This window comes from Enterococcus canis NBRC 100695 (assembly GCF_001544375.1).
Taxonomy (GTDB): domain Bacteria; phylum Bacillota; class Bacilli; order Lactobacillales; family Enterococcaceae; genus Enterococcus_H; species Enterococcus_H canis.
The window spans coordinates 57,672-114,566 of the sequence record NZ_BCQJ01000005.1 but is presented as its reverse complement, the minus strand read 5'-3'; the positions used below and the strand labels follow the sequence as shown (position 1 = coordinate 114,566).

Here is a 56,895-nt window from a genome sequence, read left to right as displayed (position 1 = left end):
ACAGCAAGCTGCGACCTTTTTCCACCACCTCAAAGCGTTGCGGTAAAGCCGTTAAAAATTTTTCTAAAACAGGTTCGCGCTTCATCCCTAAAACACCATCATAAGGACCCGTCATACCAACATCGGTCAAATAAGCGGTGCCTTTTGGTAAAATGCGGGCATCATTGGTTTGAACATGGGTATGCGTCCCGACGACTGCCGAAACTTGTCCGTCTAAAAACCAACCCATGGCTTGTTTTTCACTCGTAGTCTCCCCATGAAAATCCATAAAAATAAAAGGCGTCCGTTTGCGAGCTTCCGCCACTAGTTCTTGCGCTTTTCGAAAAGGGTCGTCTAAGTCCACCATGAAAGAACGAGCCTGCATGTTAATGACCGCCAATTCTAATTGGTTAACCTTCACGTAGACTATCCCTTGGCCCGGAGTGCCCGTAGGAAAATTCGCAGGTCGCACCATTTTTTTCGCGTCATCGATAAAGTCGAAGATATCTTTATTGTCCCAAGTATGGTTGCCCAAGGTCACCACATCCACGCCATCTGCCAAAAATTTTTTATAGATTTTCCCTGTAATTCCACGTCCCGCCGCTGCATTTTCCCCATTTAGAATCGTGACTTGCGGACGGTATTTCTTTTTAAGTCTAGGCAGGTAAGTGGTGACCGTCTCCCGCCCCAATGAACCTACAACATCTCCAACAAATAATAAACGCACACTTTTTCCCCTTCTCTACTTAAACATCTTCCACCTATTATAGTAGTTTTTTTGCAGAAAAGAAAGCACCCCCTCCTAATGGAAAAGGTGCTTGTTTCATGCTGATTTCATTATTTAATGGCTGCTTTGCCAAGCCCATTCTTGTAAAAAGGTACTGACTTTCTGCCAATCTCTTTCCGTAGGGATTGGATGGATGGTAATGATTTTTTCTGGCTGCTCTGTCAAAGGGCCAACAGGAAAATCTGCTACCGCAACATCCCAATTTCCTGCTAAAGACGTAACAATTTCCACCATCACTGGTGCATATTTTTGAACCTGCTGGCTTAGCCACTTACGTTGTGCATAAGAGACCTTAGACAGTACCAATACACGTAATATGAACTGATAATGACTGATGACGGGCCGCGCAATCAGCATATACTGAAAAAGCAAGTGTGGATTGCGTTCGGCCAATTGCACAAAGACAGGTTCTCTTAAAAGCCCTTCGGTAAAGCAATCCATTTCCTGATAAAGTCGTTCTTCCCGCAATACCAAAACTTCTTCTGAGCTACCTTTGCCAAAATCATAGAAAATTCCTTGCCAAACTTTACTCATAGCGTGGAGCAATTCCAAACTGGCTCGCAAATAGTTCATTTCTATCGCAGTAGGTTGAAATTGAAAATGGGTCAAAAAATGCTCCAACCACTGCGTCGTTTCAGCACTAATAGCCACTTGTTGATGATCTAACTCCACCGTTACGGGCATCGCAATCCCCGCCGCACAAAAACAAAAATAGCTAAAGCGTGCCTCCCGGGAATCTGATATTAGTGTCTGCCATTGGCTAGAGCCTTGTGGTAACTGTTGAAAACGGGCATAGCTTAGTGCCGGTGAGCAAAATTTCTGACAGGTCTCAGGTAAAAAAGTCACGCCACAACCTTGTTGACTGCGCACAATACCCACAGCCAAGAAAAATTGATACCGCATAAGAGCAATTTCGTCTGCTCCCGGTAAGATCACGGGAACTTGCTTTAGTGCCTGTAACAAATCTTCTCGGTCCACCGTGGGAAAAGGCCACCAGCCATCGCTGAAAATATGCCAATAAACACTCGTATAGAAATAACGAATCTGATGCTCAGGTCCTACAATACCCTGACCACCATGAAGTTTCAGCGTCAAGTCATAGTCCGATAAAAGCTGCCGCAGCTTTGTTACACGGCGAGAAACTGTTGCTAGGCTAGAATGATGTTCTTCCGCAAAATGATGCAGACTTTTAAAACGGTCATTGAAAAGCTGGTCCAACAACTGAAAATTGAGACTTTTCCGCACATAATAACTGTAAATACGGTTAGGATGGTAATCTGCTTCAAATTTATAGCGCAGGCCACTTTCATTTACTTGAAGCTGAACCTCCTGCCAACCTTCTTTCTCTCCATCTTCCATAAACATATGAACCAAACGGGTAATTGTTTTACGATTCAATTCAAAATACTGATCCAATTCTCGAATTGTACACTGGGTACTTTCCCGTTGAAACAAATAATCTAACAGAACTAAGATACTATTGTAGTCACGGTCTAATAAAGCTTGATACATATTATCTGCTTCCATTCATTTTATTTTAATAATTGTTCTTATCTACCTTCTATCATAACGAATAAAATTACGATAAACAATTATAAAAAAACATTTTCAATAGAAAATAATATTCATTTTTTTTACAAAAAATAAAAATAACGCAACGTATAACGACGAAAAAACGCTATTTCTATCCAAGAACTATTTATTGCTATTTTTGCTAATCGGTCTAGCCGTGTTATTTATATACATTTTGGTTAGAAAACGTATCACATCAATATAAATAACGAATATTATAGATAAAAATACACTAAATTTATTTTCGGTAAGCTGTTATTTTTTAACATTCTGTTTTATGATAAAAGAAAAGAGAATTAAGGAGGCAAGCGAATGAAGGTCCAAGCAACCGCTAAATTTTTAGGCCGTGGATTTCAAACACAAATCAATACCGGACACCATACCTTTCTGTCTGATCGTATGAAACAAGTAGGGGGTACCGATCTAGGCGCTGATTCACTTCAACTACTACTATCTGCCTACGCGGCCAGCCTCGCCACTAGTATCGTCAGTGTCGCTAAAGAAAAAAAGGTCAAAATTTTTGAATTGGAAGTGGTAACGACCGGCTTACTTTACCCAGAGTATGACGAACTCACCAGTGCCGCCGAAACTAACGAGATTCAATATACTGTCCACCTTGACTGTCCCTTAAATGATGTTGAAAAAAACGCCCTTATCGCAGAAGCACAAGACAAAAGTAGTGTTCGCCAAGTTCTTGCTCGACCAACCACTTTTGTCCACTGCGAATTGACTAACAGTCCTACATAAAAAGAGCGCCTCCTAAGGATCAGATAAAAATCTAATTCTTAGGAGGCGCTTTGCCTTACTATATTTATTTGTGATTCAAGATACTGTCAATTTTAGTCGTCAATAAATCAATAGCCACTTTATTTTCGCCGCCTTCTGGAATGATTAGATCTGCATAGCGTTTTGTTGGCTCAATAAACTGATGATACATTGGTTTAACAACAGTCAAATACTGCTCAATCACTGAGTCCAGCGTTCGGCCCCGTTCCTCCATATCTCGCTTGATTCGGCGAATAATGCGGATATCATCATCAGTATCAACATACAGCTTGATATCCATCAAATCCCGCAAGCGAGTATCCTCTAAAATCAAGATACCTTCCAAAATAATAACTTCTTTGGCTTCCTGCAAGATGGTAGCTTGGCTTCTAGTATGAGCAACATAATCATAGACAGGCTTTTTGATGGGCTGATAATGGAGCAGGTCTTCTAAGTGTTCAATCAATAAATCGGTGTCAAAGGCGAAGGGATGGTCATAGTTGGTGGCCAGCCGTTCCTCAAAGCTCAGATGACTTTGATCCTTGTAATAAGAATCCTGTTCTAACATCATGATCGAGTGTCCGGGAAAATGATTGAAGATTGCTCGGCTAACACTGGTTTTACCACTTCCTGAACCGCCAGTAACGCCAATCACGATAGGTTTGCTACGCTCTTGCATCAATGAATTACCTCTTTCAATTTTGTCTTAGTCTATTATAACGAATTCTTTTATGAATACTAGGCTTTTTCGTCCTTTTTCAGGATCGTCAAGAGTTCCGGTAATTGATGGATCTCGTAATCTGGGCGTAATACCCCTGCTGTTTGACCATTATTATACCAGACCGTTTCAATTCCCACATTTTTGCCCCCTTGAATATCTGAACTAAGAGAATCGCCAATAATCATGGCTTCTTGGGGATCAAAGTGTGGGATCCGTTCGAAAGCATAGTCGAAGAATTCCTTCATGGGCTTATGGTAACCAGTCGTTTCTGAAACAAAGACATCTTGGAAGAAAGGACGTAGACCAGAACCTGCTAGCCGTTTTTCTTGTGTTTCCTGAACACCATTGGTTACCACGTATAGCTGGTAATCTGGTTGCAGGGCCGTCAAAACTTCTTTAGCTGCTGGCATCAAGTCGGTTCCTTGATTTAAAAAGCTGCGGTACCGCTGATCCATGGCCACACCGTTAACCGTCTTGCCATACTCTTTAAAGAAACGACTGAAGCGAGTCGTTGTCACCTCATCACGGTCGATTTTTCCCTTTTCAAAATCCTGCCATAATTGTTTATTCATGGTTTGATAACGTTGACTCATCCCTGCCGTTAACTCATATCCCTCACTAGCAAACAGGGCCTTTAAAGCTTTGGCTTCTGCCGCTTGAAAGTCCAGTAACGTATCATCCACATCAAATAGTAAGTATTTCATTTAATTCTCTCCTTCAAAATAAGGCACCAGTGACTGCAATTCCCTTTGATTCAGCTTGCGGTAAGTCCCTGGCTGAGCTTGCTGATCCAGTTTCAGCGGTCCCATCGCGATACGCTTCAACTGTAAAACCTTTTTCCCGCAGGCTAAAAACATCTTTTTGACCTGGTGCCGCTTACCTTCTTGAATCTCTACCAGAGCGGTATGAGCCGTTAGAATCGTCAAGGGTGCCGGTAGACACCGAGTGCCATCAGCAAAGATAATGCCCTCAGCAAAAGCCTGTTGCACGCCTGCTTCAAGCGGCTCTTTGACGGTCACGTGATAAGTCTTATGCACCTTTTTTTCTGGGTAAAGGAGCGTCCGCCCTAATTGACCATTGTCAGTCAGTAGTAGCAGCCCCTCACTATCGCGATCTAGACGTCCGACAGGAAATACTTTAGGACCTGCCTCAGGAATCAAGTCCAGCACGGTTGACCATTGACTATCGCGAACCGCCGTCACAACCCCCGTTGGTTTATAGAGTAACCAATATTGATGACCAGGTCCTTTTAAAGGCTGACCCTTCAGACAAATCTGTTGGAAACCAGGATCCACGGTATGATTTAGCTGTCTGATTAAGCGACCATCAACGGTGACTAGGCCATCGCGAATCAACTGCTTGATAGCCGTTTTTGAGCCCACCTGATTGGCTTCCAATAGTTTGTCGATGCGCATGCTCTCACCTCGCGAATTTTCAACTTTTCATTATACAATGTTCCTGGCTCCTTGAAAAGACCCAATAATCGAATTCCTTGACTTATCTTGCCAAGACGTCTAAGGTTAATAGTGTAGTGAATAAGAATTTCTCAAAAACAGCGTAATGACCTGGGAGAGAAAGAAAGCGTACGAATCATTCCCGGCCTATTTGCGTGTGCAATAGGTCGGTTTTTGTTTCCCCCGCTGCTGAGGATATTCATCATTCACAGAAAAAAGGAGGAAATAGATTATGTCAGTATCATTAGTTACAGAAAAAAGAGCCACTCGTCCCCGTTCCTTGCGTAATGAATTACGCCATGCCGGTAAGGTGCCTGCTGTCGTATATGGTTACCAAATCGAAAGCACTCCTATCACTGTCGATGAAAAAGAACTGAGCAAAGCTTTACGGGAAAACGGTGCAAATGTCGTTTTACAACTAGATGTTGACGGCAAAAAAGTCAATACCTTGGTCCACAAAATCCAAACAGATACCTTCACACGGGCTTTCAAACATGTGGAATTCCTATCAGTAAATATGAAGGAAGAAACAGAAGTCGAAACAGAAGTAGCCTTGATTGGCGAAGTTGTTGGGGTAAAAGAAGGCGGCGTCTTAGCCCAAAACCTTTACCAAGTTATCGTTGCGGCTACACCAGACAAATTGCCTGAACGCGTAGAAGTTGACGTAACGGACTTGAAGATTGGGGACGCGATTACCGTAGCAGACCTACCAAAAAATGCTGATTACACTATCGTGACAGACGGTGAAGAACAAATCGCTGCTGTTGTGGAAGCCCAAGTTGAACCAGAAGCAGATGGGGAAACAGCTGAAGCTAGCGAACCAGAAGTTATTGGTAGCGAAGAATAAGAACACATTTGATGGGCGCAAGCGCCCATCTTTTTTTATTTTCGTTTGCAACTTCTTTATAGGTTCCTTTTTTAAACGTTTTTCATTGCATTTTCAGATGGAATTCGCTAGAATGAAACATCAGCAATGCACCGATACTCTTTTTGTACTATACTTAAAGAAAGAACGGGCAAAGGAGGACTTAATATGCATGATAGTTTTGACAGCCGTCGTTCTCGTTACGCTTCAGTTGGAGTGGTTTCCAGTTTACCCGGCGAGATCATCGACAGCATTTGGATCATTATTGACATGGACTTGAAAGGGCTCGTACCATTAGACAATATTTTGACTTTCCGTTTATTAGATAAAGAAGGCCAATTAACGATCCACTTCTCACAAGAAGGAACCGAAGTCGAAATGGATGTGGATTTACCTTTCCCATTCTCAGACAATTATCCGGCCGAAGTATACGCCTATGATGATGGTAGCCGCGAAACGATTTTATTGCCAAGTGAGATCAAACAACGCTAGAGCTTTAATTTGACTTTGATGATTGAGAACCTGTTGCCTAACAGGTTCTTTTTGTGTCTCTATGCCATTTTATTAGCTAGCCCTCTTGTTTTCCGCTTACATTATGCTACTATAATGAAAGTCTGATATCGCAATTTTCTGAATGGAGTGACACTTTTGAGAGATCTAACTCGGGGCAATCCCGCTAAATTGATTTTTTTATTCACGATCCCCTTATTAGTAGGGAATATTTTTCAGCAATTTTATAATATGGCCGATACCATTATTGTTGGTCAGACCCTTGGCAAAAATGCCTTAGCTGCCGTTGGTTCCACTGGTAGTATTGCTTTTTTGATCATTGGGTTCGCCCAAGGACTGACATCTGGCTTGTCTATTTTAACCGCACAATTTTTTGGCGCCAATGACTACAAAAAAGTCAAACAAAGCTTCGCTGCCAGTATTCTCATAAGCTTGGTAGTCACTGTTATTTTGACGATTTTAAGCCTGCTCTTTATTCATCCTATGCTAGAGTTAATGCAGACGCCGCCTGAAATCATTGACGACGCACAAACTTTCATTAGCCTAATTCTTGGAGGAATTTTTGCGGCAATGTCCTTCAACCTGCTTTCTAATATGCTGCGGGCCTTAGGTGACAGTCGTACTCCGCTGGTTTTTCTGATTATCGCCTGTATCATCAATGTAATATTAGATTTGGTACTGATTATGAATGTCGGCATGGGGGTCGCTGGTGCAGGGGTAGCCACCGTTACCGCCCAAGTTTGTTCTAGCCTAATGTGTGTCTGGTACATCAAAAAACGCATTCCCATGTTACAGATTCGCAAAAAAGATTTTCATGTCGACCGCGCTTTTATCCAAGCCCATCTACGGGTAGCACTGCCGATGGCTTTCCAAGCTTCCATCATCGCGATTGGCGCCATTATTCTCCAATCGGCTTTGAACAGCTTAGGGACAGACGCTGTTGCCGCCCAAGCAGCAGCCAGTAAAATCGATCAATTCGCCACCCAACCAATGGCCTCCTTTGGTATCACCATGGCAACTTTTACCGCTCAAAACTATGGTGCTAAGCAATATCACCGCATTTTGACTGGTGTCAAACAATGTCTATTAATGAGTTGTGGCTTCAGTATCGTCGCCGGACTTTTCATGATTTTCTTTAATGGTTCTTTAGTCAAATTATTTGTTAAGTCCAGTGAAACAGAAGTCTTTCGTCTAGCTCATACTTATTTCTTGGCCAACGGTAGTTTTTATTGGGTCTTAGCAATTCTCTTCATCATCCGTTACACCTTGCAAGGGCTAGGGCAAAGTATGATTCCTACTTTGGCTGGTATCATGGAACTGGTGATGCGTTCCTTTGCTGCCATCATTTTAACCAGCTTCTTCGGCTTTGCCGGAGCAGCTATCGCCAGCCCGCTCGCTTGGTTTGGCTCAGTTGCTGTCTTGATCTATTCCTATATCAAAGCTGTTAAGCGGCTGCGGCAGCTCAGTGCCGAACAACAAACCGTATAAAAAAGAAAAGGATGGCCATTATCGTGATGGACATCCTTTTTTGCCTCTGCTAGAGCTATCATTTCACATTTTTCTACAAATACTCTACAATTAAGTTGATAAATTGAAAAGGAGTGGGACAAGATGTTACAACAATATAAACGAATCATGGTTGCGGTGGATGGGTCAAGCGAAGCTGAGTTAGCCTTCAAAAAAGCAGTCAATGTCGCAAAACGAAATCAAGGGGAACTTTTTCTAGCTCACGTCATTGACACACGCGCCTTCCAAACTGTTTCTTCCTTTGACGGAATGCTGGCTGAGCAGGCCACTGAATTAGCCAAACAAACACTTGAGGATTATAAAAAAATCGCCCACGACAATGGTTGTGACAATGTAACCTATACGATTGAATACGGCTCACCCAAACCAATCATTGCCAAACAATTACCTAAAGACCACAATATCGATTTGATTATGATTGGCGCTACTGGACTCAATGCCGTAGAACGGCTGTTTATTGGTTCTGTTTCTGAATATGTCATTCGTAATGCGACTTGCGATGTCTTAGTTGTCCGGACTGATTTGGAAAATCATTTACCAGAAGCCGAATAGTTTTTACCAAAACGCCTGTCACCTAAATTGATGACAGGCGTTTTTGATTGTTTCCATCTCTTGCTACTTCCGTTAAAATAAAACCGAAGGGATGTGTTTTAATGATCGATTTGAATCAAGTCTTAACCTTTACCGAGGCAGCTGAAAAATGGGGCTTGGCTAACGGCAGTACGATTCGCCAAGCAGCTTTACGAGGAAAGTTTACGGATGAAGAAGTCCGTAAAAGCGGCACCGTTTGGCTAACAACCTATGATGCCATGCTGCGCGTTTTTGGTGCCCCACTCAAACCCAGCCTCCGTTTAAGTTTAACGCAACTAAATCAGCGCATCCAAGCCCATGATTTGGTGGAGCTAGAGGCGGCGTTGGCAGCGGGGCGTCAGCTTCAGATTACGGAAGAGTTTCTAGGGAAGGAACGTCTGCTTTACCTCTTTCAAACGCCAGCTGAATTTCATCATTGGCAGCATCTCACTCGTCACTCATTCCCACGAAAAGATACCTAGGAAAGTTTTCCGTTCTTTTCGTGGTGGCTCTTCGTAGCGCGCTACGCTGATTTCTCGCGTATACTCTGCATGCTGTAACACCTCCAGCAGAAAATCCTGCTGTTTTGATGCCCCCTGCATTGAAAATACTTCCCGTGCTTCCGGTTGAAAGACGGGTATCTGATACTCTCGAAATCCCCCTATTTTTTCTTGAAAACCTAATTGCGACTGAGGCATCACCCAAACGCCGTCGATTCTACGCGCAACTTTCGGTAATTCTTCCTCCTTAAGCTGGGCACTACTAGCAAACAACAGTCGCAGTCCAACATCTGCGGTCGTTTCAAACTGATACAAGCGCTCCAACGAGAAGTTTTCTGTACTATAAGGCAACTCCCCTGTTTCCCATTCGGCAAAACATTGTTGGAAATATGAACTTTGACTATCACCTCCCACCACCAAAATTTCAATATCCTTATCGCTGGCTTTGGTGGCAGTCATCGTAGCGGATTGATAAGCACGCTCATCATCCAGTGTAATCAATTCATCCAGTAAGTCAGCAAAGGCTCTAGGTCCATCCATCATCCCAAAAATTTTCATGGGAATATCCCGAACAACAGTGGTGAATTCCCGCAATAAATCTTTGACCGTCGGCGTTAGAAACCGAACTTGCGGTGCCACAAAAACTACATCAAATAGGCGTCCAAAATCAAAAGCGTTATAACTTCGGATAGCCCCGATACCACCATAAGCAAAAACTAGATCATAGTCATTGCCGTATTCGCGCTGTTTTCGAAAAGCGTTGCCCACATCCGTAAAAATCGCTGTTAAATTCTCATCTTGTTGAATTGCTTTGACAATTCGCTGGCAAAGCATACTTGAGGTACCCCCACCGGCACATCCTACATAAATAAACATCTTTAACCCTCCCGTTTGTCACGAACTCGTTACAAAAAGTATAACACACTATTCAATATACAAAAAGGCATGACAGGATCGAATAATCAATCTTGTCATGCCTCTTTTAATAGTTAACCGTTGGTGACTAAATACCTCTTTTAAAGCTTAGCGCAAACGTTCTACGTCGCGTGCGATCATTAATTCTTCGTCAGTTGGGATCAACAAGACTTTGACTTGAGAGTCGTCTGTTGAAATAACTTTTTCTTCCCCACGAGTGTTGTTTTTGTCAGCGTCTAATTCGCAACCAAACCAAGTCATGCCTTTGATAACTTCGCTGCGGACGTGCGCATCATTTTCACCAATACCAGCAGTAAAGACGATTGCATCGACACCGTTCATTGTTGTTACGTAACCACCGATATATTTACGGATACGGTCAGTAAAGACATCATAAGCAACTTGAACAGCTTCTTTGTCCATGTTTGCTTCTAAGTCGCGCATGTCGCTAGAAATGCCAGTCAAACCTAGCAACCCAGATTTTTTGTTTAATACATCTACCATTTCATCGATGTTCAAGTTCAATTTGTTCATCAAGTAAGGTAATACAGCTGGATCTAAATCGCCAGAACGTGTTCCCATAGTGACACCAGCTAATGGTGTGAATCCCATTGAAGTATCAACCGATTTACCACCATCTACGGCCGTAATAGAAGCACCATTACCTAAATGGCAAGTAATGATTTTCAATTCTTCAATTGGTTTACCTAACATTTCCGCTGCACGTTGAGAAACATAACGATGGCTAGTTCCATGGAAGCCATATTTACGAACTTTGTAGTCATTATAATATTCGATAGGTAGGCTGTACAAATAGTTGTGTTTTGGCATAGTTGCATGGAAAGCTGTATCAAAAACTGCTACGCTGATGATTTCAGGCAGAATTTTTTTGAAGGCTTGGATGCCCATTAAGTTAGCTGGATTGTGCAATGGTGCAAAATCAGCAAGTTCTTCAATATTTTTGATAACTTCATCGTCAATTACAACAGAATCTTTGTAGATTTCGCCACCATGAACTACGCGGTGACCTACACCAGTGATTTCATCGTAGTTAGCTAAAATGTTTAATTCAATCAATTTGTCTAACAACATTTTAACCGCAACTTCGTGGTCATTAATATCCACAACTTCGTTATATTTTTGGTCATCGCCGTATTTGATTGTAAAGATAGAATCATTCAAACCAATTCGTTCCACGATTCCTTTTGCGACAACTTCCTCAGATGGCATTTGATATAATTGCCATTTCAAACTAGAACTTCCGGCATTGATTGCGATTGTTTTAGACATAATACTCTCCCTTAAGTGTTTTATTATTTATTCGAAGACGACCAGTCTTCAAATTGTTTAAAGAATTGTTGCAGTACCTTTGGATCTTTTAGCGACGTTAATTGCGCTAAGAGCACTTCTTTTTGCAGACCGCCTTCGCGATTTTGTACTAATAGAATACTTTTTCGTGATTGCTCTGACTTGAACAATTCATCTGGCAATTGAATCAGCCCTTGTAAAAAGACAGATTCCGCTAGCCATTTTTTCAATTCAGGCGCTTGCTCTGTTTCCAGCAGATTACTTGGCACTAAAAAGACACCATAGCCACCAGGCTTAACATAATGCATCCCTTGTTCCATCAATAAATGATGGGCATAGGAATGACCTTCTGCTACACCTGTTTTGAAACTTTGTGCTCGTTGATCATTAGGATAAAAGCCAACTGGCAAATCTGAGATCACGGCATCCACAGGATCAATCAACAGATCTTGCAAACCGTCTTGGTGGAATAATTCCACCGGTTGTTCGGTCCATTCTGCATCCGCTGCAGCAACTGCTAATAAGGTCTCATCGATATCAACACCGATTCCTGTGACCGTATATTTTGCTAACTGCAGATTCGTCATGATGGTTAACAACAAATTGCCCATTCCCACCGCTGGATCCAATAGTCGAACTTCTTTGTCCAACAATTGTTCCAACAAATAAACGAATAAAAAGCCGATACCATCTGGCGTTAATTGGTGATTTGCCTGCATTGGTTCCAGACTATTCCCCTTCAACAACAATAACTGTGATAGCTTCCGCCGTTCCTCAGGCTCCAATGTCATCTCTTGCAGCTGTGCATACAACGTCTTTAATTGCTCAACAGTTGCTTCATCCGGTTCACCATCTTCTACGCGCACTTGAAAATGATCCACGATATTTTCGATTTGCTCAACATAGGCATCCAGATAAGAAATCCCTAACGATTTCTGTAACAACGAGATCGCTTCGACATTTCCTTCGAAAGCCTTTTCCATTTTTTCTGGAAACAATTGCATCCCTCATTTTCTCTGACTATAACAACAAATATACCTGTTCTATTTTACCGAAAAACCATAAAATAATCAATTCTTTTCAGCAGAATTAGTTTGTGAATAAAAACACAAAAACAGCAGTCTATTGACTTTTCAGATCAACGACTGCTGTTATATTCTGTACTATTACTCTGTTACACTATTTAGAGAAGAATTCATCTTGCTCGTATCCGCTTTCTTTTCAACAATCTTTTCTAGTATTACTTGCGTTTTCTCTTGATAAGACTGCGACAGCTTCTCACAATAGGTTGCTGTTGCTTGATAATCATGTAGCAGTAACAATAACAAAAAGACTGTCAGACTCATAAAGTAAAGCGCCGTCAGCAAAACACTACCTTGTAGCTTTTTCATGCGGAAACCACCACGTCTCATATTCTTCACCACTCTCAAACTGTACCCATATTTTGATGGCCGAGCCTTGCAAAGAAAATTTTGAATTGTACACTTTTGTCAACAATGGCTGATGACCCAAATTATTTACCCGTTTACGTATCACATCGCCGTATCGTTCAATTTTCAAAATACTGCTTCCTTTTTTAAACATCAAAATCGCTGATGAATTTAGGGCGTATTCCCAGCCTGAAGTCTCATGATCTAGTTGATGCAAAAAGGCGTGCCATTCCTGTTGACGATTCCCATCCAATTGTTGCCGAATTGTCGGGATCTGTTTGACAAAACCACTAATAAATAGCAGACTGGCGGCCAAGCAAAAAAGTGCTATTAAACATTCTATTAGGGTAAAACCAGCCAATCTATTTTTCACTATCAACACGTACTTTCTGCTCCTGCCAAGTAGCTTGTAGACTTCCTTTATTGAAGGTGACCCTAATATCCTTTAAAAAACCTGTCTGACGTGTACTTTGGAGCGGCTCTTTGCGGGCTAAGCGCTGAGCCTCTTCATAAAGAGTTCGAGAAAGCTCTAGACGCACTTTACGCTCATGATTTTTCGTTAATAGAAAAACACTGCCAACTAGGAGCGAAATAATGATTCCCGTAATAATTGTCAAGCCTAGTAAACTGTCTAGTAATAAAAATCCTCTATAGTTCTTCCACGGTCTCACTAAAGCGTCCACTTCCAATCATAAAAGTATAGGTCACCCGCTTTTGCTGATGCTGGCAGTCAAAAACAAACTTTGCGCCATTAAAATTGATATTCCCTGTCCCCGCTTTAAACACTAAACGTGTAGCGCCTCGCCAAGTGACTGTTGCTGGTATTTTAAGATCCGGTAGTCTCGTTTCCGCTACTTTGAAAACTACCTGATCTGGTTGTTTCTGGATATTGCCATTTATATCCTGAGTGATAGACAACTGTTGCGTCATAATCGTCTGTTTTTGAAACAACTCTAAAAATTGTTGCTCCGCCATCGTTTTTTGCCAGCCACTAATCGCAATTGTTGGTAAGCCAAAGAAAATCGTTACAATTAGTAAGACTAATAAGCTCTCTACCAAGGTAAAGCCGGCAAGCTTCATTGCTCAGACTTAGGGTACTTGTCCCGATATATTTTCAACTGGTCTGCGGTAATATACTCACCAACTAAATCCTCAGGCACTGCTGTTTTCCCCGTATCCAGTCGGTAAACCTCTAGTTGCGTCTCTACTACTTTGACAACCGCCGCATCCCCCTGCTTTTCTGCACTCTCTTTGGTCCCTGCTAAATTAGGAACAAACAGTAATAACAGGACAGAAATTACAATAAGCACTACTAACATTTCAATCAACGTAAACCCTTTCAATTTCTTCATTTTCATCCTTATCCTCCTAGATTTCCATAAATTGGTAATAATAATGCCGCATAGATTCCCACAATAAACAGCGCGATCATAACAAAGACCAGCGGCTGGATGTAGGTCAGTAATTTTTCCATCTTAGCTACTAATTTTTCTAATAGCCATTCTTGATAAATCAGTAATTCTTGCCCCAGTTGTCCGACTTTTTCTCCCTTTAAAACCAAAAGCCGTAATTCCTTACTTAAAAAGGGGCAACTAAGCAAGGCTTCACTAAAAGGGCGCCCTGCCTGTAACTGCTGATGAAAATCAACCCCTAATTCTCGCATCAGATCATAAGGGGATTCCTGCATGATTTGGACGGCCTGGCGCATCTCAAAGCCTTGACTGAATAGCTTCCCCCACTCCAGCGCGAAAAATGCCGTCAGATACCAACAATAGAGGGCGCCTATTAGAGGTAGTTTAACTAAAAAGCTGGCTTTTTCAGTAGCGCTTCGTTTTCGCAGCTGCCACCTTACGCCCCCCACTAATAGTAGACCGCTGCCTAACATCCCCGCTAAAATAAGTGGTAGATTTTCAATCAGCCAAATCGTGGGGCTGGTTTCAGTCATAAAGGCTTGTAATTGTGGGAGCAGATAGAGCCGTAACCCCAGTAGCATCAGAAATAGAAACGCGAAAAGCAATAGCGGATAGGCGAGAACTTTCATTAATTGCTGTTTTTGACGGGTTTGATAACGCCATTGTTGGTTAATTTGAACCAATGTCTGTAACAAGTCACCATGAATCAAGGCCAGCTGTATCTGGGCTAGTACTAGAGGTGAGGCATCAATCGCCTTGAAGGCCGCCGTCAAGGTTCCGTCATTCTTTAAGGTTTGCTGAAAGCGTTGTGCAATGGGTGCTTGTTCTAAAGACAAAATAAACGCCAACGATTGCGGCAGGGAGAAGCCTGTTTGCAATAGTTTTATTAGCATTTCTAAGAAATGAGCCTGCTGCTTCAAACTAAAGGGTTTCGCGGACTGCCACCGACGACGCGATGCGGCCGGTCTGTTGTAAATCTGTAATTTGTTTGTTCCAATGAGAGTCATCAGTAGTATAAACCTCCTTTCCTATTGATGATGCCGTGACAACCTGGACACTACCATCCAGAAATGGCAATAGGCGCTGATACGTAACAGATTGCAGACTTTCTAACAACTCATGTTCACTTACCTGTAGTTCCTTCAATCTAGCAAGGATGCCTTTCGTACTTTTAGCATGGATGGTTGCATAAACGACGTGGCCCGTTAAGGCGGCTCGAATCGCCATTTGAGCGGTCTGTTCATCACGTATTTCCCCAATAATCAGCAAGTCTGGATGGTGCCGTAACGAAAGCTTGATGAGGCTCTCGTAGTCAACGCCAATTGCCTGATTGACTTGCAACTGTAAAAAGGCATCATGAATCAACTCCACCGGGTCTTCAATCGTAATCACTTGTTGGAACTGATGACAGCTAGCCAAATGATACATAAGTGTCGTCTTACCAGAACTTACTGGTCCTGCAAATAAGTGGAGCCCACGCCGGTTAGCGGTAGCCTGTAATGGCGCCAGATCAGTAGCATAACAAAGACGCTGTTCATTGTGTCGTAAAAGCCGAATAACCATACTTTCGCGTAGTTGAAAATTGGCTACTGTGGAAATACGCAGACGGACTGCTTCAGTTAAAGGATAATCACAGCTACCTAACTGTGGCTTGCGAACCTCACTTACGTCCATGTCCGCTAGATACTTAAAATGAACGAATAGTTTTTCTGCCGTTGAACTCGCTAATCGCTGGTAAAGCGTAACTCCTTGGGCATTGCGGATCCGTATTTCGTATTCTTCTCCGCAAGGGAGCACATAAATATCTTCGGCATTTTGTTGAACAGCAGTTTCCATCAACGCCTTCACTAAACCTGTCAGTTGCACTCATCCACCTCCTTCACTTTTAAGTACGAAAAAAAGACCATTCTCCCTAGAGAATGGTCTGAAATAAAATTATTCAGCTAACGAAGTAAATACTTCAGAAACATCATCATCATCTTCCAATTTTTCCACTAAGCGGTTCAATTGTTCTAGTTCCTCACCGGCCAGTGGTACCGTAGTTTGCGGAATCATTGTTAATTCAGCCGTAGCCAATACATAACCATCTGTTTCCAGCTGATCACGCACACTAGTAAAATCTTCAGGTGCTGTGTAGATTTCAAATACTTCAGCACTGGCTTCTAAATCTTCCGCGCCGATTTCAATAACTTCTTCAAACATCTGATCTTCTGAAATTGACAATTCCGCGCGTTCAATAACCAGATAACCTTTGCGATCGAAAAGATAGTTAACAGAACCTGTTTCGCCTAAGGAACCACCATTGCGAGTAAAAGCCACGCGGACATTGGTTCCAGTACGATTGCGATTATCACTTAAAGCATGCACTAAAATAGCCACACCGCCAGGACCGTACCCTTCATAAGTCATTTCTTCAAAATTTTCGCCCTCGCCTGCAGAAGTCGCCTTTTTAATTGCCCGTTCAATGTTATCATTGGGCATATTATTGGCTTTGGCTTTATCTAGCACTAATCGTAATGCAGGATTAGTGGCAGCATCTGGGCCACCTTGCTTCGCCGCCATATAGATTTCTCGCGAAATTTTTTGAAAAATTTTGCCTCGTTTCGCATCTTGTGCATTTTTCCTTCCTTGGATGTTGTGCCATTTTGAATGTCCAGACATCTATCTCCCTGCTTTCCCTTTTCTTTCTATTATAGCGAAAGTCAGTGACTAAAACAAAAAACTACTTCAAACGTTTAACCAACATGATCAACAAAATAGCGGTCATTGCGCCAAAGCCATCCAACATCACATCTTGAAATAAGGGTGTTCTCCCTCCGGTCAACATTTGGTGAAATTCATCTAAACCGGCATAACCAACCGCCGCTAGCCAGCTATACATTGCTGTAAGCCAAAAAGTTTTAAGACGTGGAAATAAAGCCAGATAGAAACTACCACCTAAGATAAAGTAAATCAAAAAATGTGCGCCTTTACGGATGAAAAATTCCACAAATTTGAAATAACCTGAGGCAGCAATACTAACCGGACTCCCGCCATACTCAAAAGAAATCCCCTTTAAAGAGTCCTTAAAAGGCTCATTTTGCAATAATTTTTCTAACAGTGAAACTTGTGACTGTTGTTCGTAAGTTTGCGAAGAGCTGATAAATAAAATCAGCATAATCACCAGGGCGACCCCCAAATAAAATTGTCCATTCTTCATAGCTCGTTTCATTGCCTAGACCTCCTTTAGCAAATAAAAAAACTGGTCAGCGATTGCTGACCAGCCATAAATGTTTGATTAGAAACGGAAGACCCCGTAAGTCATTCCTGCTGGTGGTGCTGGAGCCCAGCCAGTTGTTTTAGAAACGTAGCCTGATCCTCCTGGGTTGTTGGATTCAACGATAGTGACAGTGCCACCACTAACACCAACGACTAAAACAGTATGAACGCCGCCAATCCAAGCATCTGGTGACACTGGACTATAATATTGCACGACATCCCCCGGTTGTACGTCAGACCAAGAAACTTGTGAAGCTGAGTTAGCCAATTGGCTGTATGGTCCGCCAAAACCGAAACCAATACCGCCAGCGCCTAACCAACGACGAACAGCTACTAAACATTCACCAGGTTGGTTCCAACCTGTTGCATAAGAGTTCCCAACATCTGCCAAAGCGGCATTGATAGCTGCTTGCTTACTAGAAGAAACAGATGAACTACCTGAGCCTGCATTGCCATTATCATTGTTTTCGGCTGGTTTTTCAGGAGCAGGTGTCGGTGCTGGAGTTGGTGTTGTTTGACCACCAGAATTTGACTCATTTGACTCATTTGACGTGTCCGCTGCTGTTTCAGTCTCAGTCACTTGAGTCGCTGTTTCTGATTCTTGTTGTAATTGTTCTTGACGTTGTGCTTGTTGTTCACGTGCCGCTGCTAGTTCTGCTTGGCGTTTTTCTTCCGCTTTCTTTTCAGCTGCGATACGAGCTTGTTCTTCTTTTAGCTTACGTTCTGCTTCAGCTTTTTGATCAAGGAATGTTTGCTTTTTGCTTTCTTCCGTTGATTTTTGTGCTGCTAGTTCATTACGCGCGACTTCTTGTTGGATCTTCATCGCTTTTAGTGAGTCGCTTTTTTCAGCTAATTCTTTTTCAGAAGCTTCCAAAGCTGTTAATTGTTTTTCCAATTTAGCGGATTTTGTTTCCACAACTTCTTTATCTTCTTTTTGTTGTTTTACTAAATCATTGTTGGCATTGACGATTGTGGTCATAGCCGTTACACGCGAAATCGCGTCCGAAATAGAATCTGCATTTAAAACTACGTCTAAATAAGTGTTGCTATTGCCATCTGTTTGAACAGAACGAGCCTGTTCACGAATTTTCACTTCACGTTTTTGAATTCGAACATTCAAATCTGAAATTTCTTTTTGCAATTTTTTGACTTGATTTGTCAAATCCGCTTTTTGTGCAGTCAATTCATCAATTTTGGCAGCGGTTGTGGTCATATCAGATTCAATACGGGATAACTCAGCTTCTGCTGAAGAAATTTGGCTATTTAATTCATTGATTTTTTGATCTTGTTGTTCAATTTTAGTATCAAACTCATCTGCTGATGCAGCAACGGGCAAAGCCACTGCGGTAAGAGTTAACGAACAAACCATTAATGCTGAAAACAAACTTTTCTTCACTCTTCATTCCTCCGACTTTTGCATTTCAATTTATCTTGAATTTCTAATTTTTCCTTAAGACAAAAGAATTGTATCATAGCAGTGTGTCAGCGAGATAAAGCTAACATTACAAAAACATTTCAAATCCCTTTTAAAAAATGACAGCTTTACATAATTTTATTGAACAATTCTGCAAAAAAACGACCTGCCTATTGTTTAGCAGGTCGTTTACGTGGTCGCCAGATAAAAAAGAGTTTTCCCAAGGGATAGACAAAGATCCAGTAGAGACAGATATTCAGTAAGAGTGTTGGCCCCAGCGCCCGCGAGATAAAGTAAAGAGGCGCAGCATTGGTAAATTGAAATAACATCTGCATGACTAGTGCTGCCAGTTCAAAAAACGTAATACTGATGATTGCGCCAAAAAATCTCGTAAAGACGTTGGTGTTAATCGTCTTTTCAAAGGTGATCATCAACGCCACCGTCAAAGGATAGATAACTGAATAAATACCAATAATCCCCACATAATAGCTATCATAAATCAACCCTAAAATCAGAGCGGTTACGATTAGATAACGTTTGGGTAAAACATCCGTTGCCAATAGAAATGCCAGCAAGAGAAAATGCGAGATAGCGAAATAAACATTATGAGTATAGCCATCTAAAAAGCTGGTTAATTGACCATCTAATAATAGAAAGAAAAAGAATAGGACGGGGGCGTAATACTTCAAATTAGCTTTTGTCATATTACTGACCATCCTCTACTAGACGTTTCACAATAGTGACTACTGAAATATCATAGAGTTCTGAATAAGGTTTGACGTAGACTTGCCGTTCTAGCCCAAATTTATCGGGCTTGATTTCTTCAACAGTCCCAATTAATAAATCGGCTGGTGAATTGCCTCCTAGACCAGAAGTCTGGACAACATCCCCTTTTTTCAGGTCTGTGTTGCCAGTAAGTTGTGAAACGACAAAGGCTTGGTGATCCTCATCATAAGACTTCAGCAGACCATAAGCATTCCCATCTTTCGAGCTGATACGAACTGGAAAATGATTGGCGTTTTGATTAGCCGAGGTCAGTAATTCGACCTTAGAAGACAAAGCATTGACTTCAATCACACGCCCAATCAATCCTTTTTGACTCATAACAGCCATATTGACCTCGATGCCATCTTTTGAGCCGCGATCTACAATCAGCATGTCCTGCCAAGTATCTGGCGAACGGGTAATCACATTAGCCGTGACTTTGTCATAACTCGTGAGTGTTTCATTCAATTCAAGCTCTTGCTTCAATTGATCAATTTCTTTTTCATAATTTTTATTTTTAATAACAGCTTCGTCATAGCTGTCGATTTTTGCTTTCAAATCCTTATTTTCTTGGTAAGTATTGATCAAGTCTCCAACAGAAGAGACGGCATTTTGTACGAATTTCACCGGATAAGAGAGACCTTTATCGATCAGCCCTACCGTATCATTCGCAACGGATTGAACAAGATTGTTCTTATTGTCTTTAGCGCGCTGTGCGGCCGTTACGGTAATGACCGCCACCACGATGATCACTACGATCAGCGTTATAATAATATTTTTGTTTGGATTAAATTTCTTCACATTTACACCCCTGGCACGTTTCGATATACAAAACCAATCCCAATTCTATCACTCTTTCAGAATAAAAAAAAGCGTTGGCTAGACCCTTAACGCTTTTTTATGCTTTTATATTTACAATTGCAAAATCAAAAACGTGGCACCTCATTTTTGTGAGGTGCCAGCGTAATCAGTTGTTTATTTGTCGTCTTCTAATAAGACCTTACGAGATAGGTTAACCCGACCTTGTTTATCGATTTCAGTCACTTTGACTAAGATCTCATCGCCAAGTTTTACCACGTCTTCGACTTTATTAACCCGTTCATTAGCTAATTGAGAAATGTGGACTAGGCCATCTTTCCCTTTAATCAAGTTAACAAAAGCCCCAAATTTTTCGATTCGAACGACTTTACCAAGATAGACTTGACCAACTTCGACCTCTTTCGTTAATTCTTCAATAATCTTGATGGCTTTTTGAATCATAGCAGCGTCGGCTGAAGCGATGCTGACTTTTCCATCTTGATCGATATCAATCTTCACGCCGGTTTCTTCAATGATGCCGTTGATGGTGTCGCCACCTTTACCAATCACATCTTTGATTTTCTCAGGTTTGATTTGGATCATTTCAATCTTCGGTGCGTATTGACTCAATTCTTCACGTGGTGCCGCAATTGTTGACGTCAATTCTGCCAAGATCTCCATCCGAGCTTTTTTCGCTTGCGCTAAAGCTTCGGTTAAGATTTGTTCAGTAATCCCTTGGATCTTGATATCCATTTGCAAAGCAGTGATCCCATCTTTGGTCCCAGCAACTTTAAAGTCCATATCGCCTAAGTGATCTTCTAAACCTTGGATGTCGGTTAAAATCGTATAGTTTTCGCCGTCAGATACTAAGCCCATTGCAATACCAGCTACTGGCGCTTTAATTGGCACACCAGCATCCATCAAGGCTAACGTGCCAGCACAGATACTTGCTTGAGAAGAAGAACCATTTGATTCCAAAACTTCTGCTACTAAACGAATCATGTAAGGGAATTCTGTTTCATCAGGAATGACTTGCGATAAAGCCCGTTCCCCTAAAGCACCATGCCCAATTTCCCGACGACCAGGTGAACCGGCACGACCAGTTGAGCCAACCGAGAATTGTGGGAAGTTATAGTGATGAATAAAACGTTTTGAGTCTTGAACGCCTAAGCCATCAATAATTTGATGTTCCCCTAATGGCGCTAATGTACAAGCAGACAACGCTTGTGTTTGACCCCGTGTAAATAGACCAGAGCCATGAACTCGTGGTAACAGACCTACTTCAGAAGCCAATGGTCGAATTTCATCCAGTTTACGGCCATCAGGTCGAATTTTGTCAATAGTAATCAATTCACGCACAACATCTTTTTCAAGATCTTCGGCTACTTGTTTGATTTCTTTACTGATTTGGACTAAGTCTTCGGTTTCAACGTTAGCAAAGCGTTCGTTGAAAACTTCTTTGACGGTTTCTTTGACTTTTTCGATCTCGTCTTCCCGAGCCAATTTTTCTTCCGTCATAACAGCTGTCTTCATAACACTGTAATAGCTGTCATAAATATCTTTTTTCAACTCTGGATTAACTTGCAATAATTTGACTTCCATTTTTTCTTTGCCCACAGCGGCTACGATTTCTTCTTGGAAGGCCACTAATTCTTTAATCGCATCGAAACCAAATAGCAAAGCACCCAGCATGTCATCTTCACCGACTTCTTTAGCGCCGCTTTCTACCATGTTAATGGCTTGTTTCGTACCAGCTACACTTAAGTCGATATCAGAAGCTGCTTGTTGCTCAATCGTTGGATTCAACACGTATTCTCCGTTAACGCGGCCCACTTCAACACCGGCAATCGGTCCATCAAATGGGATATCAGAGATTGACAACGCTAAGGAAGAACCCAGCATAGCTGCCATAGCTGGCGTATTATCTTGTTCCACACTCATCACGATGTTGGTGATTTGGACTTCGTTACGGAAGCCCTCCGCAAACATTGGCCGGATCGGACGGTCGATCAAGCGCGCCGTTAAGGTCGCATTTTCACTAGGACGTCCTTCACGTTTGATAAAGCCACCAGGGACTTTCCCCACGGCATACATTTTTTCTTCATAGTTAACTGTTAGTGGGAAGAAATCAACATCCTTCGCCTCTTTTGATGCAACGGCCGCTGACATGACAACAGTGTCGCCATAACGTACCAATACGGCACCATTGGCTTGCTTAGCCAGTTGACCGACTTCAACTTGCAAGGGACGGCCGCCCCAAGTGGTAGTAAATACTTGTTTTGTCATAATACGCTCCTCTCCTTGAGGATGTCAGCGTGCTACTAAACAAATGTCAAAAAGACCATGATTTCTTTCTCACATTTGCATAGTAGTGAACAACAGACTCCTCAAGACCTAATTTAAAATAGCAAGAAAAGTGAGATTCGGCTGAATCCCACTTTTCCATTGATGATTAACGACGTAAGCCTAAGCGTTGGATCAATTCGCGGTAACGTTGGATGTCAGAGTTACGTAAGTAAGCTAACAAGTTACGACGGTGACCAACTTTTTTCATCAAACCACGGTATGAATGGTGGTCTTTTTTGTGTACGCGTGCGTGTTCATTTAAGTGGTTGATTTCTTCAGTCAATACAGCGATTTGTACTTCTGGAGAACCAGTATCCCCCTCATGACGTGCGTATTCGTTGATGATTTCGTTTTTACGTTCTTTTGAAATTGCCATGTTTTTCACCTCTTTCTATTTTCTTCCCGAAACTGAGTAGGCGTTGGTGATTCGCACAACCAAGTGTCAGGCGGTATGTTTCCATACAGGAATACTTTACAGGAAAGCTGCGTTAAAAGCAAGCCTTTTCCACATGAGCAGGCCCTGTTTCAAACAATTTTTCTGCCTCTTTTTTCCATTTGTGGTACACTACTATATGGACCGCATTCGCTGCGGCGTCTACATAGTATTTGGAGGGAACTACCCATGATTACAATGAAAGATATCATTCGCGAAGGTCATCCGACTTTGCGAAAAGTTGCGGAAGAAGTCAGCCTACCTTTAAGCGCCGAAGACATCGCCTTAGGGCAGGAAATGATGACATTCCTAGAAAATAGTCAAGACCCGGTTAAAGCCGAGGAGTTGGAACTGCGGGGTGGTGTTGGTTTAGCCGCACCGCAAATTGATGTTTCCAAACGAATCACAGCCGTGTTAGTACCCAGCGCTGATCCGGAAAAGCCCGAACCAATCTTTAAGGATGTCCTCTACAATCCTAAAATCATCAGTCACTCCGTACAGGATGCCTGCTTGGCTGAAGGTGAAGGCTGTCTCTCGGTTGACCGCGAAGTACCCGGTTATGTCGTGCGCCACGCCCGTGTCACTATTACCTATACGGATATCGACGGCAATCAAAAGAAGAAAAAACTTAAAGGCTACGAAGCTATCGTAGTGCAGCATGAAATTGATCACTTGAATGGCGTCATGTTCTTTGACCATATCAACGATCAAAGTCCTTTTGCTTTAAAAGAAGGCGTACTAGTTATCGAATAGCAAAAAAGGGAGCAGGCTTCGGCTTGCTCCCTTTTTTTACTTTTTAAAGGCTAAAGTCAAAAGTCGTTCACACAACTCGTCATAGTCCAGCCCCACCACCGCTGCTTCTTGCGGCAACAAACTAGTAGGCGTCATGCCAGGCAATGTGTTTGCTTCAATACAATACATGTGCCCGCTTTGTGCCAGCATAAAATCAATGCGGGAATACCCAACCAATCCTAAAATTTGGTGGACCTTCAGAGCCAATTGCTGCATATTGCGCGTTTGCGATTCCGTTAACGCAGCTGGTGTGACTTCTTCTGTGGCATTCGCTTGATATTTATTCTCGTAGTCATAAAAACCAGCTTTAGGGATAATTTCAATGATGGGCAGGGCCTCCCCTTCCAAAACACCTACTGAGAATTCACGGCCGCTGATTTTTTGCTCAATCATGACCCGCTCCCCATATTGCGTCACTTCTTTCAAGGCTTGAATCAAGCCAGCTTCATTATCTACCATCTTGACGCCGATGCTAGAGCCATTATCGTTAGGTTTTACGACACAAGGATATTCCACTTGGGGGATCGGCTCGCCTTTACGGTACATCAACCAGTTAGCCGTCGGAATCCCGTTAAAGACCATCAGCTGTTTAGCCAAATGCTTGTCCATCGCCAATAAGCTACCAGCGTGACCACTACCGGTGTAACGAATCCGATACAAATCAAACAGCGCCTGTAATTTCCCATTTTCACCAATCCCACCATGCAAGGCTAAAAAGGCGACATCAGCACTTTGACACAATTCAATCACATTTGGACCAATCAATTCTTGCCGGTTATCAAACTGTTGCATCAAAGCTAACAGATCTGGCGCTACCTTGGGCACATCATACATGTACTGCTCTTGTCGCTCCGCTGCATAAGCTGATGCAAAATCAGCATATTGGCTACCTTCGTACAAATCAACCAACAATACCCGATGTCCTTTTCGAATCAAGGCATTGGCAATTTGGCTTCCTGAGGATAGTGACACATCACGTTCATCACTTAAGCCTCCTGCTAAGACTACTACATCCATTTGCTCACTCTTTTCTATGCAAGTTGTTTCCATTGTAGTCCAGTTGACTGAAAAAACCTAGCCTTGCTGGGCTATCTTCAAAAAAAGTTCGCAAATAGCTCCGTGCAAAAAGAGGTTGGGACATAACTTTTTGCGTTATGTCCCAACCACCTTTACTGACTAGATTAAGTCTAATTTTCGTAATGCTTGCCAAATGCCATCTTCATCGTTTGAAGCTGTCACCATATTGGCCACACTTTTAACGGAGTCGCTAGCATTGCCCATGGCGATGCCCACACCGGCAGCCTGCAACATTTCCTTATCATTTTCGCCATCGCCGATTGCAATCACATCCGCTTGAGGTACCCCCAGACGTTCAGCTAGCGTCATGAGTGTAATGGCTTTTGAACCCTCTTTAGGCACAATATCCACACTGTATGGATGCCAACGAACAAAGCGAAACTCAGGAAACTCTTTTTCAAAAGTACCGTCAAAAGATTGATCATAAAAAGCCAGGCCTTGATAGACTTCATTTTTCAAATGGAAATCAGCTTCCCATTCAGGTACATAATTATCCCCAAAGAAAGACATAGCTTCCACAACTTCTGGTCGAAAGTCCTTCATATAGCGTTTCACACCATCTAAGCCGATAAAAGCTGTTTCAATTGGCATTTCCGCAGCTTCTTTTACTAGTTGATCCAAGCGTTCCGTTGGTAATAGGTTTTTATAGACCTGTTGATGATCCATGAAGGCTGCCGCACCATTACATAAAATGTAGTTGGTCAAGCCAACTTTTTGAATCAACTCTTCCGCCATCATGCGGGTCCGTCCGGTAGCAATCGTAACATAGTGTCCTTGTTCTTGTAGACGTTTCACTGCTTCATAGGTACTGTCTAATGGTTCGTGGTTAGAGCTGATCAACGTCCCATCAATATCTAGTGCAATAATTTTTCTCATGGTGTACTCGCTTTCGTATAATAGTTAGTCTGTTTCTTGCTTAAACAACCATTTTGTCTAGCAAGCTCATTTTCAATATAAGCGCAGTTGTCTAAGCGTTCTTCGTTAGTCTAACATGGATAGAAACAAGAAGAAAGCACCAAAAACAAACTCGTTTTTGATGCTTTCAGCTTAATCCAAGTAAGTCGTGTCCGCAGCATTAAGCCAAGCATAGCCTAAGCCAATTACTAAGCCACCACCGACAAAGTTTCCTAATAGAGCCAGAATCAGATTATGGGCAACGTTTCCTGCCGTCATCGCAGCTAACGTACCACCAGAAGCAAAGTATGCTAATGAGAAAGCTGGGAAGTTAGCAATCACGTGCTCAAAACCTAAGAAGGCAAAAATAAAGATAATGAAAATAATAGACCAGACTTTACCGGCATCATCTTTCATGCGCATGCTGGCAACCACAGCCGTATTTACCACGATATTCGCAAAAATTGCCTCTACAAAAATTTGTAGTGAGCTTTTTTCTAACTTAGAAGCCACACCGGTAAATAAATAAGAATCGACTGGCAAATCTTGGAACGGTAACGTTTTTGAAACCAAAAAGGCAAAGAACACGCCACCAATCAAGTTAAACAAGATACAAGTGAATAAAATCTTCAGGCCTAGAGAAACACTGACTTTTTTTCGGAAAACGCCAATGGTCATATACATCATGTTTGAGGTACCCAACTCCGCATTCATATAAATGATCATAACTAATGACCAGCTAAACATAAATGAATACAAAATTTTACCAAGACCATGGACCATGTCTTCACCTTTCATAGCAATTGAAAAGGCTACGGCAGTTCCTAGCGTCAGAAAGAGACAAGCAAAGACGGCACGTACCATATAACGAACCGGACTCGTGTAAAATAAATCAACTTTCTTATCGATTGAGTTATCGATCTTCTCCAATAAGGGGGATACAGCTTTCATTCTTTTCTCCTTTATCAAGTAAAATAAGTTCGTCTATATTTTAAAGAGGAAATCATTATTTGTCTAGCTATTTTTGTAAATTCCACCCGTTTTCTGAAAATTCAATGAGGTTTCTGTCATGGAAAAAAGGTTGGAAAACCTTGACGTTTCCATTAATTCTCGGTATACTATCCTTTGTGTAAAATAATGCAGCAGAAGGATAGTAACTCGTCCCCAGTTTGTTGCCCCGCATCGGGTTCAATTGTGTAACCGCGGCTGCAAAGGTGAAGATTGAAGAACAAACTGTACGATTATGAATTTTTCAACGGATTATTTTACTCCAAAAACTTATTTTATTGGAGGAATTTTCAATGTCACGTTATACTGGCCCATCTTGGAAAATTTCCCGTCGTCTTGGTATTTCTTTATCAGGCACAGGAAAAGAATTAGCACGTCGTCCTTACGCACCAGGTCAACACGGTCCTAACAGCCGCGGTAAATTGACTGAATACGGACAACAATTAGCTGAAAAACAAAAACTACGTCATATGTACGGCATGAACGAACGTCAATTCCGTAACTTATTCGTAAAAGCAAGCAAAATCAAAGAAGGAAAACACGGTATCAACTTCATGATCTTACTAGAACAACGTTTAGACAATGTTGTTTATCGTCTTGGTTTAGCGACTACTCGTCGTCAAGCACGTCAATTAGTAAACCACGGTCATATCTTAGTTGATGGCAAACGCGTTGACATCCCTTCTTACCACGTTGAAGTTGGTCAAGTGATCGCTGTTCGTGAAAAATCTCAAAGTATCGTTACTGTAAAAGAAGCAGTTGAAGCTGTTGTTGGACGTCCAGCATTCGTAAGCTTTGATACTGAAAAATTAGAAGGAAGCTTAACTCGCTTACCTGAACGCGACGAAATGTATCCAGACATTGATGAAGCATTAGTCGTTGAATACTACAACCAAAAACTATAATTTTTGGTCTTGCAACTGCCCAGTTTTCTGGGCAGTTTTTTTGTGCTTTACAAATGCAACTTTTTCTTTTATGATTACGTTAACCAAATAAATTATTTAGTTAACGTAACAAGAAAGGAATTATCGTTCATGATGAAGATTACTCTAAGACAACAAATTCTAGCTGCAACCTTTGCCGTCGTCATTGGGATTCTATCGCAATTAACCTTGCCGCTAACACTAGTGCCCTTAACGGGTCAAACTTTCGCTATTGGTTTAGCGGTTACTCTGTTAGGCAAGAAAAACGGCACCTACGCCATTTTGATTTATCTATTGTTAGGTTTGATTGGCGTCCCCGTTTTTGCCGGTATGTCAGCAGGCTTCTCTGTTCTAGCAGGTCCGACTGGCGGCTATTTAGTAGGTTTTATTTTTAACGGCTTACTGACTGGCGCCATTTTGGAAAAACGAGGCTTCACCTATACTTGGGCCATCGTTGCCAATTTAGTTGGGGCTATCGTCACACTTTTCTTTGGCACCATTTGGCTGAAAGTCGCAGCTGATCTGACTTGGGCCGGCGCCATGAGTGGCGGCTTCATTCCTTTCATCCTACCAGGGGTCATTAAAGCAATCGCTGCTGCTTACCTCGGTATTCTGATTCGTCAACGCTTAGTCCGCTTTGCCGTCAACTAAGCTGTTCTATTTCCTTGCATACGAAAAACTCGATTCCACTTCAAGAGTGGAATCGAGTTTTTTCTTTATCAGGTCAGCCAATTCCTTGGCGACCTGTTTATTTTGTTAGATCAATTCGGCGACTGACACCATAGATAAGCATCCCGCCAACTACCATGGAAAGTAATTCCCCTAAGCCAATCACCAACCAATTACTCCAAAAAGGGACTTGGTACAAAAAGGTTAGCTGACCTGCCACTGTAAACATTGAAAAGGCAAACGTGATGGCGGTCACCACCATTTTATTTTTCAGCCGTTTCATTTTACGGGTAATGAACTGGTTAAAAAGCAATACTGCCAGTGTAGCTGTACTTCCAAAAATCACGTCTATCATCCCTAGTGGCGAAGCCAGATTGGCAATCGCGACCCCTAAAGTCACTGCTACTAGATAGCGTTTATGGAACAAGGGCAAATAATTGAACATTTCTGCTAAGCGAATCTGGATAGCCCCAAAACTGATAACGGATAAGACTAATGTGAGCGTCACATAAAGTCCTGTTACCACTGCCATTTTAGCAGTGTCCGAGGTTGTCCAACGACTGGTGGTAGTTTCTTGATTATTCATTTGTCATTCTCCTTTACAAGGTTCACCTTGTTAATAACTACGGCCAAAGGAAGGGAGTTTTAGCTCCAACTGAAGTGCCGTAGTGCGCATGCGCTATTATTCAGTTTACTGGATTTTGTTAAAAATTCAAGCTTATTTTAAAAGCCAGCCCCCATCGATAGGGATGATATTACCTTGCATATAACGTGCTTGCTCACTAGCTAAAAAGAGCGTCAACTCAGCTACTTCTGTCGCTGTGCCCCAGCGTTTCACCGGTGTTTCCTCCGCTACCCAACGAGCCATAGCACCATCTCCTGCAAAATCCGCTTGATTCATCGGTGTTTCAATCGCCCCTGGCGCAATCGCATTGACTCGTAAGCCATCCTTAGCATAATCCAATGCTAATTGTTTAGTAAAGCCGACAATGGCATGCTTGCTGGTGGTATAGGCGATGCCACCGCCACCGGCTACCAACCCCGCAATTGACGCCATATTGATGACAGTACCTTTTTGCGCCAATAGTTCTGGTAGCAGTAATTTCGTTAAGTAAAACAAACTATTTAAGTTGGTATCCATAATACGCCGCCACTCTTCTGCCGTTGTGTCGCCTAACGGCCGATAGTCATCTAATACGCCTGCCGTATTTAATAAGACATTTACTTTGCCAAAAACATCGTGACAATGGTGGACAGCTAGTTGCAGGACATTCTCATCCCGCACATCGCCAATTGCGAAAGCAAATTGATTGGGATAGGTTTCCCGCAACTCCAATAAGGGTTCTTTTTGCTGATCTAGCCCAAAAACATAGGCGTCGGCCGCTAAAAAGGCGCGGGCTTGCGCAGCTCCGATCCCTGAGGCAGCGCCAGTAATGAAAACGACTTGCTTCATTCGGCTACAATTTGCCAATCTTCCGCTAAGATGTCACAAACAGTTGGCGCAAAACTGGAAAATCCTTCATCAGCGGTCTTAATCAAGAAATAAGGGGTCACAGGTGCCCCGTCATACGTTTCGTTGGCAACTAGCGTTACATACAATTCCACGCCACTCCAGCCTGAACGAATGATTTTTGCACCTTGTTTTAATTGCGGTAAAATTGCTTCAAAAGTCATTTATCTTCTCCTAAACTTGCCTGATAAATAGGCACCAGTGATAAGAACGTTTCTTGCATATAAGTGGTTAAATGCTCGTCTTGCCACAACACATCATGACGAGGAATTACCCGACCAATCTGGAATTCGCCCTTTTTAACATCCCGAAGACGGGTCAAAGCTTTAGGCAGATCTGCTTCCTCCAGCCGTTGATAAGCTGGTTTGGTATGGTCTAATGCAATTACCGTATCCTTTGGTAGTGTAGCAAAAAGTTCTGGTTGTGCCAAGAGGCGGTCGGCCATTTCTTGCTCGCCCTTAGGATTGTCAATATAAGACAGGTAAAGAAAGACAAAATCTGGCCAAATACCCACTTGAAAATGAGGCGCCATCTTATAACCCCGTTTATGAGGACTAATGGCGGACCAAGTACTTTCCGGTGGATAAACTGTCCGGCGACGGTGCTGGGCGATATGGATATAGAGCGGCTCCTCTAACGCCTCTGCTAAGACTGTTGCTAGTTCTTCATCTACTTTTTGAAATGTTGGTTGAATCTCTTGCCGAATCAGCGCCATTCGTTCCTCCAGCCCGGCAATTGTAAAAATGTCAAAATCTTGAACTTTAAACATGTCCTGCCTCCCACATCTCTTTGGTGATGCCATATTGTTGATCTGTCACGACCTTGCCTTTCCATTTACGCGCATTGGGCAAACGTCCCTCAAAAGTCATACCGAGTTTCGTCATGACTTTCCCAGAATTAGGATTCAAGACATCATGAACCGCACTAACACGGATCAGCCGTAATTTGTCAAAAGCCAATGCTAAAAGCGCTTCACCGGCTTCGGCTACGATTCCCTGTCCCCAGTAATCTGGATGCAGCACGTAGCCTGAGACGCCATTCTCATGGGCCTCTTGCAAGTTCAAATCAATACTGCCGATTAAATGACCACTTTCTTTCAATTCAATCCCAAATTTCCCTAAAGGACTGCTTAAGAAGTAGTTGGCAATATTACGTTTAGTGTCTTCCAGCGTTTGATGTGGTTCAAAGACAAATTGCATCGCTTCACGGTCATGCGCATAGTCATACATATCTTCCGCATCAGCTAACGTTACTGGACGCAAGGTTAGTCTTGGGGTTTCCATAATGGCATTCTCTGCCAGGATCAATTGACGATCTAATAATAATTCCATCAAGTTCAACTCCTTTTTTCTACTTTAGCGAAAGCCGTGCTTGAAGGCAAGAAAAAAAAGAGAACTATCCGAGGATAGTTCTCTTGCGTCCGAACATAAATTACAAATTTTAAACAGGATTAAGCAGTGATTTCAGTAACCACGCCGGCACCTACAGTACGTCCACCTTCACGAATTGAGAATTTCGTTCCAGTTTCGATAGCGATTGGGTGGATCAATTCAACGTCGATAGTTACGTTGTCGCCAGGCATAACCATTTCAGTACCTTCTGGTAACTCAACAACACCAGTTACGTCAGTTGTACGGAAATAGAATTGTGGGCGGTAGTTAGTGAAGAATGGAGTGTGACGTCCGCCTTCTTCTTTAGTTAAAACGTAAACTTCCGCTTTAAATTTTGTATGTGGAGTGATTGTTCCTGGTTTTGATAAAACTTGTCCACGTTGGATATCTTCACGAGCTACCCCACGTAACAATGCGCCGATGTTGTCGCCAGCTTCAGCGTAATCCAACAATTTCCGGAACATTTCAACACCAGTTACAGTAGTTTTTGAAGTTTCTTCAGCGATACCTACAACTTCAACTTCGTCCCCAACGCGAACTTGTCCACGTTCAACACGACCAGTTGCAACAGTACCACGACCAGTGATAGAGAATACGTCTTCGACTGGCATCATGAATGGTTTGTCGTTATCACGTTCTGGAGTTGGGATGTATTCATCAACTGCAGCCATTAATTCCATGATTTTTTCTTCGTATGAAGCGTCGCCTTCTAATGCTTTCAAAGCAGAACCAGCGATTACAGGAACATCGTCACCAGGGAATTCGTATTCGCTTAATAGGTCACGAACTTCCATTTCAACTAATTCTAGTAATTCTTCATCGTCAACCATGTCAACTTTGTTTAAGAATACTACGATGTAAGGTACACCAACTTGGCGAGACAACAAGATGTGTTCGCGAGTTTGTGGCATAGGGCCATCAGCAGCAGATACTACTAAGATCGCGCCGTCCATTTGGGCAGCACCAGTGATCATGTTTTTAACGTAGTCCGCGTGTCCTGGGCAGTCAACGTGAGCGTAGTGACGTGCGTCAGTTTCGTACTCAACGTGAGCTGTAGAGATAGTGATTCCGCGTTCGCGTTCTTCAGGAGCGCCATCGATTTGGTCGTAAGCCATTGCTTGCGCGCCGCCTTTTTTAGCTAATACAGTTGTAATAGCAGCAGTTAAAGTAGTTTTACCATGGTCAACGTGGCCGATAGTACCAATGTTAACGTGGGGTTTAGAACGGTCAAATTTTTCTTTAGCCATTTTAAAAATGTTCCTCCTAAAAATAAGTTAATTTATCTGATAGGTACGTCCGCACAAGAGGTGTGCGGCGTGCCCATATCATCGTTTGCTATTGTACACGAAAATTTTTCAAAAATATAGTCCCTTTGACAAAACTGTCCCAAGACTTCTGTTCAAACAAGATTATTCGGCTTTGCCGCCGTTTTTCTTGATGATTTCTTCTTGAATAGATTTTGGTACATCTTCATAGTGGTCAAATACCATCATGAAAGTACCGCGACCTTGTGTTGCTGAACGCAAGGTAGTTGCATAACCAAACATTTCTGCTAACGGAACGATAGCATTAACGATTTGTGAATTACCATGCGCTTCCATACCTTCAACGCGACCACGACGAGCTGTTACGTGACCCATGATATCACCTAAGTAATCTTCTGGAACAGTAATCGTAACTTTCATCATTGGTTCTAAGATGGCAGGTTGTGCTTTTTTAGCAGCTGCACGTAATGACATTGAAGCTGCCACACGGAAGGCTGTTTCATTTGAATCGACATCATGGTAAGAACCGTCGTAAAGTTTTGCTTTAATATCAACTAATGGATAGCCGGCTAATACACCGTTTTCCATTGCATCAACTAAACCTTTTTCAACAGCTGGGATGTATTCACGAGGAACCACACCACCAACGATGGCGTTTTCGAATTCGAAACCGGCACCTTCTTCGTTTGGTGTAAATTCGATCCATACGTGACCGTATTGACCTTTACCACCAGACTGACGTACGAATTTACCTTCGGCTTGAGTTGCTGCGCGGAATGTTTCACGGTAAGAAACTTGCGGTGCACCAACATTGGCTTCAACTTTAAATTCACGACGCATACGATCCACTAATACGTCTAAGTGCAATTCGCCCATTCCTGAGATAACTGTTTCACCAGTTTCAACGTTTGTTTCAACACGGAATGATGGATCTTCTTCTGCAAGTTTTTGCAAGGCAATACCCATTTTATCTTGGTCAGCTTTTGATTTAGGTTCAACAGCGACTTGGATAACTGGGTCAGGGAATTCGATTGATTCTAAGATTACTGGAGAATCAACGGCACAAAGTGTGTCCCCTGTTGTTGTATCTTTCAAACCAACGGCCGCAGCGATATCGCCGGAATAAACGCGGTCGATTTCTTTACGTGTGTTGGCGTGCATTTGCAAGATACGTCCGATACGTTCTTTTTTATCTTTAGAAGCGTTCAGTACATATGAACCACTTTCCAAGACACCAGAATAAACACGGAAGAAAGTCAAACGACCTACGAATGGGTCAGTCATAACTTTAAATGCTAATGAAGCAAATGGTGCTTCGTCGTCAGCTGGACGAGTTGTTTCTTCGTCAGTTTTCGGATCGATCCCTTTGATTGCTTCAACATCTAATGGTGAAGGTAGGTAGTCAAGAACAGCATCCAACATCAATTGAACCCCTTTGTTTTTGAAGGCTGAACCAGCCATAACAGGGAAGAAATCAACGTTGATTGTTGCTTGACGGATACCAGCTTTTAATTCAGCTTCGGTAAGTTCTTCACCGTCTAGATATTTCATCATTAGGTCTTCATCAGTTTCAGCTACTGCTTCCACTAATTTTTCGCGCCATTCTTGTGCTTGTTCTAAATATTCTTCAGGAATTTCAGTTTCTAAAATTTCTGTTCCTAAATCATTTGTGTAGATTTCAGCTTTCATTGTCACAAGGTCAATGATTCCGCTGAAGTCTTCTTCTGAACCAATTGGTAATTGGATTGGATGAGCATTCGCTCCCAAACGATCGTGTAAGGTAGAAACTGAGTACAAGAAGTCTGCACCGATTTTGTCCATCTTGTTACAGAATACAACACGTGGTACGCGGTATTCTGTCGCTTGGCGCCAAACGGTTTCAGTTTGTGGTTCAACTCCAGATTGAGCATCAAGAACGGTAACAGCGCCATCTAATACACGCAATGAACGTTGTACTTCAATTGTGAAGTCCACGTGTCCTGGTGTATCAATGATGTTGACGCGGTAACCTTTCCACTGAGCAGTTGTCGCAGCAGACGTGATTGTAATACCACGTTCCTGTTCTTGTTCCATCCAGTCCATTTGTGATGCGCCTTCGTGGGTTTCACCGATTTTATGGATTTTCCCTGTATAATAAAGGATACGTTCAGTCGTCGTTGTTTTACCAGCGTCGACGTGAGCCATGATACCGATATTACGAGTTTTTTCTAGCGAAAATTCTCTGGCCATTCTAGTTGTTGCTCCTCTCTTAGTTAAAATGAAAATAGTAGACAACTTCTGCTACGTCTAAGCGACAGCAGAGAGGATCTTACCAACGATAATGTGCAAACGCACGGTTGGCATCTGCCATTTTGTGTGTGTCTTCGCGTTTTTTCACAGAAGCACCAGTGTTGTTAGCGGCATCCATGATTTCTTTTGCAAGACGTTCTTCCATTGTGTGTTCACCGCGCAAACGAGCGTAGTTTACCACCCAACGTAAGCCAAGTGTTGTACGACGTTCTGGACGAACTTCAACTGGCACTTGGTAGTTAGACCCCCCCACACGGCGAGCTTTAACTTCAAGAACAGGCATAACGTTCTTCATAGCTTGTTCGAAAACTTCTAATGGATCGTTGCCTGTAGATTGTTTGATGATGTCAAAAGCATTATAGATAATGTTTGACGCAATCCCGCGTTTTCCATCAACCATTACACGGTTGATCAAGCGAGTGACTAATTTTGAGTTATAAATAGGATCTGGTAAAACATCGCGTTTTGTAACTGGACCTTTACGTGGCATCCGTAACTCCTCCTCCCGAGATATTTCCTCTATAGTATGTTAGTTTGTAATCGATTATTTCTTAGGACGTTTTGTACCATATTTTGAACGACTTTGTTTACGGTCGTTAACACCCGCAGTATCAAGCGCACCACGAACGATATGATAACGTACCCCTGGTAAGTCTTTTACACGTCCACCACGTAGCAATACCACACTGTGTTCTTGCAAGTTGTGTCCGATACCTGGGATATAAGCAGTCACTTCGATTAAGTTTGACAAACGAACACGAGCGTATTTACGCAAAGCGGAGTTCGGTTTTTTAGGTGTCATAGTACCCACACGTGTACATACCCCACGTTTTTGCGGAGAATATACATCAGTTTGAGCTTTCTTAAAGCTGTTATATCCTTTGTTCAATGCTGGTGAATTTGATTTTTCGACCTTAGATTTACGAGGTTTACGTACTAATTGGTTAATTGTAGGCATCCCTTGTTTCCTCCTTCCTCAATTCGCTTCTAATTCCACACATCCAGGTGGTTCTTTTTTAGCGATAAAAAAATATGCAATCCTGCACCCTTTTATCAATGTTGCTTTTACAGTCAGCACGTCTGGTTAGAGACCTGTATATAAAGCACCTTTGATAGAATATCATGTTCAAAAAACCTTGTCAACCCTCCCCCGCGTGCTTTTTCTCCAGAAAGTTGTTTGCTCCTTCTTTTCATTAAAATATCGTAGGAATTTTTCAAGTAATCTATCTTTTTTATGTGAATAACGGTACAATATGGCTGAATTTAGACAGAGAGAGGAAGGATTTTGTGAATCTAAAACAAATGGCTGGGATCGAAGCCGCCAAATATGTCAAAGATGGCATGATCGTTGGCTTAGGAACTGGTTCCACTGCACGCTATATGGTAGCAGAAATTGGTCGGCGCGTGCAGGAGGAAGGACTACAGATCACAGGGGTCACTACTTCAAATGAGACTGAAAAACAAGCGCGCGAGTTAGGTATTCCTTTAAAAGGAATCGACGACGTCCCTTATGTGGACCTGACGATTGATGGAGCGGATGAAATCAGTGCCGATTTCCATGGAATCAAAGGTGGCGGTGCTGCCTTACTATTTGAAAAAGTTGTGGCCAGCTATTCTAAACACATTATCTGGATCGTGGATGGTTCTAAAATGGTGGAAAAACTTGGGGCTTTTCCTTTGCCAGTCGAAGTTGTTCCTTATGGTAGCCAGCAATTATTCCGCTTATTTGAAACAAGAGGCTATCACCCTAGCATGCGTCTTAACGCCGATGGCAGCTTCTTAAAAACCGATGGCGGCCATTATATCATCGATCTGCATTTAGCCTGCATCGAAGATCCTGTCACTTTTGGATCAGAATTAGATAATCTCGTTGGCGTGGTGGAACACGGACTTTTCTTAAATATGGTCTCTACTGTAATTGTAGGCTATGACCAAGGTCCAGAAACCATCGTTGTAAACGAGCAATTATAAGGAGTAATTATGTATTCACCAGAAGAAATTTTAAAAATCAGTGCAGTGAATGGTGCCAAAAAAGTCGCGAAACCGTTGCTAGCCAAAGCTGTATTAGGCTTTATTGGCGGCGCCATGATTTCCCTAGGCTACTTAGCATATATCCGCGTAATCGCTTCGGTGGCCGAGGCTTGGGGCAGTTTTGCTAGTTTAATCGGTGCTTCGGTCTTTCCCATTGGTTTAATCGTAATTTTATTAGCCGGCGGCGAGTTGATCACGGGGAATATGATGGCGGTAGCGGTGGCGTGGTTTGAAAAACGCGTTTCCTTCGTGGAGTTGTTGAAAAACTGGGCTTGGATTACGCTGTTCAATGTCATCGGCGCCTTGTTTGTAGCCTTTGTTTTTGGTCATGTCGTTGGTTTAACCGCTAGTGGTGATTACTTACACGAAACGCTGACTTTAGCCCAAGGTAAAATTGGGGTCTCTCCTTTACAGGCTTTTCTTTCTGGAATCGGCTGTAACTGGTTTGTTGGACTAGCGCTTTGGTTATCTTATGGAGCCAAAGATGCTGCTGGCAAAATCTTAGGTATTTGGTTCCCTGTAATGATTTTCGTTGCGATTGGCTTTCAGCATAGCGTGGCCAATGCCTTTGTGATTCCCGCAGCCATTTTTGAAGGTGGCGCAACTTGGGGCCAATTTATCCAAAACTTTATCCCCGTTTATTTAGGTAATATTATTGGTGGTGCTGTCTTTGTCAGCGGCTTCTATTACTTGGCTTATCACCATGACTAACTGAAAAATTTCAGCTACCATTTTCAAACAGAATGTGCTACATTTTTAGTACGAGAGAATTTGTACGAGAAAGGAACCATCATGAAACAAATCGGATATGCGCGCACTACTATCAATGATAACGATTTGGCTTCACAAATCGCGACTTTAACGGCGTACGGCTGTGATGAAATCTATCATGAATCTTTTGATAGCACGAATCAACAAGCTGTGGCAGATTTAGAAACAGTCATTCAACGTTTGGCTGCTGGTGACACACTGATTGTTTGTCAGTTGGATCGGCTAGGCAAGTCCACTCGCCAACTAACAGAATTAACAAAACTTTTTCAAGAGCGTGCCCTGCATTTGGTCAGCTTAGCGGAAGCAATTGATACCCGTAGCGAAATGGGAAACGTCTACTTCACTTTAATGGAAGGCTTAGCCAATATGGAGTGCAATCTGATCAAAGAACGGACCTTGGTCGGTTTGAATGAAGCTCGTAAAAAAGGCAAGGTCGGCGGTCGTCCTAAAATCGATGGTCGCACAGTACGCAAAATTCGGCGTCTCTATTATGACAAAAAAGAAACGATTCAATTTATTTCCAATAAATGTGGCGTATCAGTTGGTACTTGTTATAAATACATCAATCTTCCTGAAGAAGATGTCGAGCGAATCTACTCTTAAAAGAGCGATTTCGCTCTTTTTTTATGATTGAAAAGGGCCTTTTTTCGTCAGAATAATAGCTTTTATCTAGAAATCAGTGTACAATAAACAAGGAAATGTAATTTTCAGAAACTATTTTAAGGGAGAGCTGTTCATGTTGAAATTAGTCTTCGTTCGTCATGGTCTTAGCGAATGGAATGCCTTAAACCAATTCACTGGTTGGGTCGATGTTGATTTAAGCGAAAAAGGGGTCGAAGAAGCCAAAGAAGCTGGCCGTAAAGTAAAAGAAGCAGGTATCGAATTTGATGTTGCCTACACTTCTGTTTTAAAACGTGCCATCAAAACTTGTAACTTCGTATTAGAAGAATCTGACCAATTATGGATTCCTCAATACAAATCTTGGCGCTTAAACGAACGTCACTACGGTGCGTTGCAAGGCTTGAACAAAGAAGAAACTGCTGAAAAATATGGTGCTGATCAAGTACAATTATGGCGTCGTTCTTACGATACTTTACCACCACTTTTGGATGAAACAGATCCAGGTTCTGCGGTAAATGATCGTCGTTACGCTAGCTTGGACAAACGTGCGATTCCTGGTGGCGAAAACTTGAAAGTCACATTAGAACGTGCGATTCCTTTCTGGGAAGATCATATTGCACCAGCTTTATTAGATAACAAAACTGTTTTAGTAGCCGCTCACGGTAACTCATTACGTGCTTTGGCAAAACATATCGAAAACATCTCTGATGACGATATCATGGGTCTTGAAATTCCAACAGGTCAACCACTTGTTTATGAATTAAACGATGATCTATCTGTTGCCAACAAATACTACCTATAAGCAATCTTAAAAGCCAGCAAGTCTAAAGACTTGCTGGCTTTTTCTATTCTTCAAATTGTAGATGGTACAACTCTTGGTAAAGACCAGGTTGTTGCAACAACTCTTGATGGGTTCCCATCTCTACGATTTTGCCACTTTGTAAAACTAAAATCCGGTCAGCATTGCGTACTGTCGATAATCGGTGGGCGATCACCACCGCCGTCCGTCCGGTCAAAGCTGTATTCAAGGCTTCTTGAATGTAGTGTTCACTTTCACTGTCTAAATGCGCCGTTGCTTCGTCCAAAACCACGATTGCTGGGGCTTTTAATAGCAGTCTGGCAATTGCTAAACGTTGCCGCTCACCACCACTCAAGCGGTAACCCCGATCTCCAATGACCGTATCCAATCCTTGCGGCAGACTTTTCACTAAGTCCCAAATATATGCTTCCCTCAAGGCTTCTTCAATTTGCGCATCAGTCGCTTCCGGACGCGCATAGCGCAGATTATTCCCGATGGTATCATGAAACATGTGAGCATCTTGACTGACAATCCCAATCGTTTCCCGCACTGATTTTAGCGAAGCATCGGTTAATGGTACCTCCGCCACTTTCACAACCCCCTCCGTTGGATCATAAAGGCGGGTCAATAACTGTGACAAGGTAGATTTGCCGGCACCACTGGGACCGACTAAAGCAATCATCTCACCTGGCGCAATCGTAAAATTCAAATCTTGCAGGATCGGCTGTTCCTGATCATGGCTTTCTGGTAAAACTTCCAGTGAACCAAACACAATTTCATCATCCGCTGGGTAATGAAAGCCAACATGTTCAAAAGTAATGCTGGCTCCTTTGTCCGCAATCGCCAGTTCTAAATCGATTGGCGCTGCAATTTCTTTCACATGAGGTTCCAAATCTAAGATTTCAAAAACTCGCTCAAAAGAGACAAGGGCGGTCAAAATATCTACTTGGACATTGGATAACGTTGTGATAGGGGCATACAAACGGGTCAAATACGAAGTCAGCGCCACCACTACCCCTACCGTAATCGTTTCGTGAATCGCTAATACACCACCGAAACCATAAACCACCGCCAAGGCTAAGGAAGAGACCAAACCAACTGTTACCCGCATAAAAGAACCGGTTACGGTCTGACGAACACTAAGATCCCGTACCTTTTTTAATTGAGCAGCATAAGTTTGGGCATCTGTGACGGGATCCCCATAAGTTTTAGCCAACTGCGCGCCCGCCACATTGAAACGTTCATTAGAGAGTTGAGTGGCTTCCGCCTTGGTGTCATAAGATTCACGCATCAAAAGGGCCAACTTAGGTCCCAGTAATTTGGCTGGCAAGATAAAAGCCGGCACTAATAGAAGCGCAATCAAGGTTAACTGCCAGCTCATACTAAACATCGCCGCCAAAACAAACACTACTGAGAGAATATTACTAAACACGCTGTTGAGCGTCTGGGTAAAAACTGCTTGGGCCCCCGTCACGTCCCCATTGATTCGTTGAACAAGAGCGCCTGTTTTCGTACGAGCAAAAAAGGCGAGCGACAATTGCTGAATATGCTCAAATAATTCCTTTTGCAAATCAAAAATAACCCCTTGCCCGATTCGCGCCGATAAAAAGCGTTGCGCTAGTGTCAAAAGAGCACTGCCAATAGCTAGTAAGGCCGCAAATAGCGCATAGCGTATCACATAACCGACATCTTTTTGCGCGATACCCACATCAATGATTGATTTTAAAAGTAACGGCGTCCATGCCCCAAACAAAGCATCTAAACTAATCACCACTAAAAATAGCAATAATAAAAGCTTGTAAGGTTTCGCATATTGCAAGACGCGCAAGACCGTTTCCTTTTCAATTTTTGCATCTTTAATTTTTTCCTTATCCTGTGTAAACGATCGTAAGTGCATTCCACCAGCCATACTATCGCCTCCTCACTACTAGTGTAGCACGGATTTTACCCACTCACAAAAATCTTGAACAAAATGTCTTGACTTTATTTAGGTACCGAACTATACTAAATCTCGTTCAATTGATTAGGTACCTAATAGATTGTTTAGGAGGAAATAAATATGAGTGAGCAAACAAGTAACCTTTTGCATCGACTACAATATGTTAGCCAAATCGCTACTCTCTTTTTCACCAATAAGAAGCAACGATTTGACGGACAACAACAAGTTATCAATCTACTAGCAGTAGAAGATGGCATGCCGCAAGGAAATTTAGCTGAACTGATGGACATCCGCCCTAGTTCTTTAGCAGAATTATTAAAAAAACTAGAACAGGCCGGCGCCGTTGAACGACGGGAAGACACGACTGACAAACGGATCAAACGGGTTTATTTGACCGAAATGGGTCGGAAACGAGTCATCCAGAACGCAGATAGGAAGCAGGACCTGAGCGCGATATTTTTTGCTGGTCTCTCGCAAGAAGAGCAGCATGACTTTGATCGATTGTTGGATAAAATCATTGAGGGTTTACCTGAGGAATACCGCGTGCGGATGAATCAGTTAGATCCCTTCGAAAAATTATCGGAAATGCAACGACTGCGGGAAGAAATGATGGATATCGACTGGAGCAAGCTGTCGCGTCATGAACAACATCAAATGCGTCGTGATATGCAAAATCGCGCACGGGATATGGGCTTTGATCCTCGGAATTTCCAACGGGGTATGGCGCGGATGAACTCGCGTCATCCACAAGGATTTTGGCCTAACCCACGCCCTGATAAAAAACAAACATCAAAAGAGGATGATTGGACGGATTTTTAAGCGTCTGTCATTTTAGGAGGAACAATTATGGAACGAGGATTTGATGTCCCCACTACCGCAACAACTTACAAATTAAAAGATTTTATGCGCCTGATTACCAGCGTAAATCCCAAAAAAGGGCTTTTTCTTTTGGGCTTACTGCTAAGTATCCTGACTAGTGGCGCTAGCTTGATTGTGCCGCAACTGACTAAGGGCTTGATTGATACAAGTAAGCTGGCGCAAATTGATGCCAAAATGCTAGTAGTTTTGATTTTAGCCTTTGTGGCACAATTAGGTTTTGGTGCTGTGGGCGGATTTTTATTACGATATGTTGGCGAAACGGTTGTCAAAGCATTGCGGGATAAACTTTGGCTGCATCTACTTCACCTGCCTGTAAATTATTATGATGATCACAAATCTGGCGAAACAGCTTCACGGCTAGTAAATGATACTGGCGTGGTGAAAGACCTCGTTGCTTCTCAATTTCCCAACTTCATTACCGGGGCAATCCAACTAGTAGGGTCTTTGATCATCCTGTTCGTTATGGACTGGAAAATGGCCGCCTTTATGTTTCTAGCGGTACCTGTAGTCGCTTTGATTATGATGCCCATTGGCCGAATCATGATGAAACTCGGTCGGCAACTACAAGCTGCTACGGCTGAATTCAGCGGCGAAGTCACGGAAAAACTAGGCGAAATCCGCCTAATCAAAGCTAGCAATGGCGAGCCTTACGAAGAAACTCGTGGCACCTCTTTCGTCCAAAAAATCTTTAAGCTTAGTGTTAAAGATGCCAAGGTTGAAGCTGTTTTACAACCAATCATGATGACGGCCATGTTGGGTATGTTTGTGGGTATTCTAGGTTATGGCGCAATTCGTGTTCAAGCCGGTACCCTCAGCAGTGGGGCATTAGTGGCTTTCTTGCTCTATCTGTTTAACATCATTATGCCCGCTGCTACTTTTGCAACTTTCTTTTCTCAAGTTCAAAAAGCGATGGGAGCTACGGAACGAATCGATCAAATTCTGGAAACGCCTATTGAAAAAATCCATGTGGGTAATCTACACCCTGTTGATGGCGAAACCATTACCGCCGAAGGATTAAGCTTTGCTTATGAAGCCGATCGTCCGGTGTTGGAAAATGTTTCTTTTGAAGCAAAGCCTAATACAGTAGTAGCTTTTGCTGGCCCTAGTGGTGGCGGCAAGTCGACGATTTTTTCACTTCTGGAACGTTTTTATGAACCTACCAACGGACAAATTACAGTTGGTACAACGCCTTTAACTGACATCAAACTAGCTGATTGGCGTAGTCAAATCGGTTTTGTTTCCCAAGATAGTGCTGTCTTTGCTGGCAGTATTCGTGATAACTTAACGTATGGTTTAGGGCGTGATTTAAGTGAGGATGAGCTTTGGGAAGGCTTGCGTCTGGCTTTTGCAGATCACTTTGTACGGGAATTTCCAGAACAATTGGAAACAACCCTAGGAGAACGCGGTGTTAAACTTTCTGGTGGTCAAAAACAACGGATTGCCATCGCCCGTGCTTTCCTGCGAGATCCAAAAATCTTAATGCTGGATGAAGCGACCGCCAGCTTAGACTCCCAATCAGAAGAAATGGTGCAACGTGCCTTAGAACAATTAATGAAAGGCCGAACGACCTTAGTCATCGCTCACCGACTATCGACGATTGTCGATGCTGACCAAATTTACTTCATTGAGCATGGCCAAGTCACTGGTCGTGGCACCCATCGTGAATTGATGGCGTCACACCCGCTATATAGTGAATATGTCAACGAACAAATCTTAAACTAAGCCCTCAAAAAAGGCGGACCTACGTAAGTAAACGTAGGCCCGCCCTTTTTCTTATACAAAAGAAGATTCACTTAAACATTCGCGTAAAATACCTTCAACTGCGACTGCATCCATTGGCACGTATGCATCGGTAGCAATCGTACTATGGGCAACGGCCTGCTCGGCCATCAGCGTTAGCTTTTCCTCATCGATGCCAACTTCTGGTAGCGTCATAGGAATCCCACAGGCTTTGAAGTAATCATAGGTCTTTTGGATCCCGATTCGTGCGGCCATCATTGGTACCGCCTCTTGCACATTCCACACATTGCGCGCATATTGGGCAAATTTCTCTACCGTTTCATCATTTAAGGCATATGCCATCCAACGTGGCGTCAAAATTGCCAAACCAATCCCGTGAGTAATGTCATAATAAGCACTCAGCTCATGCTCGATAGCATGACAAGACCAAGCACCCTTCTTACCACTGCCTGTCAAACCATTCAAGGCCCAAGTGCTCGCCCACATCAAGTTGGCCCGCGCATCGTAATTATCTGGTTCTTTTAAGGCGATTGGACAATTTTTGATTACGGCTTTCATTAAGCCTTCGGAAACAAAATCCTGTACATCTGTTCCGGTGGTCCGCTTGAAATAGTTTTCGAATAAGTGGCTCATGATATCAGCAGAACCAGCAGCTGTTTGATACTCCGGTACCGTAAAGGTGTTACTTGGGTCCAAGAATGAGACTTTTGGAATCATTTCCCAGCCACCTGTACCCAGCTTTTCGTTAGTTTCCATATTACTGATTACAGCACCACGGTTCATTTCTGAGCCAGTAGCTGCTAAAGTCAAAATATCCACGATTGGTAAGACTTTGCCAACCTTGGCTTTCCCCACAACCAAGTCCCAAGCATCGCCATCATAATAGACACCGGCTCCAATCACTTTACTGCAGTCAATAGTAGAGCCGCCGCCTACTGCCAAAATTACGTCGACTTCGTGCATGCGACATAAATCGACCCCTTTACGAACAGTTTCAATTCGTGGATTTGGTTCAATGCCGCTTAATTCCGTAATTTCAAAATCAGCTAAAGCTGCTACTACCTGGTCATACAAACCATTTCGTTTGATACTGCCGCCGCCATAAGCAAGTAAGACCTTTTTTCCGTAACGACCCACTGCTTCTGCTAAGTGAGTGAGTTGATCACGACCAAAATAAACATCTGTTGGAACATAAAAACGAAAATTTTCCATCCATCATTCCTCCATTTCTCTCTCTATTGTATCAAAACAGCTTAACTGTGTACCATTCTTTGTTCTAAAAAAGCATGCCGAAAATTTCCGACATGCTTTCTGACAATCTTTATTAAGCAATAGCTGTTTCCAAACCAACATGAATCATATCATTGAAGGTCACTTGACGTTCTTCTGCCGTCGTTTCTTCACCCGTGATAATATGATCACTTACTGTGCAGATAGCCAATGTTTGGACATGGAATTTAGCACCTAGATAATAAAGCGCCGCTGCTTCCATTTCCACGCCCATCACACCAAAGTCAGCTAACTTCAATGTTTCTGTCATATCATCTTTATAGAAAGTATCTTCTGACAACACATTGCCGACATGGGTAGTAAAGCCTTTTTCTTCTGCGATTTGATAAGCTTTTAACAGCAAGTCAAAATCAGCGATTGGCGGATAATGGAAGGTTGGGAAATTTTTAGCCACCATTGACGAACTAGTCGCTGCCGCTTGACCAATCACCAAGTCGCGCACGTGAACATCTTTTGAAATAGCGCCACAGGTTCCTACACGAATCAGTTTCTTCACACCGTAAGACTGGATCAGCTCCTGCACATAGATAGAAGCAGAGGGCATTCCCATACCGGTTCCTTGAACCGAGACACGTTCGCCTTTGTAAGTTCCGGTATAACCTAACATTCCTCGGACATTGTTGTAGCAAACTGGGTCCTCTAAAAATGTTTCCGCAATATATTTTGCCCGTAATGGGTCGCCGGGTAATAAAATTTTATCTGCAATTTCACCTGGTTTTGCTTCGATATGGACACTCATGGACCAACCTCCTAAAATTTAGCTAGTGTTGCTTTGACTAATTCTTTAAATTCTACTTTGACGCGCTCCGTTGTTTCAACTACTTCTTCATGATTCAAACTCGACTGCATTCCTGCTGCCAAATTGGTGATGCAGGAAATTCCCAGAACCCGTAGTCCACTATGAACAGCCACAATCACTTCTGGAACTGTTGACATACCGACCGCATCAGCCCCTAAAGTCCGTGCCATCCGAATTTCTGCCGGTGTTTCGTAAGTTGGACCAGTGAAGCCCATATAAACGCCTTCTTTAAGATGAAGCTGACGCTCAGCTGCCACTTCGTGAGCCAATTTGATGTAGTCGGCATCATAGGCATGACTCATATCAGGGAAACGCGGACCAACTTTTTCATCATTAGGGCCAATCAAAGGATTGGTTCCCGTAAAATTAATATGATCGGTAATCAACATCAAATCACCTGGTGTAAAGCTTTCATTAACACCACCTGCTGCATTCGTCACGATTAGTGAATGAACGCCTAGAGCTGCCATTACCCGAACCGGATAGGTCACGGTTTGCATGGTATTGCCTTCGTAAAAATGGAAACGGCCTTGCATCGCTAAGACTTTCTGCCCGGCTAATGTCCCATAAACCAATTGTCCCGCATGGCCCACCACTGTCGACACTGGAAAATGTGGAATCGTTTCATAAGGAATGGTCACGGCATCTTGAATCTCATCGGCCAACTCACCTAGACCAGAACCGAGAATCAAGCCAACGGCAACTTCCCCCACACCTTGTTCTTTGATAAACGCTGTCGTTTCTTGTAATGTCATGTCTTCCTCCTACTTCAAGTCGCTTAAGAAGCTCTTGCCATTTTCTGTCGCTGGTACATCGAAGTTATCCGCAATAGTTGCGGCAATATCTGAATAATAACCTTGCGCTAATGCACCTTGACCTTGCATTTGTTTGCTGTAAACCAATAGCGGCACATATTCACGCGTATGGTCGGTACCTGGGAAAGTCGGATCATTGCCGTGGTCAGCCGTGATCATCAGTAAATCATCATCCGCCATCGCTTCTAAAATTTCTGGAATACGCAGGTCAAAATCCTCGATTGCATGGGCGTAGCCAACAACATCGCGGCGGTGTCCATATAACGCATCGAAGTCTACTAAGTTCGTGAAGCTTAAGCCTGTGAAATCTTTTCTCATAACATTCAGTAATTGATCGACACCATCCATATTGCTCTTCGTACGGATTGCCTCCGTGATCCCTTGACCATTGAAGATATCATTGATCTTACCAACGGCAATCACATCTTTGCCCGCATCTTTAAGTGAATCCAATACTGTGTGGCCAAATGGATCTAGTGCGTAGTCATGTCGGTTGCTGGTCCGAGTGAAGTTTCCTGGTTCACCCACATAAGGACGCGCGATAATTCGACCGATCATATAAGGCTCATCTTTCGTAATATCCCGAACATATTGGCAAATACGGTACAATTCTTCCAAAGGAATGATTTCTTCGTGCGCCGCAATTTGCAATACGGGGTCAGCTGACGTATAAACAATCAAGTCCCCTGTCTTCATTTGGTGTTCCCCATAATCATTGATAACTTCAGTACCAGAATAAGGCTTGTTGCAGACTACTTTACGCCCAGAAAAATCTTCAATTTGTTTTAACAATTCATCGGGAAAGCCGTTAGGAAATACACGGAATGGCTTTTTAATATTCAGACCCATGATTTCCCAGTGTCCTGTCATCGTATCTTTACCAACCGAAATTTCTTCTAATTTTGTCGCATAGCCCTGATGATCAGCTACATTTTTAACGCCATCTAATGAACGAATCGCTCCCAAACCTAATTGTTCTAAATGAGGGATCGTCAAACCAGCTTCTGTTGCAATGTGTCCCAATGTATCTGAACCGACATCACCAAATTTTTCAGCATCTGGTGCTTCTCCGATACCGACAGAATCCATTACGATCAAATGTACACGCTTGAACATACAACATCCTTCTTTCTTATTTTTATTGAAAAAGAGAACAAGGGAACGCCTTGTGCGCCACCCTCATTCCCTTTAATCGTAGACTATTTCGATTTGATATAATTTTGACCATTGGCTTTTGGTCCAGAAGATTTCCCTAGGAATAGCACCAAAACGACAATCGTTAAGACATACGGTGCTGCCTGCAGATAAACCGCTGGGATAGCCGAGATGATAGGTAGATTTGAACCAGCAATCGAGATGTTTTGTGCAAAACCAAAGAAGATGGCTGCGCCCATTGCACCAAGTGGATTCCATTTACCAAAAATCATGGCTGCCATTGAGATAAACCCTTGACCAGCAATTGTTGTAACCGCGAAACGACCAGCGATTGTTTGCGCGAAAACCGCGCCCCCCATACCGCCTAAGAAACCAGAAATCAAAACGCCGGCATAACGCATCAGATACACATTGATACCTAATGTATCAGCTGCTTGGGGATTTTCTCCTACAGAACGTAACCGTAAGCCAAAGCGAGTCTTGAATAAAACGAACCAAGCGATAATAGCAATCACGATGGCTACAAAAGCCGGTGCCGTCGTCCGGTTGAAGAATAATTCGCCAATTACTGGAATTTTATTCAACAGTGGAAAAGTAAAGTAACCAAAAGATTCTGTAATGGTATCTGTTTGACCTTTACCATACATTACTTTGATTAAAAAGATGGCCAGTGCTGGTGCCATCAAGTTGATAACTGTACCAGAAATGATATGGTCAGCCCGCAAATTGACGGTTGCTACCGCATGTAATAGTGAGAAGACCATTCCAACTAAGCCACCGACGATACAAGCAAGCCAAGGCGTCCACGCCCCAAAAGTTCCTGCAAAAGTCAAGTTGAATACTACTGAACTGAAGGCCCCCATTACCATCATACCTTCTAGCCCTACGTTGACGATACCACTTCGTTCAGAGAAGGTTCCACCTAAGGCCGTTAAGATCAACGGCGTAGAATACACCAGTGTCTGTGTGATAATGGATCCGATTGTTCCTACATCCATTAGATTTTGCCCCCTTCCTGGCTATTGTCATCTGTTGTTGTCTCAATTTCTTGAACAACAGCGACTTCTTTTTTACTACCGGAGAATTTTGCTAACAAGAAACGGATCAAATAGCTGATACCAACAAAGAAGATAATTGCTGCGATTACAACGTCCACTAATTCAGTTGGCACGCCTGCACGCAACGGCATTCCTTGACCACCCAGTTTTAAGATACTGAATAGTAGTGAAGAAAGGAGGATTCCGATTGAGCTGCCAGATCCCAGTAAGGAAACCGCCATCCCATCAAAGCCGATACTTAGTGAAGATCCTTGAACAAAGAAATTACCAAATGTTCCTAGCCCTTGGACCACGCCACCCAAACCAGCTAATGCACCCGAGATGATCATCGATAAAATGATCGTCCGTTTACTGCTCATCCCAGCATATTCAGAAGCAAAAGGATTCAACCCGACAGAACGGATTTCATAACCTAAAGTTGTTTTCTTCATTAAAAACCAAACAGCTACTAAGAAAATTAAAGCTAGGAAAATCCCAATGTTCAAACGAGAGCCATCACTGATACTCCGTAAGAAATCATTCCGTAAGCTGGCATTTGCGCCTACCATTTGGGTAACCCCTTTATTACTCATAACAGCTTCTGGCATCACGTTGTTGACAATGTGTGTACTTGTGTATAGGAACACATAGTTCAACATAATCGTCACGATAACTTCACTAGTGCCAAAGTAAGCCCGTAAAATCCCGGGAATCGCTGCTGCTACTGCACCAGCAATCGCCCCGACAATGATAACTAACGGTAAAACTACCAGCCGTGGTGCATCAGGTAATAATAAAGCTACCCAGATACTAGCTACCCAGCCGCACAAAGCTTGACCAGATAACCCGATATTGAAGAACCCAGCTGAATTTGCGACGGAGAAGCCTAAGGCCGTAAAAATCAGTGGTCCAGCTGTTACAAAAATTTCGCCGATACTTTTTGGACTCAAGAAAGCTGTTTGTAGCATAGCCTGATATCCAGAAACCGGATTATAGCCAAAAATCAACATAATAATTGCGCCTAATACAAATCCCATCAATACAGACAAGACGGGAACTAAAACATTACGCAGCGTTTCAGATTTATTGTTCAACGGTCTCACCTGCCCCACTCTTCAATTCTGCCCGCGCTTCTTCTAAAGAATAGCCCGCCATCAATAGACCCAATTCATTTTCAGAGGTTTCTTTCGGATCCACGATCCCTACGATTTCACCCGCGTGAATTACGGCGATCCGATCGGAAACATTCAAAATTTCATCTAATTCAAAGCTGACTAGTAAGACGGCTTTATTTTTGTTCCGTTGCTCAATCAACCGTTTATGGATATATTCAATCGCCCCAACGTCCAGGCCGCGTGTTGGTTGTGACACGATCAACAGATCAGGATCACGGTCGATTTCCCGTGCAATAATGGCTTTTTGTTGGTTCCCACCAGACAGCGCTTTGGCTGGTACTAATTCATTGGTAGTCCGCACATCGTACTCTTCAATCAAGTTACGCGCATATTCATTGATATGATTATAATTTAAGACACCGTGTTTACTTAATGGTTCTTTGTAATACGTTTGTAGTGCGATGTTTTCTGCTAAGGACATTTCTAGAACTAGGCCATATTTATGGCGATCCTCAGGGACGTGGCCGACACCAGCCTCAGTGATTTGGCGTGGATGTTGTCCTATGAGGGAACGACCATTCAGCTCAACAGAACCGCTCTCTACCTTACGCAGACCCGTTAAAGCTTGGATCAATTCCGATTGCCCATTGCCATCAATACCAGCAATCCCAACAACTTCGCCAGCCCGCACATCTATGCTCAAATTCTTAACAGCATCTAGACCGCGACTTTCTTTAACCACTAAATCTTTGACTGAAAGCACCACTTCACCTGGCTTAGCTGCTTCTTTTTCGGTTTTAAAGGAAACTGAACGACCCACCATCATATCCGCCAATTGTTGTGACGAAACATCTTTCACATTTACCGTCCCAATACTTTGACCCCTACGGATAACGGTACAACGATCCGCCACTTTTTTGATTTCATCTAACTTATGCGTAATCAAAATAATGGATTTGCCTTCCTTGACCAAACCTTGCATGATGATGATTAACTCATCGATTTCTTGCGGAGTCAAAACTGCCGTTGGTTCATCGAAGATCAACACATCTGCTCCACGGTAAAGTGTTTTAAGAATTTCCACCCGTTGCTGCATCCCAACGGAAATGTCCCGAATGTAGGCATCTGGATTAACCGACAGTCCATATTGTTCGGATACTTTTTTGATTTCTGATACGGCTTTTTTGTGGTCTAATACGCCTCCGTGAGTTGGCTCACTGCCTAACACAATATTTTCGGTAACAGTAAACGCGTCAACTAACATAAAATGCTGATGGACCATTCCGATCCCTAAACGATTGGCTGCCGTCGGACCGCCGATTTCAACTTTGGCTCCGTTTAAGTAGATATCTCCTGAAGTAGGCTGCAATAACCCTGAAAGAATATTCATCAAGGTTGATTTACCGGCTCCGTTTTCCCCTAAGAGAGCGTGGATTTCGCCAGGCTTTACTTGTAGATTGATGTTATCGTTCGCCTTAAACGTTCCAAACTGTTTCGTGATGTTGCGCATCTCGATCACATATTTTTCCTGAACCACGTTTTTCTCACTTCCTAACAATTTAATCCCGTGCAACAAGCAACGACATGACTGAGCGGGTTTACCAATGAAAGTGTTTCTTCAATCATGCTTTCCTTCACTAAAGTAAAGGATCAGAGCACTGTTTAGGCTCTTCTGGAAATTCATTTTCGATTATTTGGTAAAACAGTTTACTAAAATGAATTTCCAGAAATCCCTAAAAATACAGACGCCGCGCCGAAACGCGGCGTCCGAAAAGAAGCATTCTCTAAAGAATTACTCTTTTACATCAGAAGGAACTTCAGGAACTTCTACTTTACCATCGATGATTTCTTGTTTTGCTTCATCGACAGCTTTTTTAGTATCGTCTGAAAGGAAACCAGCTGTTAAATCAACACCGCCGTCTTTCAAGCCATATACTAAGTGTTCCCCACCAGGGAATTTGTCTTCTTTAGCACGGTTAGAGATATCTTGTACCGCTGCCCCAACACCTTTCAATGTTGAAGTCAAAGTAAAGTTGTCTTCTTTACCGTCTTTAGTTTTGTAGGCACCTTCAGCTTGTTGGTCGCTATCTACACCGATAACCCAAACTTTTTTGCTGTCAAGGTCTGCTTCGTTCAAACCAGAGTTCAAGTCTTTTGCTTCTTGGAAGACACCAGCACCAGTACCACCTGAAGCGTGGAAAATGATGTCTGCGCCATCTTGATACATTGCAGCTGCTAAAGCTTTCCCTTTGGCAGGATCACCAAATGAAGCAGCATATTCGATTTTCACTTCGATATCTTTACCTAATTTTTTAGCAGTGTCAATCACACCTTGGTGGAAACCAGCTTCAAAACGGTCGATAACGGCACCCTCTTCACCACCGATAAAACCAATTTTGTTTGTTTTAGTAGTATAAGCTGCAGCAACACCTGCTAAGTAAGAAGCTTCATTATCTTTAAATGTTGCAGAAACAACGTTGTCTAGCCCTTCGATCACACTATCAATGATACCAAAGTTTGTTTCTGTGTTTTGTTCAGCTGCCGCTTTGATTGAGTCAGCTAATAAATAACCAATCCCAAATACTGTGTGGAAGCCATTTTGAACTGCTGTATCGATGTTTGTTGTATATTCAGATGCATCATTTGATTGGATGTAGTCATAACCGTCTACACCTTTTGGTAGATTATTTTCTTTCCCCCAAGCTTGTAAACCTTCCCAAGCTGATTGGTTGAATGATTTGTCATCTACCCCACCGATATCTGTTACGATTACTACGTTGTGGTCTTTGTCGCCTGCTGCGTCAGAACCGCCGCCAGTTGAGTCTGTACCGCCTGAGTTACCGCCGCCACACGCTGCTAAACCTAGTAGCCCGATTGTAGCTAGCCCGAAACCAAATAATTTCGCTTTTTTCATTTCTGTAAAGCCCCCTAAAGAATTTTATTTTTTCAACAGCCGGGATGACTGATTGAACAAGCTTAGCGTTTACAATTCATCACTTGTAAACATATACGGCAATAATTCTGCCACGGTCATTTCTTTGGTCACGCCATTTTTACCCACTAAGGTAACCGGCATGTCTGGTGCACAAAACTCAGCCATTACTTGTCGACAAGCACCACAAGGCGAGATAGGCCCTTCAGTATTGCCAGCAACGACTAGATGTTTGAATTGTTTTTCACCTTCTGAAACAGCCTTGAAAAAAGCTGTCCGTTCGGCACAATTGGTTAAGCCAAAAGAGGCATTTTCGATATTGATACCAGTATAAAGTTTCTCGTCCTCAGTGACAAGACATGCTCCCACCGGAAACTTAGAATAAGGAACATAGGCCTTATCCAACATTGCAACTGCTTGATCGATCCATTCTTGTTTTGCCATACTCATCCTCGCTTAATAGCCTTCGCCAGTTGTGCCGGCCATAATTGCGACACCAGCACTTGTGCCAATACGGCTAGCGCCTGCTTCAACCATTTCCATTGCTTCAGCTTCATTATGAATACCACCAGAAGCTTTCACACCCATTTCAGGGCCAACTGTTTCACGCATCAAACGAACAGCTTCAACTGTTGCACCGCCTGTTGAAAAACCAGTAGATGTCTTAACGAAATCAGCTCCTGCTGCTTTTGCTAATTCACAAGCTTTGACGATTTCTTCACGATTTAATAGAGAAATCTCAATGATAACTTTCACTAAGGCTTTATCTTTAGCAGCGTCTACCACTGCTTTGATATCTTGCTCAACTTGTCTATAATTTTTAGATTTTAATGCACCGATATTAATGACCATATCGACTTCATCAGCACCATTTTTAATAGCGTCTTGTGTTTCATAAGCTTTGACTTCGCTAGTATTAGCACCTAGAGGGAAGCCGATAACTGTACAAACAGCCACTGGTTCATTCGCCAATTTTTCATTTGCTAGGGCAACCCAAGTTGGATTGACACAAACAGAATAGAAATGATATTTTTTTGCTTCTTCAATCACTTGCAACACATCAATTTCTGATGCGTCGGCTTTTAAAATAGTATGATCAATTTTACGATTTAGTTCCATTATTAGAACACTCCCTTTACTCAGTTATTATATCATGAATCAACGCAGGTTCCTCACCCAATGTGCCGATTTCAATATTTGCGTATAATAAATCTTTTACTTCTTCGATATCTTCTTGATTCGCATAGATCGTCAACAATGATTCACCTGCCGTTACTGGCATGCCAACTTTTTTATGCAGTTTGATGCCTACGCCAAAATCGATGTCATCTTCTTTTGTTTTACGACCTGCGCCTAATAACATCGCCGCAACGCCGACTTCATCGGCCACAATTTGTTTGACAACGCCTGTGCTTTTAGCTGGTAATTCCATCGTATATTTAGCCGTTAACAATTTTTCTGGATGGTCGATTACACTGTCATCGCCACCCTGGTTACGAATCATTTCTCGGAACTTAGCTAGGGCTGCGCCAGACTCTAAGGCATCTTGCAGCATCTGACGGGCCGTTTCAAGATCAGGCGCTTTTTGTGCCAATACGACCATTTGACTGCCTAAGGCGTAAACCATTTCTACCAAATCTTCCGGGCCTTCACCTCGCAAGGTTTCGATGGCTTCAATCACTTCAATACCATTTCCGATGGCTTCTCCTAACGGCTGTGACATATCAGAAATTACCGCCATTGTTTGACGATTAGCCAGTTTACCAATGCGGACCATCGTGTGGGCCAAACGACGAGCATCTTCAAGATTCTTCATGAAGGCTCCTTCGCCAGTAGTCACATCTAGCACGATGGCGTCAGCGCCAGCGGCAATTTTTTTACTCATGATGGAACTGGCAATCAATGGAATCGAGCTGACTGTTGCCGTTACATCCCGCAAGGCATAGAGCTTTTTATCGGCAGGAGCCAAATTACCAGACTGACCAATCACAGCCACATTACTTTCATTGACTAACCGTACAAATTCTTCATCGGCTACTTCCACTTGAAAACCAGGAATAGCTTCTAATTTGTCCAAAGTTCCACCGGTATGGCCTAAGCCTCGACCAGACATTTTCGCTACCGTCACACCAACGCTAGCAACTAGCGGCGCCAAAATCAAAGTGGTCGTATCACCTACCCCGCCAGTAGAGTGTTTATCAACTTTAATACCTTTAAGTGCCGATAAGTCGATCACTTCACCAGAATGTGCCATCGCTAATGTCAATTCCGTAATTTCCGCATCCGTCATATCTTGATAATAAATAGCCATTAACAAGGCACTCATTTGATAATCAGGAATACTCCCATCCGTGTAGCCGGAGATGATGAATTGAATTTCTTCTTTTGTCAGCGGCTGACCATCACGTTTTTTTTCAATTAAATCTACCATTCTCATTATTACAGGCCTCCAAATCTTCCAAAAAGTATTATACACTTTTTTCCGTCTAGGTAAACTACTTTAGTAAAACACTTTACTAATAAAAACCGTTATTGAAAACACTTTCAATGTGACTCTACACTGATTTGTATACGCTGTCAACCCCTTTTGTGCTTTCACGAACAATAAGCTCTGATTCAAATATTTTGTTAGGAATTTTCATATTAGGATTATCAATTGCATCCACCAAAAACTTAGCTGCATAAAAACCGATATCAAAACTTGGTTGTCGAACCGTCGTTAACGATGGCACCATGTATTCTGTAATTTCCAAACCATCAAAGCCAACAACAGAAATATCTTCGGGAATTCGTTTACCCGTTTCACTAATGGCATGGTAAGCTCCAATTGCCATTTCATCATTGCCACAAAAGATGGCCGTTACATCGTTGGTTTCTGCCAACAATTTTTTGGCTGCCTGGTAACCTCCGCTAATAGATAAGTCGCCAATTTGGACATACTCCGTTCCCAGTTCAATATGATGATCTTTTAAGGCATGATGATAAGCCGTGATCCGCTCTGTCAATTGATAATAGCGGGTTGTTTCTCGCAGCATGCCAATTTTCCGATGACCTTGAGCGATTAGATGACTCATAGCTCGGTAGGCGCCTTCATATTCTTTCACAATCAACTTGCCTTCGTCGCGTTGATTGATGCCTCGGTCCATTAAAATCATCGGTACTTTTTTGCCTTCTGCTGAAAACCGATACTCCTCAGGCATAACATTGGGGGTCGCTAACAAGATCCCATCTACCGAACGATGCCGCAGTTCGTCGATATACCGCTTTTCTTGTTCGTGAGAATGCTTCGAATTACATAACAAAATCATATAGCCTAGTGGGTTTAGATAGGTTTCCACTCCTTCAATTACTTTGGAGAAGAAAAAGTCCGTCACATCTGGCACGATCATGCCAATTGTCTTAGAGTGACGATTGATTAAATTGGAAGCAAAAAAATCTGGCTTATATTGATATTCTTCTACGATATCCAAAACGCGCCGCCGCGTTTTTTCACTAAACCGGCTGCCTTTATTGTTCAAAATCTGCGAAACGGTGGTAATCGAAACGCCCGCCAGCTCCGCGATTTCTTTAATCGTCAATTTCATACCAACTACCCTCTTTTCAGGTTGACTTTTCTATTAGAAACATGCTATGTTTCTTGAAATAACTTTCTGCCCACAGTGTAACAAAGTTTCTTTGAAAGCGGTAGCTAATTTTTGTCGTTAGTCATTTACGAAAGGACGGTTTTATGGAAGAAACCATTATCAAAGCATTACCGAAAGTCGAATTGCATTGCCACTTAGACGGTTCCGTACGCCCTGAGACCCTTTACGCCCTTGCCCAGAA

General features: G+C 42.6%; 63 protein-coding genes (2 of these 63 running past the window's edge). 16 read left to right on the top strand and 47 right to left on the bottom strand.

Going from position 1 to position 56,895, the window contains the following annotated elements; genetic code table 11:
• Positions 1-706 carry the 5' portion of a TIGR00282 family metallophosphoesterase gene (locus tag ECA01S_RS08700; protein WP_067394098.1) on the bottom strand. 95 nt of this gene lie to the left of the window's left edge, so the window shows 706 of its 801 coding nt (coding positions 1-706); its start codon is at positions 704-706; its stop codon lies beyond the left edge, outside the window.
• 114 nt (positions 707-820) lie between these two features.
• Positions 821-2,293: an AcpB/EbpR/MafR family transcriptional regulator gene (locus ECA01S_RS08695; RefSeq protein ID WP_067394097.1), complete on the bottom strand. Its 1,473-nt coding sequence runs from the start codon at positions 2,291-2,293 to the stop codon at positions 821-823.
• A 357-nt stretch (positions 2,294-2,650) separates the two neighbouring features.
• Here ECA01S_RS08695 and ECA01S_RS08690 point away from each other — a divergent pair, with 357 nt between their 5' ends.
• Positions 2,651-3,085, top strand: coding sequence for an OsmC family protein (locus tag ECA01S_RS08690; RefSeq protein ID WP_067394094.1), 435 nt, complete (start codon positions 2,651-2,653; stop codon positions 3,083-3,085).
• Between the two features lie 64 nt (positions 3,086-3,149).
• Here the strand turns inward: ECA01S_RS08690 and udk are convergent, their stop codons facing one another.
• Genes udk through ECA01S_RS08675 form a run of 3 tightly spaced genes read right to left on the bottom strand, consistent with a single transcriptional unit; the run spans position 3,150 to position 5,239 of the window.
• Positions 3,150-3,782: a uridine kinase gene (gene udk / locus ECA01S_RS08685; protein WP_067394091.1), complete on the bottom strand. Its 633-nt coding sequence runs from the start codon at positions 3,780-3,782 to the stop codon at positions 3,150-3,152.
• A 59-nt stretch (positions 3,783-3,841) separates the two neighbouring features.
• The gene (locus ECA01S_RS08680) at positions 3,842-4,528 is read right to left on the bottom strand and encodes a YjjG family noncanonical pyrimidine nucleotidase (protein WP_067394088.1); all 687 of its coding nucleotides are present in this window, start codon (positions 4,526-4,528) and stop codon (positions 3,842-3,844) included.
• Positions 4,529-5,239, bottom strand: coding sequence for a pseudouridine synthase (locus ECA01S_RS08675; protein WP_067394084.1), 711 nt, complete (start codon positions 5,237-5,239; stop codon positions 4,529-4,531).
• Between the two features lie 271 nt (positions 5,240-5,510).
• Here ECA01S_RS08675 and ECA01S_RS08670 point away from each other — a divergent pair, with 271 nt between their 5' ends.
• The 5 genes from ECA01S_RS08670 (at position 5,511) to ECA01S_RS14455 (ending at position 9,232) form a co-directional block, all read left to right on the top strand.
• Complete coding sequence (locus tag ECA01S_RS08670) at positions 5,511-6,125, top strand: 50S ribosomal protein L25/general stress protein Ctc (protein ID WP_067394081.1); 615 nt, start codon at positions 5,511-5,513, stop codon at positions 6,123-6,125.
• Between the two features lie 186 nt (positions 6,126-6,311).
• Positions 6,312-6,635, top strand: a complete 324-nt coding sequence (locus tag ECA01S_RS08665) for a DUF960 domain-containing protein (RefSeq protein WP_067394079.1) — start codon at positions 6,312-6,314, stop codon at positions 6,633-6,635.
• Between the two features lie 156 nt (positions 6,636-6,791).
• Positions 6,792-8,141: an MATE family efflux transporter gene (locus tag ECA01S_RS08660; RefSeq protein ID WP_067394075.1), complete on the top strand. Its 1,350-nt coding sequence runs from the start codon at positions 6,792-6,794 to the stop codon at positions 8,139-8,141.
• Positions 8,142-8,264: 123 nt separating this feature from the next.
• A complete protein-coding gene (locus ECA01S_RS08655; RefSeq protein WP_067394073.1) occupies positions 8,265-8,732 on the top strand; it encodes a universal stress protein in 468 nt (155 codons plus the stop codon).
• A gap of 101 nt (positions 8,733-8,833) precedes the next feature.
• A complete protein-coding gene (locus ECA01S_RS14455; RefSeq protein ID WP_067394070.1) occupies positions 8,834-9,232 on the top strand; it encodes a helix-turn-helix domain-containing protein in 399 nt (132 codons plus the stop codon).
• Here ECA01S_RS14455 and ECA01S_RS08645 read toward each other — a convergent pair.
• From ECA01S_RS08645 to rpsO, 17 genes are all read right to left on the bottom strand, one after another.
• Positions 9,209-10,126 carry a PTS sugar transporter subunit IIB gene (locus ECA01S_RS08645; RefSeq protein WP_067394069.1) on the bottom strand — a complete coding sequence of 306 codons (918 nt, stop codon included), beginning with the start codon at positions 10,124-10,126 and terminating at the stop codon, positions 9,209-9,211. The two genes, ECA01S_RS14455 and ECA01S_RS08645, sit on opposite strands and share 24 nt — an antisense overlap.
• Positions 10,127-10,273: 147 nt before the next feature.
• A complete protein-coding gene (locus ECA01S_RS08640; RefSeq protein ID WP_067394067.1) occupies positions 10,274-11,455 on the bottom strand; it encodes an acetate/propionate family kinase in 1,182 nt (393 codons plus the stop codon).
• Positions 11,456-11,478: 23 nt separating this feature from the next.
• On the bottom strand, positions 11,479-12,471 hold the full coding sequence (locus tag ECA01S_RS08635) for a class I SAM-dependent methyltransferase (protein WP_067394064.1): 993 nt from the start codon (positions 12,469-12,471) through the stop codon (positions 11,479-11,481).
• 168 nt (positions 12,472-12,639) lie between these two features.
• Entirely contained in the window at positions 12,640-12,864 is a 225-nt protein-coding gene (locus ECA01S_RS08630) for a hypothetical protein (RefSeq protein ID WP_067394062.1), read from the bottom strand.
• Positions 12,845-13,285, bottom strand: a complete 441-nt coding sequence (gene comGF, locus ECA01S_RS08625; RefSeq protein WP_067394059.1) for a competence type IV pilus minor pilin ComGF — start codon at positions 13,283-13,285, stop codon at positions 12,845-12,847. Before comGF ends, ECA01S_RS08630 begins: the two co-directional genes overlap by 20 nt.
• Positions 13,266-13,520: a hypothetical protein gene (locus ECA01S_RS08620; RefSeq protein ID WP_143139575.1), complete on the bottom strand. Its 255-nt coding sequence runs from the start codon at positions 13,518-13,520 to the stop codon at positions 13,266-13,268. The genes comGF and ECA01S_RS08620 overlap by 20 nt, the downstream gene beginning before the upstream one ends.
• A 31-nt stretch (positions 13,521-13,551) precedes the next feature.
• Entirely contained in the window at positions 13,552-13,983 is a 432-nt protein-coding gene (gene comGD, locus ECA01S_RS08615) for a competence type IV pilus minor pilin ComGD (RefSeq protein WP_067394052.1), read from the bottom strand.
• Positions 13,980-14,261, bottom strand: coding sequence for a competence type IV pilus major pilin ComGC (comGC, locus tag ECA01S_RS08610; RefSeq protein WP_067394049.1), 282 nt, complete (start codon positions 14,259-14,261; stop codon positions 13,980-13,982). Before comGC ends, comGD begins: the two co-directional genes overlap by 4 nt.
• A 2-nt stretch (positions 14,262-14,263) precedes the next feature.
• Positions 14,264-15,322 carry a competence type IV pilus assembly protein ComGB gene (gene comGB, locus ECA01S_RS08605; protein ID WP_082703282.1) on the bottom strand — a complete coding sequence of 353 codons (1,059 nt, stop codon included), beginning with the start codon at positions 15,320-15,322 and terminating at the stop codon, positions 14,264-14,266.
• Positions 15,237-16,181: a competence type IV pilus ATPase ComGA gene (gene comGA, locus ECA01S_RS08600; protein ID WP_245631213.1), complete on the bottom strand. Its 945-nt coding sequence runs from the start codon at positions 16,179-16,181 to the stop codon at positions 15,237-15,239. The genes comGB and comGA overlap by 86 nt, the downstream gene beginning before the upstream one ends.
• Before the next feature lie 69 nt (positions 16,182-16,250).
• The gene (locus ECA01S_RS08595; RefSeq protein WP_067394044.1) at positions 16,251-16,976 is read right to left on the bottom strand and encodes a YebC/PmpR family DNA-binding transcriptional regulator; all 726 of its coding nucleotides are present in this window, start codon (positions 16,974-16,976) and stop codon (positions 16,251-16,253) included.
• Between the two features lie 61 nt (positions 16,977-17,037).
• Positions 17,038-17,526 (bottom strand): VanZ family protein, encoded by a 489-nt coding sequence (locus tag ECA01S_RS08590; protein ID WP_067394041.1) that lies wholly within the window; start codon positions 17,524-17,526, stop codon positions 17,038-17,040.
• A gap of 66 nt (positions 17,527-17,592) precedes the next feature.
• Positions 17,593-18,942, bottom strand: coding sequence for a CHAP domain-containing protein (locus ECA01S_RS08585; protein WP_067394405.1), 1,350 nt, complete (start codon positions 18,940-18,942; stop codon positions 17,593-17,595).
• 215 nt (positions 18,943-19,157) lie between these two features.
• The gene (gene mreD, locus ECA01S_RS08580) at positions 19,158-19,691 is read right to left on the bottom strand and encodes a rod shape-determining protein MreD (protein ID WP_067394037.1); all 534 of its coding nucleotides are present in this window, start codon (positions 19,689-19,691) and stop codon (positions 19,158-19,160) included.
• 1 nt (position 19,692) lies between these two features.
• A complete protein-coding gene (gene mreC / locus ECA01S_RS08575; protein WP_067394035.1) occupies positions 19,693-20,553 on the bottom strand; it encodes a rod shape-determining protein MreC in 861 nt (286 codons plus the stop codon).
• Between the two features lie 174 nt (positions 20,554-20,727).
• Positions 20,728-22,839, bottom strand: coding sequence for a polyribonucleotide nucleotidyltransferase (gene pnp / locus ECA01S_RS08570; protein ID WP_174519979.1), 2,112 nt, complete (start codon positions 22,837-22,839; stop codon positions 20,728-20,730).
• 163 nt (positions 22,840-23,002) lie between these two features.
• A complete protein-coding gene (gene rpsO, locus ECA01S_RS08565; protein ID WP_067394030.1) occupies positions 23,003-23,272 on the bottom strand; it encodes a 30S ribosomal protein S15 in 270 nt (89 codons plus the stop codon).
• Between the two features lie 246 nt (positions 23,273-23,518).
• Here rpsO and def point away from each other — a divergent pair, with 246 nt between their 5' ends.
• On the top strand, positions 23,519-24,082 hold the full coding sequence (def, locus tag ECA01S_RS08560; RefSeq protein WP_067394027.1) for a peptide deformylase: 564 nt from the start codon (positions 23,519-23,521) through the stop codon (positions 24,080-24,082).
• A 36-nt stretch (positions 24,083-24,118) separates the two neighbouring features.
• Here the strand turns inward: def and ECA01S_RS08555 are convergent, their stop codons facing one another.
• The 3 genes from ECA01S_RS08555 to ECA01S_RS08545 all read right to left on the bottom strand — a co-directional run bounded on the left by ECA01S_RS08555 (position 24,119) and on the right by ECA01S_RS08545 (position 27,043).
• A complete protein-coding gene (locus tag ECA01S_RS08555) occupies positions 24,119-25,138 on the bottom strand; it encodes a D-alanine--D-alanine ligase family protein (protein WP_067394024.1) in 1,020 nt (339 codons plus the stop codon).
• Positions 25,139-25,297: 159 nt separating this feature from the next.
• Entirely contained in the window at positions 25,298-26,074 is a 777-nt protein-coding gene (locus ECA01S_RS08550) for a Cof-type HAD-IIB family hydrolase (protein WP_067394021.1), read from the bottom strand.
• Between the two features lie 171 nt (positions 26,075-26,245).
• The gene (locus ECA01S_RS08545) at positions 26,246-27,043 is read right to left on the bottom strand and encodes a formate/nitrite transporter family protein (RefSeq protein ID WP_067394017.1); all 798 of its coding nucleotides are present in this window, start codon (positions 27,041-27,043) and stop codon (positions 26,246-26,248) included.
• Between the two features lie 350 nt (positions 27,044-27,393).
• On the opposite strand from ECA01S_RS08545, the gene rpsD reads away from it, so the two are divergent.
• On the top strand, positions 27,394-28,005 hold the full coding sequence (gene rpsD, locus ECA01S_RS08540) for a 30S ribosomal protein S4 (protein WP_067394014.1): 612 nt from the start codon (positions 27,394-27,396) through the stop codon (positions 28,003-28,005).
• 129 nt (positions 28,006-28,134) lie between these two features.
• Positions 28,135-28,674 carry a biotin transporter BioY gene (locus ECA01S_RS08535; RefSeq protein WP_174519974.1) on the top strand — a complete coding sequence of 180 codons (540 nt, stop codon included), beginning with the start codon at positions 28,135-28,137 and terminating at the stop codon, positions 28,672-28,674.
• Between the two features lie 97 nt (positions 28,675-28,771).
• Here ECA01S_RS08535 and ECA01S_RS08530 read toward each other — a convergent pair whose 3' ends face one another.
• The 9 genes from ECA01S_RS08530 to rpsL form a co-directional block, all read right to left on the bottom strand.
• Positions 28,772-29,278: a QueT transporter family protein gene (locus ECA01S_RS08530; RefSeq protein WP_067394011.1), complete on the bottom strand. Its 507-nt coding sequence runs from the start codon at positions 29,276-29,278 to the stop codon at positions 28,772-28,774.
• A gap of 132 nt (positions 29,279-29,410) precedes the next feature.
• Positions 29,411-30,145 (bottom strand): 3-oxoacyl-ACP reductase, encoded by a 735-nt coding sequence (locus tag ECA01S_RS08525; protein ID WP_067394008.1) that lies wholly within the window; start codon positions 30,143-30,145, stop codon positions 29,411-29,413.
• Positions 30,142-30,366, bottom strand: a complete 225-nt coding sequence (locus ECA01S_RS08520) for a DUF2829 domain-containing protein (protein WP_067394005.1) — start codon at positions 30,364-30,366, stop codon at positions 30,142-30,144. The genes ECA01S_RS08525 and ECA01S_RS08520 overlap by 4 nt, the downstream gene beginning before the upstream one ends.
• Positions 30,363-30,971, bottom strand: coding sequence for a DUF1054 domain-containing protein (locus tag ECA01S_RS08515; RefSeq protein ID WP_067394002.1), 609 nt, complete (start codon positions 30,969-30,971; stop codon positions 30,363-30,365). Before ECA01S_RS08515 ends, ECA01S_RS08520 begins: the two co-directional genes overlap by 4 nt.
• Positions 30,964-31,533 (bottom strand): GNAT family N-acetyltransferase, encoded by a 570-nt coding sequence (locus ECA01S_RS08510; RefSeq protein WP_067393999.1) that lies wholly within the window; start codon positions 31,531-31,533, stop codon positions 30,964-30,966. The genes ECA01S_RS08515 and ECA01S_RS08510 overlap by 8 nt, the downstream gene beginning before the upstream one ends.
• Before the next feature lie 119 nt (positions 31,534-31,652).
• Positions 31,653-32,840 (bottom strand): elongation factor Tu, encoded by a 1,188-nt coding sequence (gene tuf, locus ECA01S_RS08505; protein WP_067393997.1) that lies wholly within the window; start codon positions 32,838-32,840, stop codon positions 31,653-31,655.
• Between the two features lie 162 nt (positions 32,841-33,002).
• Positions 33,003-35,087 carry an elongation factor G gene (gene fusA, locus ECA01S_RS08500; protein WP_067393995.1) on the bottom strand — a complete coding sequence of 695 codons (2,085 nt, stop codon included), beginning with the start codon at positions 35,085-35,087 and terminating at the stop codon, positions 33,003-33,005.
• A 79-nt stretch (positions 35,088-35,166) separates the two neighbouring features.
• Complete coding sequence (gene rpsG, locus ECA01S_RS08495; protein WP_067393993.1) at positions 35,167-35,637, bottom strand: 30S ribosomal protein S7; 471 nt, start codon at positions 35,635-35,637, stop codon at positions 35,167-35,169.
• A 54-nt stretch (positions 35,638-35,691) separates the two neighbouring features.
• Positions 35,692-36,105 (bottom strand): 30S ribosomal protein S12, encoded by a 414-nt coding sequence (rpsL, locus tag ECA01S_RS08490; protein WP_067393992.1) that lies wholly within the window; start codon positions 36,103-36,105, stop codon positions 35,692-35,694.
• Positions 36,106-36,434: 329 nt separating this feature from the next.
• Between rpsL and rpiA the strand changes: the two genes are divergently transcribed.
• From rpiA to ECA01S_RS08470, 4 genes are all read left to right on the top strand, one after another.
• On the top strand, positions 36,435-37,118 hold the full coding sequence (gene rpiA / locus ECA01S_RS08485; protein ID WP_067393991.1) for a ribose-5-phosphate isomerase RpiA: 684 nt from the start codon (positions 36,435-36,437) through the stop codon (positions 37,116-37,118).
• Positions 37,119-37,127: 9 nt separating this feature from the next.
• Entirely contained in the window at positions 37,128-37,889 is a 762-nt protein-coding gene (locus ECA01S_RS08480) for a formate/nitrite transporter family protein (RefSeq protein WP_067393990.1), read from the top strand.
• 81 nt (positions 37,890-37,970) lie between these two features.
• Complete coding sequence (locus ECA01S_RS08475; protein WP_067393987.1) at positions 37,971-38,552, top strand: recombinase family protein; 582 nt, start codon at positions 37,971-37,973, stop codon at positions 38,550-38,552.
• Between the two features lie 133 nt (positions 38,553-38,685).
• On the top strand, positions 38,686-39,372 hold the full coding sequence (locus tag ECA01S_RS08470; protein ID WP_067393985.1) for a 2,3-diphosphoglycerate-dependent phosphoglycerate mutase: 687 nt from the start codon (positions 38,686-38,688) through the stop codon (positions 39,370-39,372).
• 43 nt (positions 39,373-39,415) lie between these two features.
• Here ECA01S_RS08470 and ECA01S_RS08465 read toward each other — a convergent pair whose 3' ends face one another.
• Positions 39,416-41,278: an ABC transporter ATP-binding protein gene (locus ECA01S_RS08465; RefSeq protein WP_067393984.1), complete on the bottom strand. Its 1,863-nt coding sequence runs from the start codon at positions 41,276-41,278 to the stop codon at positions 39,416-39,418.
• 150 nt (positions 41,279-41,428) lie between these two features.
• Here ECA01S_RS08465 and ECA01S_RS08460 point away from each other — a divergent pair, with 150 nt between their 5' ends.
• Together ECA01S_RS08460 and ECA01S_RS08455 are read left to right on the top strand one after the other, a co-directional pair.
• Complete coding sequence (locus tag ECA01S_RS08460; RefSeq protein WP_067393983.1) at positions 41,429-42,127, top strand: MarR family winged helix-turn-helix transcriptional regulator; 699 nt, start codon at positions 41,429-41,431, stop codon at positions 42,125-42,127.
• A 27-nt stretch (positions 42,128-42,154) separates the two neighbouring features.
• A complete protein-coding gene (locus tag ECA01S_RS08455) occupies positions 42,155-43,909 on the top strand; it encodes an ABC transporter ATP-binding protein (RefSeq protein ID WP_067393982.1) in 1,755 nt (584 codons plus the stop codon).
• Positions 43,910-43,960: 51 nt separating this feature from the next.
• Here the strand turns inward: ECA01S_RS08455 and ECA01S_RS08450 are convergent, their stop codons facing one another.
• The 12 genes from ECA01S_RS08450 to ECA01S_RS08395 form a co-directional block, all read right to left on the bottom strand.
• On the bottom strand, positions 43,961-45,139 hold the full coding sequence (locus tag ECA01S_RS08450) for an iron-containing alcohol dehydrogenase (RefSeq protein WP_067393980.1): 1,179 nt from the start codon (positions 45,137-45,139) through the stop codon (positions 43,961-43,963).
• A gap of 112 nt (positions 45,140-45,251) precedes the next feature.
• Positions 45,252-45,956, bottom strand: a complete 705-nt coding sequence (deoD, locus tag ECA01S_RS08445; protein WP_067393978.1) for a purine-nucleoside phosphorylase — start codon at positions 45,954-45,956, stop codon at positions 45,252-45,254.
• 11 nt (positions 45,957-45,967) lie between these two features.
• A complete protein-coding gene (locus tag ECA01S_RS08440; RefSeq protein WP_067393975.1) occupies positions 45,968-46,771 on the bottom strand; it encodes a purine-nucleoside phosphorylase in 804 nt (267 codons plus the stop codon).
• 9 nt (positions 46,772-46,780) lie between these two features.
• Positions 46,781-47,947 (bottom strand): phosphopentomutase, encoded by a 1,167-nt coding sequence (gene deoB, locus ECA01S_RS08435; protein ID WP_067393972.1) that lies wholly within the window; start codon positions 47,945-47,947, stop codon positions 46,781-46,783.
• Between the two features lie 83 nt (positions 47,948-48,030).
• Positions 48,031-48,984, bottom strand: coding sequence for an ABC transporter permease (locus tag ECA01S_RS08430; protein WP_067393970.1), 954 nt, complete (start codon positions 48,982-48,984; stop codon positions 48,031-48,033).
• A complete protein-coding gene (locus ECA01S_RS08425; RefSeq protein ID WP_067393967.1) occupies positions 48,984-50,117 on the bottom strand; it encodes an ABC transporter permease in 1,134 nt (377 codons plus the stop codon). The genes ECA01S_RS08430 and ECA01S_RS08425 overlap by 1 nt, the downstream gene beginning before the upstream one ends.
• The gene (locus tag ECA01S_RS08420; protein ID WP_067393962.1) at positions 50,107-51,675 is read right to left on the bottom strand and encodes an ABC transporter ATP-binding protein; all 1,569 of its coding nucleotides are present in this window, start codon (positions 51,673-51,675) and stop codon (positions 50,107-50,109) included. Before ECA01S_RS08420 ends, ECA01S_RS08425 begins: the two co-directional genes overlap by 11 nt.
• Before the next feature lie 255 nt (positions 51,676-51,930).
• The gene (locus tag ECA01S_RS08415; protein WP_067393960.1) at positions 51,931-53,052 is read right to left on the bottom strand and encodes a BMP family lipoprotein; all 1,122 of its coding nucleotides are present in this window, start codon (positions 53,050-53,052) and stop codon (positions 51,931-51,933) included.
• Positions 53,053-53,121: 69 nt separating this feature from the next.
• Positions 53,122-53,520 carry a cytidine deaminase gene (locus ECA01S_RS08410; RefSeq protein ID WP_067393958.1) on the bottom strand — a complete coding sequence of 133 codons (399 nt, stop codon included), beginning with the start codon at positions 53,518-53,520 and terminating at the stop codon, positions 53,122-53,124.
• Positions 53,521-53,526: 6 nt separating this feature from the next.
• Positions 53,527-54,189 carry a deoxyribose-phosphate aldolase gene (deoC, locus tag ECA01S_RS08405; protein WP_067393956.1) on the bottom strand — a complete coding sequence of 221 codons (663 nt, stop codon included), beginning with the start codon at positions 54,187-54,189 and terminating at the stop codon, positions 53,527-53,529.
• A 16-nt stretch (positions 54,190-54,205) separates the two neighbouring features.
• Positions 54,206-55,507 (bottom strand): pyrimidine-nucleoside phosphorylase, encoded by a 1,302-nt coding sequence (locus ECA01S_RS08400; RefSeq protein ID WP_067393954.1) that lies wholly within the window; start codon positions 55,505-55,507, stop codon positions 54,206-54,208.
• A 118-nt stretch (positions 55,508-55,625) separates the two neighbouring features.
• Positions 55,626-56,654 (bottom strand): LacI family DNA-binding transcriptional regulator, encoded by a 1,029-nt coding sequence (locus ECA01S_RS08395; RefSeq protein WP_067393953.1) that lies wholly within the window; start codon positions 56,652-56,654, stop codon positions 55,626-55,628.
• A gap of 143 nt (positions 56,655-56,797) precedes the next feature.
• Between ECA01S_RS08395 and add the strand changes: the two genes are divergently transcribed.
• Positions 56,798-56,895: the beginning of an adenosine deaminase gene (add, locus tag ECA01S_RS08390; RefSeq protein ID WP_067393951.1), read on the top strand. The gene runs 925 nt beyond the window's last position; the window shows 98 of its 1,023 coding nt (coding positions 1-98); its start codon is at positions 56,798-56,800; the stop codon falls past the right edge of the window.

Coding starts and splice junctions, on each gene's coding strand:
- ECA01S_RS08695 (WP_067394097.1), bottom strand. CDS start 2,293: ATGGAAGCAGATAATATGTATCAAGCTTTATTAGACCGTGACTACAAT.
- ECA01S_RS08690 (WP_067394094.1), top strand. CDS start 2,651: ATGAAGGTCCAAGCAACCGCTAAATTTTTAGGCCGTGGATTTCAAACA.
- udk (WP_067394091.1), bottom strand. CDS start 3,782: ATGCAAGAGCGTAGCAAACCTATCGTGATTGGCGTTACTGGCGGTTCA.
- ECA01S_RS08680 (WP_067394088.1), bottom strand. CDS start 4,528: ATGAAATACTTACTATTTGATGTGGATGATACGTTACTGGACTTTCAA.
- ECA01S_RS08675 (WP_067394084.1), bottom strand. CDS start 5,239: ATGCGCATCGACAAACTATTGGAAGCCAATCAGGTGGGCTCAAAAACG.
- ECA01S_RS08670 (WP_067394081.1), top strand. CDS start 5,511: ATGTCAGTATCATTAGTTACAGAAAAAAGAGCCACTCGTCCCCGTTCC.
- ECA01S_RS08665 (WP_067394079.1), top strand. CDS start 6,312: ATGCATGATAGTTTTGACAGCCGTCGTTCTCGTTACGCTTCAGTTGGA.
- ECA01S_RS08655 (WP_067394073.1), top strand. CDS start 8,265: ATGTTACAACAATATAAACGAATCATGGTTGCGGTGGATGGGTCAAGC.
- ECA01S_RS14455 (WP_067394070.1), top strand. CDS start 8,834: ATGATCGATTTGAATCAAGTCTTAACCTTTACCGAGGCAGCTGAAAAA.
- ECA01S_RS08645 (WP_067394069.1), bottom strand. CDS start 10,126: ATGTTTATTTATGTAGGATGTGCCGGTGGGGGTACCTCAAGTATGCTT.
- ECA01S_RS08640 (WP_067394067.1), bottom strand. CDS start 11,455: ATGTCTAAAACAATCGCAATCAATGCCGGAAGTTCTAGTTTGAAATGG.
- ECA01S_RS08630 (WP_067394062.1), bottom strand. CDS start 12,864: ATGAAAAAGCTACAAGGTAGTGTTTTGCTGACGGCGCTTTACTTTATG.
- comGD (WP_067394052.1), bottom strand. CDS start 13,983: ATGAAGCTTGCCGGCTTTACCTTGGTAGAGAGCTTATTAGTCTTACTA.
- comGC (WP_067394049.1), bottom strand. CDS start 14,261: ATGAAAATGAAGAAATTGAAAGGGTTTACGTTGATTGAAATGTTAGTA.
- comGB (WP_082703282.1), bottom strand. CDS start 15,322: ATGACTCTCATTGGAACAAACAAATTACAGATTTACAACAGACCGGCC.
- ECA01S_RS08595 (WP_067394044.1), bottom strand. CDS start 16,976: ATGTCTGGACATTCAAAATGGCACAACATCCAAGGAAGGAAAAATGCA.
- ECA01S_RS08590 (WP_067394041.1), bottom strand. CDS start 17,526: ATGAAACGAGCTATGAAGAATGGACAATTTTATTTGGGGGTCGCCCTG.
- ECA01S_RS08585 (WP_067394405.1), bottom strand. CDS start 18,942: ATGGTTTGTTCGTTAACTCTTACCGCAGTGGCTTTGCCCGTTGCTGCA.
- mreD (WP_067394037.1), bottom strand. CDS start 19,691: ATGACAAAAGCTAATTTGAAGTATTACGCCCCCGTCCTATTCTTTTTC.
- rpsO (WP_067394030.1), bottom strand. CDS start 23,272: ATGGCAATTTCAAAAGAACGTAAAAACGAAATCATCAACGAATACGCA.
- def (WP_067394027.1), top strand. CDS start 23,519: ATGATTACAATGAAAGATATCATTCGCGAAGGTCATCCGACTTTGCGA.
- ECA01S_RS08555 (WP_067394024.1), bottom strand. CDS start 25,138: ATGGATGTAGTAGTCTTAGCAGGAGGCTTAAGTGATGAACGTGATGTG.
- ECA01S_RS08550 (WP_067394021.1), bottom strand. CDS start 26,074: ATGAGAAAAATTATTGCACTAGATATTGATGGGACGTTGATCAGCTCT.
- ECA01S_RS08545 (WP_067394017.1), bottom strand. CDS start 27,043: ATGAAAGCTGTATCCCCCTTATTGGAGAAGATCGATAACTCAATCGAT.
- rpsD (WP_067394014.1), top strand. CDS start 27,394: ATGTCACGTTATACTGGCCCATCTTGGAAAATTTCCCGTCGTCTTGGT.
- ECA01S_RS08535 (WP_174519974.1), top strand. CDS start 28,135: ATGATGAAGATTACTCTAAGACAACAAATTCTAGCTGCAACCTTTGCC.
- ECA01S_RS08530 (WP_067394011.1), bottom strand. CDS start 29,278: ATGAATAATCAAGAAACTACCACCAGTCGTTGGACAACCTCGGACACT.
- ECA01S_RS08525 (WP_067394008.1), bottom strand. CDS start 30,145: ATGAAGCAAGTCGTTTTCATTACTGGCGCTGCCTCAGGGATCGGAGCT.
- ECA01S_RS08520 (WP_067394005.1), bottom strand. CDS start 30,366: ATGACTTTTGAAGCAATTTTACCGCAATTAAAACAAGGTGCAAAAATC.
- ECA01S_RS08515 (WP_067394002.1), bottom strand. CDS start 30,971: ATGTTTAAAGTTCAAGATTTTGACATTTTTACAATTGCCGGGCTGGAG.
- ECA01S_RS08510 (WP_067393999.1), bottom strand. CDS start 31,533: ATGGAATTATTATTAGATCGTCAATTGATCCTGGCAGAGAATGCCATT.
- tuf (WP_067393997.1), bottom strand. CDS start 32,840: ATGGCTAAAGAAAAATTTGACCGTTCTAAACCCCACGTTAACATTGGT.
- fusA (WP_067393995.1), bottom strand. CDS start 35,087: ATGGCCAGAGAATTTTCGCTAGAAAAAACTCGTAATATCGGTATCATG.
- rpsG (WP_067393993.1), bottom strand. CDS start 35,637: ATGCCACGTAAAGGTCCAGTTACAAAACGCGATGTTTTACCAGATCCT.
- rpsL (WP_067393992.1), bottom strand. CDS start 36,105: ATGCCTACAATTAACCAATTAGTACGTAAACCTCGTAAATCTAAGGTC.
- ECA01S_RS08480 (WP_067393990.1), top strand. CDS start 37,128: ATGTATTCACCAGAAGAAATTTTAAAAATCAGTGCAGTGAATGGTGCC.
- ECA01S_RS08475 (WP_067393987.1), top strand. CDS start 37,971: ATGAAACAAATCGGATATGCGCGCACTACTATCAATGATAACGATTTG.
- ECA01S_RS08470 (WP_067393985.1), top strand. CDS start 38,686: ATGTTGAAATTAGTCTTCGTTCGTCATGGTCTTAGCGAATGGAATGCC.
- ECA01S_RS08465 (WP_067393984.1), bottom strand. CDS start 41,278: ATGGCTGGTGGAATGCACTTACGATCGTTTACACAGGATAAGGAAAAA.
- ECA01S_RS08460 (WP_067393983.1), top strand. CDS start 41,429: ATGAGTGAGCAAACAAGTAACCTTTTGCATCGACTACAATATGTTAGC.
- ECA01S_RS08455 (WP_067393982.1), top strand. CDS start 42,155: ATGGAACGAGGATTTGATGTCCCCACTACCGCAACAACTTACAAATTA.
- ECA01S_RS08450 (WP_067393980.1), bottom strand. CDS start 45,139: ATGGAAAATTTTCGTTTTTATGTTCCAACAGATGTTTATTTTGGTCGT.
- deoD (WP_067393978.1), bottom strand. CDS start 45,956: ATGAGTGTCCATATCGAAGCAAAACCAGGTGAAATTGCAGATAAAATT.
- ECA01S_RS08440 (WP_067393975.1), bottom strand. CDS start 46,771: ATGACATTACAAGAAACGACAGCGTTTATCAAAGAACAAGGTGTGGGG.
- deoB (WP_067393972.1), bottom strand. CDS start 47,947: ATGTTCAAGCGTGTACATTTGATCGTAATGGATTCTGTCGGTATCGGA.
- ECA01S_RS08430 (WP_067393970.1), bottom strand. CDS start 48,984: ATGGATGTAGGAACAATCGGATCCATTATCACACAGACACTGGTGTAT.
- ECA01S_RS08415 (WP_067393960.1), bottom strand. CDS start 53,052: ATGAAAAAAGCGAAATTATTTGGTTTCGGGCTAGCTACAATCGGGCTA.
- ECA01S_RS08410 (WP_067393958.1), bottom strand. CDS start 53,520: ATGAGTATGGCAAAACAAGAATGGATCGATCAAGCAGTTGCAATGTTG.
- deoC (WP_067393956.1), bottom strand. CDS start 54,189: ATGGAACTAAATCGTAAAATTGATCATACTATTTTAAAAGCCGACGCA.
- ECA01S_RS08400 (WP_067393954.1), bottom strand. CDS start 55,507: ATGAGAATGGTAGATTTAATTGAAAAAAAACGTGATGGTCAGCCGCTG.
- ECA01S_RS08395 (WP_067393953.1), bottom strand. CDS start 56,654: ATGAAATTGACGATTAAAGAAATCGCGGAGCTGGCGGGCGTTTCGATT.